The organism is Pseudomonas sp. JBR1, from assembly GCF_028198185.1.
Lineage (GTDB): Bacteria > Pseudomonadota > Gammaproteobacteria > Pseudomonadales > Pseudomonadaceae > Chryseomonas > Chryseomonas oryzihabitans_E.
Genome location: NZ_CP116340.1, coordinates 1 through 56549 on the forward strand (window position 1 = coordinate 1; position 56549 = coordinate 56549).

51 protein-coding genes (1 of these 51 running past the window's edge) are annotated in these 56549 nt (G+C 65.1%); 23 read left to right on the plus strand and 28 right to left on the minus strand.

Annotated elements, in window-relative coordinates:
- Positions 1-51 precede the first annotated feature (51 nt).
- Positions 52-1068, plus strand: coding sequence for a LacI family DNA-binding transcriptional regulator (locus PJ259_RS00005; protein ID WP_271654276.1), 1017 nt, complete (start codon positions 52-54; stop codon positions 1066-1068).
- Between the two features lie 502 nt (positions 1069-1570).
- Here the strand turns inward: PJ259_RS00005 and PJ259_RS00010 are convergent.
- From PJ259_RS00010 to PJ259_RS00030, 5 genes are all read right to left on the minus strand, one after another.
- On the minus strand, positions 1571-2044 hold the full coding sequence (locus PJ259_RS00010; RefSeq protein ID WP_271654277.1) for a GNAT family N-acetyltransferase: 474 nt from the start codon (positions 2042-2044) through the stop codon (positions 1571-1573).
- Between the two features lie 52 nt (positions 2045-2096).
- A complete protein-coding gene (locus PJ259_RS00015) occupies positions 2097-2429 on the minus strand; it encodes a hypothetical protein (protein WP_271654278.1) in 333 nt (110 codons plus the stop codon).
- Between the two features lie 15 nt (positions 2430-2444).
- The gene (locus tag PJ259_RS00020; RefSeq protein ID WP_271654279.1) at positions 2445-3101 is read right to left on the minus strand and encodes a DUF2726 domain-containing protein; all 657 of its coding nucleotides are present in this window, start codon (positions 3099-3101) and stop codon (positions 2445-2447) included.
- 70 nt (positions 3102-3171) lie between these two features.
- A complete protein-coding gene (locus PJ259_RS00025) occupies positions 3172-3552 on the minus strand; it encodes a lysozyme inhibitor LprI family protein (RefSeq protein ID WP_271654280.1) in 381 nt (126 codons plus the stop codon).
- 54 nt (positions 3553-3606) lie between these two features.
- Positions 3607-4563 (minus strand): LysR substrate-binding domain-containing protein, encoded by a 957-nt coding sequence (locus PJ259_RS00030; protein WP_271654281.1) that lies wholly within the window; start codon positions 4561-4563, stop codon positions 3607-3609.
- A 103-nt stretch (positions 4564-4666) separates the two neighbouring features.
- Here PJ259_RS00030 and PJ259_RS00035 point away from each other — a divergent pair, with 103 nt between their 5' ends.
- Together PJ259_RS00035 and PJ259_RS00040 are read left to right on the plus strand one after the other, a co-directional pair.
- A complete protein-coding gene (locus tag PJ259_RS00035; protein ID WP_271654282.1) occupies positions 4667-5569 on the plus strand; it encodes a DMT family transporter in 903 nt (300 codons plus the stop codon).
- A gap of 22 nt (positions 5570-5591) precedes the next feature.
- Positions 5592-6488 carry a DMT family transporter gene (locus tag PJ259_RS00040; RefSeq protein WP_271654283.1) on the plus strand — a complete coding sequence of 299 codons (897 nt, stop codon included), beginning with the start codon at positions 5592-5594 and terminating at the stop codon, positions 6486-6488.
- A gap of 16 nt (positions 6489-6504) precedes the next feature.
- Here the strand turns inward: PJ259_RS00040 and PJ259_RS00045 are convergent, their stop codons facing one another.
- The 3 genes from PJ259_RS00045 to paoA are packed head-to-tail and all read right to left on the minus strand — an operon-like array spanning position 6505 to position 10383.
- Positions 6505-8727: a xanthine dehydrogenase family protein molybdopterin-binding subunit gene (locus PJ259_RS00045; RefSeq protein WP_271654284.1), complete on the minus strand. Its 2223-nt coding sequence runs from the start codon at positions 8725-8727 to the stop codon at positions 6505-6507.
- Between the two features lie 10 nt (positions 8728-8737).
- Positions 8738-9718, minus strand: coding sequence for an FAD binding domain-containing protein (locus PJ259_RS00050; protein ID WP_271654285.1), 981 nt, complete (start codon positions 9716-9718; stop codon positions 8738-8740).
- Positions 9715-10383: an aldehyde dehydrogenase iron-sulfur subunit PaoA gene (gene paoA / locus PJ259_RS00055; protein WP_271654286.1), complete on the minus strand. Its 669-nt coding sequence runs from the start codon at positions 10381-10383 to the stop codon at positions 9715-9717. The genes PJ259_RS00050 and paoA overlap by 4 nt, the downstream gene beginning before the upstream one ends.
- Positions 10384-10699: 316 nt before the next feature.
- Here paoA and PJ259_RS00060 point away from each other — a divergent pair, with 316 nt between their 5' ends.
- From PJ259_RS00060 to PJ259_RS00070, 3 genes are read left to right on the plus strand one after another with little or no spacing between them, the layout of a single operon-like run.
- Positions 10700-11230 (plus strand): (2Fe-2S)-binding protein, encoded by a 531-nt coding sequence (locus PJ259_RS00060; protein WP_059314142.1) that lies wholly within the window; start codon positions 10700-10702, stop codon positions 11228-11230.
- On the plus strand, positions 11227-12213 hold the full coding sequence (locus tag PJ259_RS00065; protein WP_271654287.1) for an FAD binding domain-containing protein: 987 nt from the start codon (positions 11227-11229) through the stop codon (positions 12211-12213). Before PJ259_RS00060 ends, PJ259_RS00065 begins: the two co-directional genes overlap by 4 nt.
- Positions 12210-14435 (plus strand): xanthine dehydrogenase family protein molybdopterin-binding subunit, encoded by a 2226-nt coding sequence (locus tag PJ259_RS00070; protein WP_271654288.1) that lies wholly within the window; start codon positions 12210-12212, stop codon positions 14433-14435. The genes PJ259_RS00065 and PJ259_RS00070 overlap by 4 nt, the downstream gene beginning before the upstream one ends.
- A 220-nt stretch (positions 14436-14655) precedes the next feature.
- Here the strand turns inward: PJ259_RS00070 and PJ259_RS00075 are convergent, their stop codons facing one another.
- On the minus strand, positions 14656-14835 hold the full coding sequence (locus PJ259_RS00075) for a hypothetical protein (protein WP_017638952.1): 180 nt from the start codon (positions 14833-14835) through the stop codon (positions 14656-14658).
- Positions 14836-15010: 175 nt separating this feature from the next.
- Between PJ259_RS00075 and PJ259_RS00080 the strand changes: the two genes are divergently transcribed.
- The gene (locus PJ259_RS00080) at positions 15011-15493 is read left to right on the plus strand and encodes a GNAT family N-acetyltransferase (protein ID WP_271654289.1); all 483 of its coding nucleotides are present in this window, start codon (positions 15011-15013) and stop codon (positions 15491-15493) included.
- 61 nt (positions 15494-15554) lie between these two features.
- Here the strand turns inward: PJ259_RS00080 and PJ259_RS00085 are convergent, their stop codons facing one another.
- The 3 genes from PJ259_RS00085 to purM are packed head-to-tail and all read right to left on the minus strand — an operon-like array spanning position 15555 to position 18010.
- Positions 15555-16268, minus strand: coding sequence for a DUF3108 domain-containing protein (locus tag PJ259_RS00085; RefSeq protein WP_059314145.1), 714 nt, complete (start codon positions 16266-16268; stop codon positions 15555-15557).
- 15 nt (positions 16269-16283) lie between these two features.
- The gene (gene purN, locus PJ259_RS00090) at positions 16284-16952 is read right to left on the minus strand and encodes a phosphoribosylglycinamide formyltransferase (protein WP_271654290.1); all 669 of its coding nucleotides are present in this window, start codon (positions 16950-16952) and stop codon (positions 16284-16286) included.
- The gene (purM, locus tag PJ259_RS00095) at positions 16949-18010 is read right to left on the minus strand and encodes a phosphoribosylformylglycinamidine cyclo-ligase (protein WP_059314147.1); all 1062 of its coding nucleotides are present in this window, start codon (positions 18008-18010) and stop codon (positions 16949-16951) included. Before purM ends, purN begins: the two co-directional genes overlap by 4 nt.
- Positions 18011-18296: 286 nt before the next feature.
- Here purM and PJ259_RS00100 point away from each other — a divergent pair, with 286 nt between their 5' ends.
- On the plus strand, positions 18297-19385 hold the full coding sequence (locus PJ259_RS00100; protein WP_271654291.1) for a DUF2066 domain-containing protein: 1089 nt from the start codon (positions 18297-18299) through the stop codon (positions 19383-19385).
- 97 nt (positions 19386-19482) lie between these two features.
- Positions 19483-20187 carry a DnaA regulatory inactivator Hda gene (gene hda, locus PJ259_RS00105; protein ID WP_017638945.1) on the plus strand — a complete coding sequence of 235 codons (705 nt, stop codon included), beginning with the start codon at positions 19483-19485 and terminating at the stop codon, positions 20185-20187.
- Positions 20188-20202: 15 nt separating this feature from the next.
- Here the strand turns inward: hda and wrbA are convergent, their stop codons facing one another.
- The gene (gene wrbA / locus PJ259_RS00110) at positions 20203-20802 is read right to left on the minus strand and encodes an NAD(P)H:quinone oxidoreductase (protein ID WP_271654292.1); all 600 of its coding nucleotides are present in this window, start codon (positions 20800-20802) and stop codon (positions 20203-20205) included.
- Positions 20799-21152, minus strand: a complete 354-nt coding sequence (gene arsC, locus PJ259_RS00115; RefSeq protein ID WP_059314149.1) for an arsenate reductase (glutaredoxin) — start codon at positions 21150-21152, stop codon at positions 20799-20801. Before arsC ends, wrbA begins: the two co-directional genes overlap by 4 nt.
- A gap of 91 nt (positions 21153-21243) precedes the next feature.
- Between arsC and PJ259_RS00120 the strand changes: the two genes are divergently transcribed.
- Positions 21244-22497: a YihY family inner membrane protein gene (locus PJ259_RS00120; protein WP_271654293.1), complete on the plus strand. Its 1254-nt coding sequence runs from the start codon at positions 21244-21246 to the stop codon at positions 22495-22497.
- Entirely contained in the window at positions 22494-22778 is a 285-nt protein-coding gene (locus PJ259_RS00125) for an acylphosphatase (RefSeq protein ID WP_271654294.1), read from the plus strand. Before PJ259_RS00120 ends, PJ259_RS00125 begins: the two co-directional genes overlap by 4 nt.
- Before the next feature lie 16 nt (positions 22779-22794).
- Here the strand turns inward: PJ259_RS00125 and PJ259_RS00130 are convergent, their stop codons facing one another.
- Complete coding sequence (locus PJ259_RS00130) at positions 22795-24501, minus strand: proline--tRNA ligase (protein WP_271654295.1); 1707 nt, start codon at positions 24499-24501, stop codon at positions 22795-22797.
- Positions 24502-24652: 151 nt separating this feature from the next.
- A complete protein-coding gene (locus PJ259_RS00135; protein ID WP_271655916.1) occupies positions 24653-25975 on the minus strand; it encodes an OprD family porin in 1323 nt (440 codons plus the stop codon).
- Between the two features lie 368 nt (positions 25976-26343).
- On the opposite strand from PJ259_RS00135, the gene PJ259_RS00140 reads away from it, so the two are divergent.
- The 3 genes from PJ259_RS00140 to PJ259_RS00150 all read left to right on the plus strand — a co-directional run bounded on the left by PJ259_RS00140 (position 26344) and on the right by PJ259_RS00150 (position 32006).
- Positions 26344-26760, plus strand: coding sequence for an HIT domain-containing protein (locus PJ259_RS00140; protein WP_271654296.1), 417 nt, complete (start codon positions 26344-26346; stop codon positions 26758-26760).
- A complete protein-coding gene (locus tag PJ259_RS00145; RefSeq protein ID WP_271654297.1) occupies positions 26757-26966 on the plus strand; it encodes a SlyX family protein in 210 nt (69 codons plus the stop codon). The genes PJ259_RS00140 and PJ259_RS00145 overlap by 4 nt, the downstream gene beginning before the upstream one ends.
- A gap of 192 nt (positions 26967-27158) precedes the next feature.
- Entirely contained in the window at positions 27159-32006 is a 4848-nt protein-coding gene (locus PJ259_RS00150) for an NAD-glutamate dehydrogenase (protein ID WP_271654298.1), read from the plus strand.
- Positions 32007-32112: 106 nt separating this feature from the next.
- Here the strand turns inward: PJ259_RS00150 and PJ259_RS00155 are convergent, their stop codons facing one another.
- Complete coding sequence (locus tag PJ259_RS00155; protein WP_271654299.1) at positions 32113-33138, minus strand: alpha/beta fold hydrolase; 1026 nt, start codon at positions 33136-33138, stop codon at positions 32113-32115.
- A 215-nt stretch (positions 33139-33353) separates the two neighbouring features.
- Between PJ259_RS00155 and PJ259_RS00160 the strand changes: the two genes are divergently transcribed.
- The 4 genes from PJ259_RS00160 (at position 33354) to PJ259_RS00175 (ending at position 39184) form a co-directional block, all read left to right on the plus strand.
- A complete protein-coding gene (locus tag PJ259_RS00160; RefSeq protein ID WP_271654300.1) occupies positions 33354-35603 on the plus strand; it encodes an ATP-binding protein in 2250 nt (749 codons plus the stop codon).
- Positions 35604-35611: 8 nt separating this feature from the next.
- Positions 35612-36073: a response regulator gene (locus tag PJ259_RS00165; RefSeq protein WP_059314159.1), complete on the plus strand. Its 462-nt coding sequence runs from the start codon at positions 35612-35614 to the stop codon at positions 36071-36073.
- Positions 36074-36175: 102 nt separating this feature from the next.
- Positions 36176-38587, plus strand: coding sequence for a response regulator (locus PJ259_RS00170; RefSeq protein ID WP_271654301.1), 2412 nt, complete (start codon positions 36176-36178; stop codon positions 38585-38587).
- Between the two features lie 27 nt (positions 38588-38614).
- On the plus strand, positions 38615-39184 hold the full coding sequence (locus PJ259_RS00175) for a biliverdin-producing heme oxygenase (RefSeq protein WP_271654302.1): 570 nt from the start codon (positions 38615-38617) through the stop codon (positions 39182-39184).
- A 6-nt stretch (positions 39185-39190) separates the two neighbouring features.
- Here PJ259_RS00175 and PJ259_RS00180 read toward each other — a convergent pair whose 3' ends face one another.
- Positions 39191-40066, minus strand: a complete 876-nt coding sequence (locus tag PJ259_RS00180) for a hypothetical protein (RefSeq protein WP_271654303.1) — start codon at positions 40064-40066, stop codon at positions 39191-39193.
- A gap of 184 nt (positions 40067-40250) precedes the next feature.
- Here PJ259_RS00180 and PJ259_RS00185 point away from each other — a divergent pair, with 184 nt between their 5' ends.
- Positions 40251-41270, plus strand: a complete 1020-nt coding sequence (locus tag PJ259_RS00185; protein WP_271654304.1) for a quinone-dependent dihydroorotate dehydrogenase — start codon at positions 40251-40253, stop codon at positions 41268-41270.
- Positions 41271-41390: 120 nt separating this feature from the next.
- Here PJ259_RS00185 and rmf read toward each other — a convergent pair whose 3' ends face one another.
- Positions 41391-41606, minus strand: a complete 216-nt coding sequence (gene rmf / locus PJ259_RS00190) for a ribosome modulation factor (RefSeq protein WP_007159291.1) — start codon at positions 41604-41606, stop codon at positions 41391-41393.
- Between the two features lie 318 nt (positions 41607-41924).
- On the opposite strand from rmf, the gene rlmKL reads away from it, so the two are divergent.
- Positions 41925-44096 (plus strand): bifunctional 23S rRNA (guanine(2069)-N(7))-methyltransferase RlmK/23S rRNA (guanine(2445)-N(2))-methyltransferase RlmL, encoded by a 2172-nt coding sequence (rlmKL, locus tag PJ259_RS00195; RefSeq protein WP_271654305.1) that lies wholly within the window; start codon positions 41925-41927, stop codon positions 44094-44096.
- A gap of 167 nt (positions 44097-44263) precedes the next feature.
- A complete protein-coding gene (locus PJ259_RS00200; protein ID WP_059314165.1) occupies positions 44264-45298 on the plus strand; it encodes an acyltransferase family protein in 1035 nt (344 codons plus the stop codon).
- On the opposite strand, the gene PJ259_RS00205 is transcribed toward PJ259_RS00200, so the two are convergent.
- Together PJ259_RS00205 and PJ259_RS00210 are read right to left on the minus strand one after the other, a co-directional pair.
- Positions 45292-46350, minus strand: a complete 1059-nt coding sequence (locus PJ259_RS00205; RefSeq protein ID WP_271654306.1) for an oxidoreductase — start codon at positions 46348-46350, stop codon at positions 45292-45294. The genes PJ259_RS00200 and PJ259_RS00205 overlap by 7 nt on opposite strands.
- Before the next feature lie 82 nt (positions 46351-46432).
- Entirely contained in the window at positions 46433-46870 is a 438-nt protein-coding gene (locus PJ259_RS00210) for an HPF/RaiA family ribosome-associated protein (protein WP_017638924.1), read from the minus strand.
- Positions 46871-47093: 223 nt separating this feature from the next.
- Here PJ259_RS00210 and PJ259_RS00215 point away from each other — a divergent pair, with 223 nt between their 5' ends.
- The gene (locus PJ259_RS00215) at positions 47094-48158 is read left to right on the plus strand and encodes a diguanylate cyclase (protein WP_059314167.1); all 1065 of its coding nucleotides are present in this window, start codon (positions 47094-47096) and stop codon (positions 48156-48158) included.
- Positions 48155-48625, plus strand: a complete 471-nt coding sequence (gene ybaK, locus PJ259_RS00220) for a Cys-tRNA(Pro) deacylase (RefSeq protein WP_271654307.1) — start codon at positions 48155-48157, stop codon at positions 48623-48625. The genes PJ259_RS00215 and ybaK overlap by 4 nt, the downstream gene beginning before the upstream one ends.
- Positions 48626-48770: 145 nt before the next feature.
- On the opposite strand, the gene xylB is transcribed toward ybaK, so the two are convergent.
- The 7 genes from xylB to PJ259_RS00255 form a co-directional block, all read right to left on the minus strand.
- Positions 48771-50267: a xylulokinase gene (gene xylB / locus PJ259_RS00225; RefSeq protein ID WP_271654308.1), complete on the minus strand. Its 1497-nt coding sequence runs from the start codon at positions 50265-50267 to the stop codon at positions 48771-48773.
- Between the two features lie 22 nt (positions 50268-50289).
- Entirely contained in the window at positions 50290-51765 is a 1476-nt protein-coding gene (locus PJ259_RS00230) for a mannitol dehydrogenase family protein (RefSeq protein WP_271654309.1), read from the minus strand.
- A gap of 64 nt (positions 51766-51829) precedes the next feature.
- Positions 51830-52927, minus strand: a complete 1098-nt coding sequence (locus PJ259_RS00235; protein ID WP_271654310.1) for an ABC transporter ATP-binding protein — start codon at positions 52925-52927, stop codon at positions 51830-51832.
- Between the two features lie 91 nt (positions 52928-53018).
- On the minus strand, positions 53019-53852 hold the full coding sequence (locus PJ259_RS00240) for a carbohydrate ABC transporter permease (protein WP_059314172.1): 834 nt from the start codon (positions 53850-53852) through the stop codon (positions 53019-53021).
- A gap of 10 nt (positions 53853-53862) precedes the next feature.
- On the minus strand, positions 53863-54795 hold the full coding sequence (locus PJ259_RS00245; protein WP_271654311.1) for a carbohydrate ABC transporter permease: 933 nt from the start codon (positions 54793-54795) through the stop codon (positions 53863-53865).
- Positions 54796-54917: 122 nt separating this feature from the next.
- Complete coding sequence (locus PJ259_RS00250; protein ID WP_423815078.1) at positions 54918-56189, minus strand: ABC transporter substrate-binding protein; 1272 nt, start codon at positions 56187-56189, stop codon at positions 54918-54920.
- A gap of 270 nt (positions 56190-56459) precedes the next feature.
- Positions 56460-56549, minus strand: the final stretch of a protein-coding gene (locus tag PJ259_RS00255; RefSeq protein ID WP_059314175.1) for a hypothetical protein. Its footprint extends 225 nt past the window's final position; only the last 90 of its 315 coding nucleotides appear in the window; its start codon lies off the right edge, out of view; its stop codon occupies positions 56460-56462.

A 56549-nucleotide genomic window follows, 5' to 3' on the forward strand; every position in this document is an offset into this window, starting at 1 on the left:
AGCGCTACCTTAGGCGCGTTCTCCGTCTCTGACAAGCCTGAAACCACAACAATGAATCGAACGGGTTCTCGTAGTTCCGGTCGGCCCACCCTCACCGAGGTGGCGCTGCAGGCCGGCGTTTCTCCCATCACCGCTTCCCGTGTCTTGCGCGGGGTCGCCACCGTGGCGCCCGAGCTGGTTACCCGCGTGCAGGAGGCGGCCGCGCGCCTTGGTTATGTCACCAATCCGGCCGCCCGTGCCCTGGCCTCGGCCCAGGGGCATTCGGTGGTGGTGCTGGTGCCGTCGCTGTCCAACCACCTGTTCATCGAACCGCTGGAGGCCATTCACGAGGTCCTGCATCCGCGCGGCCTGGAGGTGCTGATCGGCAACTATCACTACGATCCCGCGGAAGAGGAAAAGCTGATCCGCAACTACCTGGCCTATCAGCCCAGGGGTCTGCTGCTGACCGGCTTCGACCGCACCGATGCCGCCCGCCAGCTGCTGGCGGCCAGTGGGGTGCCACGGGTACACATGATGGAGCTGGATCCGGCCGGCGCGACACCCAGCGTCGGCTTCTCCCAACACGCGGCCGGTGCGGCAGCCGCGCGGCATCTGCTGGCGGCGGGGCGTACGCGCCTGGGCTACGTAGCCGCGCAGCTCGATCCCCGGGCCCTGGCGCGGGGCGAAGGTTTTCGCGAGGTGCTGCGCGAAGCGGGGTGCTACGACCCGGACCTGGACGTATTGGATCCGCAGCCGTCGTCCGTGGGATTAGGCGCCCGGCAATTCCGTGACCTGCTGGCGCAGCGACCGGATGTCGACGGCCTGTTCTTCTGCAATGACGACCTGGCCCAGGGCGCCCTGTTCGAGGCGCAGCGTCTGGGCATCGCCATTCCCGAGCGGATCTCGGTGCTGGGCTTCAACGACCTGCCCGGCTCGGCGCACACGGTGCCCCGGCTGTCCTCCATCCAGACCCCGCGCGCCGCGGTAGGGCGCCAGGCGGCGACCCTGTTGCTGGGACTGCTCGATGGCCGCAGCCAGGCGACCTGTGTGGACCTGGGGTTCGAACTGGTGAGCCGGGAGAGTGTGTAGGGACCATCGTCGAAGGCTCATGGGGGGCTTCGATCCAGTAACGTTGGGCTTCGCTGCGCTCAGCGCCAACCTACGGCATCCGTGTTTGCCACGCGACGTAGGTTGGGTTGAGACGGCTCCATCGTCGAAGCCCAACGGCAGAGTCTCGATCCGGCCATGTTGGGCTTCGCTGCGCTCGGCGCCAACCTACGGTGCCCGTGCTGGCCACGCGACGTAGGTTGGGTTGAGACGGCTCCATCGTCGAAGCCCAACGGCAGAGTCTCGATCCGGCCATGTTGGGCTTCGCTGCGCTCGGCGCCAACCTACGGTGCCCGTGCTGGCCACGCGACGTAGGTTGGGTTGAGACGGCTCCATCGTCGAAGCCCAACGGCAGAGTCTCGATCCGGCCATGTTGGGCTTCGCTACGCTCAGCGCCAACCTACGGGGCCTGGCCACTCACGATCCTACCGCCTCGCCTTGACCGTAGGAGCGGCTCATGGCCGCGATGCGCTGGCGCCGACTCCTACCGCAACGACTTGGCCAGTATCCGCGACTGGCCCTGGAAGTCCTGCCGGGCATAGAAGGCCTGGGCGTCACGGTTGAACTCCATGACTTCCAGCCGCAGCTCGTCGACGCCGTTGTCCCGGGCCCAGGCTTCCACGGCTTCCAGCAGCCGCGCCCCCACTCCCTGGCGCTGGTGGCTGGTGGCGACCACCAGAGTGCCGATGCGGCAGAGGATGAGAGGCTGCAGAAAGGAAATCGAACCGGTATCGGACAGCCGTGCGGTGACGAAACCCACCAGGGTGTCCTCTGCCTCGGCGACGAACAGGACGCCATCCTCGGGCTCCAGCTGGGCGGCCCAGTAATCCTGGTCGCGCCAACCACCGGAGGGCCGGGCAAAGGTCGCCGGGGCCTGCTGGTGATGCTGCTCGGCGAGTTGTTCGGCCAGGGTGCAGATGGCGGCCAGGTCGGTAACGAAGGCAGGACGGATACGCAAGAGCGATGCTCATAGAAAGAGTCAGCTGTTCACCTTACGCCGCCCGGACGGGTCAGGAAATATCCGGCTCGGCCGGCAGCTGCTGATACCAGTCGGCATAAGGCGTGTTCTTCGCCATCCGGCGGTTGTAATCGGGAGCGCCATCGGTCCACCAGACCGGACCGCGCTCGCCCAGGGCCCGCTTGGCCTCGTCCACCGCCGCACGGGCCTGACGCAGGGCCGCGTCGTCGCCCTGGCGCTTGGCGGTACCCACTTGGCGGCGGGCATCCATCAGCTGGTGGGTCAGCGTCTCACGGCGTTCAGCCGGCAGGCTGGGATCGGTACAGCGCCAGAGTCGACCCCGGACCACGAAGTAGCGTCCGTCCGGGGTGGTGGGGTAGCTCATGGGCAGGGTCTCTGGTCAGTCGTCGATGTCGAGCAGGGCGCGGCAGTCCGGATAGTTCGAGCAGGCCCAGAATTCCCGGCCCTGGTGGCGACCGCTGCGGGCGCGGCGGCGAACCATGGGCGCCTGGCATTCGGGGCATTCCGGCGCCAGCGCCTGGCTCGGGGCAGCCGCCCGGGCGCGTGGGCGACGGCCCCCGAAGACGGCATCGCGCACGACACTGGCCGAATAGCGCGCCGCCGCCGGAATCTCCACCAGGCGCAACTGGGCGGCCTCGCATACCGCGCGGACGAAGCGGTCACGCTGCTGGCGATGGCGCTGCAGGTGCGAACGGTCATTGAGCTCGACCACGGCGTGCACGGCGAGGTCGTCGCGGCGGCAGATGGCGAAGTCGAAGTGCTTGCAGTTGATGCGGTTCTGCGCGACCAGGTAGCGGCGCCGGTCGCGCAGCGGCAGGGTCTGGACCACATCGGCGATGCGGACCTTGCCGAACACCCGGTAGTCATCGCCCACGGCTTCGTCGAGCACGGCGAGAAAGGCCTTTTCGGCGGGGGTGAAGAGGGCTTCGACCTGGCGATAGGGAAAGGCGGCCTGGCGCCGACGCTGCCACCACCAGGATGCCCCCAACAGCAGCAGTCCGGCCAGGACCAGCAGGGGCAGATAACGCTCGTACATCTCGAACTCCAACAGCGGGGCGCCATGATAGTGAGTCCTGGCGCCGGACAGCAGCGGCGGCGACGAAACGTCAGTCGCGTCGCGGCAGTTGCCGTTGCAGATCGTCCAGGCGCAGCAGGGTCACGGACTTCAGACAGCTCAGATACTGCAGCTGCTGCATGGGGCCACTGAAACCGCGGGTGGCGGTCGTGCAGCGGGGTGCCCGGTCGGCCTGCCAGAGCTGCTGCAGGCGTTCGAAGGCAGGTCGTTGCGTGGGTGAGGTGGCTGCCAGCCGCCGACCATAGACGTCAGCCAGACGGGCCTCGGCCGCCGCCAGGTCGTCGGCTGCGCAGGCGGCCAACTGGGCCTCGCTCCCCTGACGATCGCAGGCGACGGGTGCGGGTTCGGCGGCGAACGCCACGCGGGTAAGCGGGAGTGCGAGCAGGAGCAAGAGCAGGCGGGAGACAGGCATGAAGGACAGTTATCCAGGAGGCAGTCCCCCTAGACTGCCGCAAGCGCGAGCCGCTCACCAGGCGCCGTTGGTTTCCGGCTGCTCGCCCTGGGTGTCACGGAAGGCGCGGATCTGCTCCAGCAGCCAGGTCACCCAGCGCTGCACCGGCGCGTCCACCGTACCCCGGGGCAGTACCAGGAAGTAGGCCTGGGGCGACAGCTGATTGAATCGGTCCGGCAGCGGCCGCACCAGGGCGCCACTGGCCAGCAGTCGCTGGGCCAGCACACAGCCGCCGAGCGCCACGCCCTTGCCGGCGGCCGCCTGTTGCAGGGCCATGCCGCTGAGCGAATAGCGTGGTCCGCGCAGATTGCCGCCAAGGCTGACGGCCTGGCTGGTGAACCAGTCCTGCCAGGCGTTGAAGCGGCTGCTAGGGCGACCCGACCGCCAACCACCGGGCCATTCGGCGTGCAGCAGGGGATAGTCCAGTAGCGCGGCGGGGTCCGTCAGGGGCGCTGGGATCAGCGCGGGACTGCAGACCGGAAAGATCCACTCGCGCAGCAGCAGGCGGACCTCGCCATCCTGCCAGTCGCCACGGCCATAGCGGATCGCCGCCTGGGCACCTCCCTCGGTGCCCAGCGGCACGATAGCGGACGAAGCATCGAGGAAGACCTCGATATCCGGATGCCGGCGCTGGAAGTCTTCCAGGCGCGGCAGCAGCCATTCCTGGCCGAAGGTGGGTGGCGCACTGACGGTCAGAACGCTGCTCTTGACCCGTGCCCGGGCGACGGCGCGTGTCAGGCCGTCGAGGTGGGGTGCGATCTCCGCGGCCAGGTTCCGACCCGGCTCGGTGAGTCGTACCCCCTGGGGCAGGCGTTCGAACAGGGTCTGCCCCAGTTCGTCCTCCAGGAGGCGGATCTGCCGACTGATGGCCCCGGCGGTGACATGCAGCTCGGCTGCCGCCCTGGCGAAATGCTCATGCCGGGCAGCCGCCGCGAAGGCACGCAGGGCATTGAGGGGGAGGGCGATGGTCATGACAGCCTTAGTTTTCCTGAGCCTGACGCCCATTAAACATCGTTTGTCTGACCTGTTCAGCCGCCTTCACCATTCAGGCTCACTTATTCGTGGAGCGACGCTCATGCGCAAGGAGCTCGATCTCTCCGCCGTGCTGGTGATGCTGGTGCTTTGCCTGGTCTGGGGCCTGCAACAGACGGCGATCAAGGCCATCGCCGAACAGGTCGACCCGTTGCTGCAGATCGGCTGGCGCTCGCTGCTGGCGGCCGGGTTGCTCTATGGCCTGGCACGCTGGCGCGGCATCCGCTGTCTGGGCCGGGACCAGACCCTGGTTCCCGGCCTGCTCGCCGGTTCGTTGTTCGCCATGGAGTTCCTGTGCATGGCGGTGGGCCTGAACTACACCAGCGCCGCGCACATGGTGGTGTTCATCTACACGGCGCCGCTGTTCGCCGCCTGTGGCCTGCACTGGCTGGTACCGGGCGAGCGACTGTCGTTGCGTCAGTGGTTGGGCGTCGTCCTGGCGGGTATCGGCGTGGTCTGCGCCTTCCTGATCGGCCAGCCGAGCGGTGGGGCGAGCTGGCAAGGCGATCTGATCGGCCTGGTCGGTGGCGCCTGCTGGGGAGCTACCACGGTGCTGATCCGCCGCAGCGCTCTGGCCGAGGCGCCGCCCTTGCGCACCCTGTTCTATCAGCTTGGGGTGACTGGAGTCGTGCTGCTGGTGCTGGCCCTGCCACTGGGCAAGCGGCTGAACCTGGCGGGGCTCGACTCCCTGGCCTGGTCAAGTCTGGCGTTCCAGGTGTTCATCGTCGCCGGCATCAGTCTGCTGGGCTGGTTCGTGCTGCTCAGTCGCTATCGCGCTGCCCCGCTGGGGGTGCTGACCCTGCTGACGCCCCTGTTCGGCGTGCTGATGGGGGTCTGGCTGCTGGGCGAGACACTCGGGGCAGGTTTTCTCGTCGGTGCGGCCCTGGTGCTCTGCGGTCTGCTGATCGTCAGCTATCCTTCCCGCTCGCGAACGGCCCCCCGCTGACTCGCCTGGTCCCGAGAATCCGATGCCTGCTACCTCCACCCACCCCTGGCTGTTGCGCCTCATCCCGCTGGTGTTCCTGGCCCTGTGGTCCGCCGGTTTCGCCGTCTCCAAGGTGGGCCTGGCCTATGCACCGCCCTTCACCCTCCTGGCGATGCGTTATGGGTTGGCGTTCAGCGTGCTGTTGGTCGCCTTTCTGATCCTGCGTCCGCCCTTGCCGCGCACGCGCCGGGAGTGGGCGAATCTGGCGGTCGTGGGCTTTCTGATCCAGGGGGTCTATTTCGGCATGAGCTACGGTGCCCTGGTGATGGGCGCCTCGGCCAACGTGGTCGCCATGGTGGCGTCGCTGCAGCCGATCCTGGTCGCCTTGGGCGCGCCCTTGCTGGTGGGCGAGCGGGTGGCGCCGCTGCAGTGGCTGGGCCTCGCCCTGGGCCTGCTGGGCGCGATCGGAGTGATCCTGGCGCGTGCCAGCGTCGCCGTGGAAACCCTTTCCGGCATCTGCCTGGCGGTAGGCGCCTTGCTGGGCATGACCAGCGCGGTGCTCTACGAGAAACGCCTGGGTGTCGCCCAGCATCCGGTCACCAATAACCTGGTGCAGTACAGTGTCGGGCTGCTCTGCTGCGCACCTCTGGCGCTGCTGTTCGAGCACACCCCGGTGTACTGGGCGCCCGCCTTCATCGGCGCCCTGGCCTATCTGGTGCTGGCCAATTCGCTGCTGGCCATCAGCCTGCTGGTGTGGATGATCCGCGCTGGCGAGGCGGCACGGGTCAGCGCCCTGTTCTTCTGCGTCCCGCCGGGCGCGGCCCTGACCGCCTGGCTGCTGCTCGGCGAAACCCTGCCGCCGCTGGCCTGGGTCGCCATGGTGATCGCCATTGGCGGAGTGCTCCTGGCGACCCGGGCGGGAAGCAAGGCGGCGCGCTGAACCGCGCCGCCGGCCGCTAGACCGTCTTGAGTCCGGCCAGCACCTTGTCCACCGTCAGCGGATAGTCGCGGATGCGCACCCCGCAGGCGTTGTAGACGGCATTGGCAAGGGATGCGCCGGCACCGCAGATGCCCAGCTCACCCACGCCCTTGATCTTCAGCGGATTGGCCTTTGCGTCCAGCTCCGGCAGGAAGTGGGCCTCGATGGCGGGGATGTCCAGATGACAGGGGTAGTGGTAGTCGGCCAAGTCGTGGTTGACGAAGTGGCCATGGCGGGTATCGATCACCCCCTCTTCGTGCAGCGCGCTGCCAACGCCCCAGATCATGCCGCCCAGCATCTGCGAGTGGGCGGTCTTCTCGTTGAGGATGCGGCCGGCGGCGAACACCCCGAGCATGCGCCGCAGACGGATCTCGCCGGTGATGGCGTGTACCCCGACTTCAGCGAAGAAGGCGCCGTAGGCCTGTTGGGAATAGTCCTTGAGGGTCTGCCCCGGCTTGATCTCGCCGATGGCCTGGAGATCGTGTTCCCGCGCCAGTTCGGCAAGGTCGCGACTGCCGTTGTCGGCGATCAGCCGGCCACCGACGAAGCGGGCACTGGCCGGATCCAGGCCGGCGGCCGCCGCGGCCTTCAGGCGCAGATTCTCGCAGGCGACATACACCGAGGAGCCGGAACTGGCCGCGCCAAAGGAGCCACCGGAGCCGGCGCCCGCGGGGTCGTCGCTGTCTCCCAGCAGGACCTTGACCCGCTCCACCGGCAGTCCGAGGGACTCGCCGGCGATCTGCGCCAGGATGGTGTAGGTCCCGGTGCCGATGTCGGTCATGGATGTCTTGACCGTGGCCGTGCCATCGGCTTCCAACCGCACGCCGGCCTGGGAGGGCCTGAGCATGTTGGCACGGCTGGCCGCAGCCATGCCCATCCCGACCAGCCAGTCACCGTCGCGCATCTGGCCGGGCCTGGGATTGCGCCTGTTCCAGCCAAAGCGGCGGGCACCGTCCTGCATGCAGTCCACCAGCTTGCGGGCGGAGAAGGGGATGTGCTTTTCCGGGTCCTGGCTGGGTTCGTTGCGCAGGCGCAATTCGATGGGATCGAGATCGAGCATCGCGGCCAACTCGTCCATGGCGCTCTCGCTGGCGAGCATGCCCACGGCTTCGCCGGGCGCGCGGCAGGAGCCGGATTCGGGCAGGTCCAGTTCGACCATGCGGTGCGCCACCAGGCGATCGTCGCCGGCATAGAGGGTGCGCGAGGACAGCCCCGTGGGTTCGTAGTAGGTGAGGCCGCGGGCCGAGTGGGACCAGCCCTCGTGGGCCATGGCCAGAAGACGGCCATCGCGGTCGGCGCCCAGGCGGATCCGCTGCACGGTGGCCGAACGGTGGTCGGTGATCTGGAACATCTGCTGGCGGGTGAGGGTGACCTTGACCGGTCGACCGATAGCCCGGGCGGCCATGGCGCCGATCAGGGCATCGGCATAGATCGGCAGCTTGCCGCCGAAACCGCCGCCGATGTAGCGCGCCACGATGCGGACGTTCTCCTTGGGCAGTTGCAAGGTATTGGCCACGCAACTTTGCGCCTGCTCGACGAACTGGGTGGAGCAGTAGATGGTGACGCGGTCGCCGTCCCACTGGGCGAGGCTGGCGTGGGGCTCCATCTGCGCATGGATGTGGTAGGGCGTGGTATAGCGCTCGTCGAGCTTGACCGGTGCCCGGGCGAAGGCGGCGTCGACATCGCCCGAGGCGGTGTCGGTGGGCTGGTCGCCATCCGGTGGCTTCACCGCCTGGCCGAGGTTGGCGGTCAGATCGAAGGCGCCCGGTTCGGCGGCGTAGTCGATCTCCACCAGGGCCGCCGCCAGGCGTGCCTCCTCGAAGGTCTCGGCCACCACGAAGGCCACCGGTTCGCCGAAGTAACGCACCTGATCGCTGTCCAGGTAGGGCTTGGGCCGGCTGAAGCGGCTGTTGTTGTCTGGCTCGCGAGCCGCCTGGCGCGGGGCGTTGCGGTAGGTCAGGACGCTGAGCACGCCCGGCGCGCTTTCGGCGGCGGAGGTGTCCAGTCGAGCGATGCGGCCCTTGGCGATGGTGGCCCCGACGATAAAGCCATAGGCCACGCGATCATTGCGGAACTCGAAGCTGTAGGGCGCCTGGCCGGTGACCTTGAGCAGGCCGTCGACGCGATCGATGGGCTTGCCGATCAGGCCGCTGCGATTCTCGTCGATCAGGTTGCGGCCAACGGGTTCGTTCATTTCCATGCTGCTGTCCTCAGGCCTGTTGACGGGCATCGGCCACGCCAGCGCGCAGGACGCGGCGGGTCAGCTCGAGTTTGAAGTCGTTGTGGCCATAGCCACGGGCGCCGGCGAGCAGGGCATCGCCCACCGCGGCCAGGTCACCGTCCGCCGCCTGGCCGGCAAAGGCCTGATCGGCCGCCGCCACGCGCCAGGGTTTGTGTGCCAGACCGCCGAAGGCGGCGCGACCGTTGCGGATGCGCGTGCCATCGAACTCGACGATGGCCGCCATGGACACCAGGGCGAAGGCATAGGAGGCACGGTCGCGCACCTTGCGATAGACCTGGATGCCGGGCGGTGGCGGTGGCAGGGTCACGGCGGTGATGAGTTCGCCGGGTTGCAGCACCGTTTCGATCTGCGGGGTGTCACCGGGCAGGCGATGGAAGTCGGCGAGGGGGATGTGGCGGGTGCGGCCATTGGCCTCGCGGGTTTCCACCGTGGCGTCCAGTACGCGCATGGCCACCGCCATGTCGGAGGGGTGCACGGCGATGCACTGGTCGCTGGCGCCGAGCACCGCGTTCATCCGATTGAAGCCGCCCAGGGCCGCACAGCCACTGCCGGGCTGGCGTTTATTGCAGGGCATCGCAGTGTTGTAGAAATAGGAGCAACGAGTGCGCTGCAGCAGATTGCCACCGGTGGTGGCCTTGTTGCGTAGCTGCGCCGAGGCGCCGGCCAGCAGGGCGCGCGACAGCACCGGATAGCGCTCCCGTACCCGCGCATCGGCAGCCAGGGTGGAATTGCGCACCAAGGTACCGATGCGCAGGCCGCCGTCCTTGGTGGTGCGGATCTGATCCAGCGCCAGGCGATTGATGTCCAGCACCTGGCTGGGCGTCTCGATCTCCAGCTTCATCAGGTCCAGCAGATTGGTGCCCCCGGCGATGAAGCGGCTGCCGGCCTGGACGCCCTGGCGGCTGGCGTCGGCCTCGTTCTGGACACGCCGATAGTCGAAGACTCTCATGCCTGGCCCCCCGCCATCTGGATGGCCGCGACGATGTTGGGATAGGCGCTGCAGCGACAGAGGTTGCCATTCATGCGCTCGCGGATCTCTTCCTCGCTCAGCCGCATGGGGCCATCGAGGCGCGCCGAGACGTGGCTGGGCATGCCGGCCTTGACCTCGTCGAGCAAGGCCACCGCCGAGCAGATCTGCCCAGGCGTGCAATAGCCGCACTGGAAGCCGTCCTTGGCCAGGAAGGCGGCTTGCATGGGATGCAGGCGCTCGGCATTGCCCAGGCCCTCGATGGTGGTGATGGCGTCGCCTTCATGCATGGCGGCCAGGCTCAGGCAGCTGTTGATACGCTGACCGTTCACCAGCACCGTGCAGGCGCCGCACTGGCCATGATCGCAGCCTTTCTTGGTGCCGGTGAGGTGCAGGTTCTCGCGCAGGGCATCGAGCAGGGTGGTGCGGCTGTCGACCTTGAGCCGGCGCGCCTCGCCATTGATCTGCAGCGTCAGCGGCAGCAGCTGCGGCAGGCGGGCGGCGATGGCCTGGGGTGTCAGGGGCGCGCCACCGCTGGCCTGGGCAAAGGTGTAGCCGGGAATGGCGCTGGTCGCCACCAGCACCGCGGAGGTGCCGAGGAACTGGCGCCGCGACAGGCGCCAGCGAGCATCGGAGTCGGAAGCCATGGTTGGATTCTCATCATTGGGGGCATATCACGGGAGTTCTGATGACTACCGTGCCGCCAAGGGGGTTCAGGGCGCTGGCGCACCATCGGACAAGGTCGCCATACCCGATGTGTCCAGGCGGCAAAAAAGGGCTCTGGCTGGCGCCTCGGACCGCTTCGCTGAGCAGACCTCAACGTCACGTTGAATACCACTGGGCAGGGGTGCTGAACCGCTTCCGGTCGGCGTCGGTCCCTTACCTGAGGTGGCCTTTCGCTGCCACCACCTATTCCGACCACGGGGGCACCTGCACCCCGCGGCTTTAACCGTGAGGTCCGCCATGAACGCCACCCCCGCGCGCCAGGTTCAGCCCCTGGCCGAACCCGAGTCCCATACCATCGCCCTGACCCTCAACGGCAAGCAGTTGCAGCTGGCCGTCGAGCCCTGGACCACCCTGCTCGATCTCCTGCGCGATCACCTCGACCTGACCGGCACCAAGAAGGGCTGCGATCACGGCCAATGCGGCGCCTGCACGGTGCTGGTCAACGGTACCCGCATCAATAGCTGCCTGGCCCTGGCGGTCATGCAGGATGGCGCCGAGGTCACCACCATCGAAGGCTTGGCCCAGGGCGACCAGCTGCACCCCATGCAGGAGGCCTTCGTCGCCGAAGACGCCTTCCAATGTGGCTATTGCACCCCTGGCCAGATCTGTTCGGCCATCGGCATGCTCAAGGAAGGCCATGCCCAGAGTGAGGCCGAGGTAGCCGAGCAGATGAGCGGTAACCTCTGCCGTTGCGGCGCCTATCGCAACATCCGCGCCGCCATCGAACGAGCGCGCCCGGCCTGCCAGCAAGGGGAGGGCCGCGAATGAACCGCTTCGGTTATGCCAAGCCCAACGCCGTGCCCGACGCCATCCGCCAGCATGGGCCCCAGACCCATTTCATCGCCGGGGGTACCAACCTGCTGGACCTGATGAAGGAAAACGTCGAGCGTCCCACGCAGCTGATCGACGTCAACGGCCTGCCCTTGCGTGAGGTCGAGGCGACTCCCGAAGGTGGCCTGCGCATCGGCGCCCTGGTCAAGAATGCCGAGGTGGCCTACCACCCCGAGGTGCAGCGTCGTTACCCACTGCTGGCCAAGGCCATCCTCGCCGGCGCCTCACCGCAGCTGCGCAACATGGCCTCCACCGGTGGCAACCTCTTGCAGCGCACCCGCTGCTACTACTTCTATGACGTAGGCACGCCCTGCAACAAGCGCGAGCCGGGCTCCGGCTGCGGCGCCCGCGAGGGGCAGAATCGCATCCATGCCATCCTGGGCCACAGCGAGCAGTGCATCGCCACTCACCCCTCGGACATGTGCGTGGCCCTGGCCGCCCTACAGGCCAAGGTCGAGGTAAGCGGGCCCCAGGGTGATCGCGTCATCGACTTCGCCGATTTCCACCGCCTGCCCGGCGACACCCCGGAGCGCGACACCAACCTTGAGGCCGACGAACTCATTACCGCCGTGACCCTGCCGGCGGAAAGCCTGGCTGCCCACAGCGCCTACCTGAAGATTCGCGACCGCGCCTCCTATGCCTTCGCCCTGGTCTCGGTGGCGGCAGCCTTGGAGCTGGACGGCGAGCGCATCAAGCAGGTGCGTGTCGCCCTGGGTGGCGTGGCCCATAAGCCCTGGCGCCTGCCGGAGGCCGAGCAGGCTCTGGTTGGCCAGATAGCGGACAAGGCAGCCTTCGGTCAACTAGCCGATCGCCTGCTGCAAGGCGCCGAAGGCTTCGCCCACAACAGCTTCAAGATCGAACTGGCCCGGCGCGCCATCGTCCGCGCCCTTACCGAAGCCGCCGGAGGTACCCTGCAATGACCGTCGTCCATCTGCAAAAAGCCGTTCCCCGCGTCGATGGTCCGCTCAAGGTCACCGGTCAGGCACTCTATGCCGGCGAATTCAGCGTGCCGGATCTGGCCTTTGGCTTCGTGGTCAACGCGACCATCACCAAGGGGCGTTTGCTCGATCTGGATGTCAGCGAAGCCCTGGCGCAGCCGGGTGTCGTCGAGGTGCTCAGCCACCTCAATCGTCCCAAGATGGCCAGCTATGACGAAAGCTACACCGACATGGACGCGGCCGATGGCAAGCCCTTTCGGCCGTTGTACAACGACCGCATCCTCTACAGTGGCCAGCCCATCGCGTTGGTAGTGGCTGACACCTTCGAGGCCGCGCGCCACGCCGCCTCGCTGATCCGTGCCCAATACAGCGAAGAGGAGCACGCCACCGACCTGGCCCAGGCCCGCGATCAGGCCCACGAAGCGCCCATGGAATTGCCGGAAAATCGTGGTAACGCCCCGGCAGCCTGGGCCGCGGCGCCCACTCGTATCGAAGCCGAATACCACTCCGCGGCGGAATTCCATAACCCCATGGAGATGCACGCCTCGACGGTCATCTACCATAAGGACGGCAAGCTGACGGTGCACGACAAGACCCAGGGCGTGCAGAACAGCGCCCAGTTCGTCAGCAGCATCTTCGGTCTGGGCGAAGGCGACGTGAAGGTCATCTCGCCCTTCGTCGGCGGCGCCTTCGGCTCCGGCCTGCGTCCGCAGTACCAGCTGGTCCTGGCGACCATGGCCGCCTTGCAGCTCAAGCGCTCGGTACGGGTCACCCTGACGCGCCAGCAGATGTTCACCTTCGGCTATCGCCCTGAGACCTATCAGCAGGTCAAGCTGGCCTGCGACAGCGACGGCAAGCTGCAGGCCATCGACCACAGCGCCCTGGGCATCACCTCGCGCTTCGAAGACTTCACCGAGATGGTGCTGGTCTGGTCGGCGTCGCTCTATGCCTGCCCCAACGTCAAGCTGGCCTACCAGCTGGCTGCGCTGGACGTCTACACACCGCTGGACATGCGCGCCCCCGGCGCGGTGCTGGGCGTCTATGCGCTGGAAAGTGCCATGGACGAACTGGCCTATGCCGCCGACATCGATCCGCTGGAGCTGCGTATTCGCAACTTCACCGATGTCGATCCGGCCAAGGACAAACCCTACTCCAGCAAGGAACTGCTGGAATGCTATCGCCAGGCCGCCGAGCGTTTCGGCTGGGAGCAGCGCAGCATGGCGCCACGTTCCATGCGCGATGGCAATAAACTGGTTGGCTGGGGCATGGCGACCGGGGTCTGGGAGGCCATGCAGCAACCGGCCACGGCCAAGGCGGTGATGAACATCGACGGCAGCCTGGTAGTGGCCAGTGCCACGGCCGACATTGGCACCGGCACCTATACGGTGATGACCCAGATCGCTGCCGAGAACCTCGGTCTGCCGCTGGACAAGGTGACCTTCAAGCTGGGCGATTCAACCCTGCCCAAGGCCCCCCTCGAAGGCGGTTCCTTTACCGTGTCTTCGGTAGGCACCGCCGTGAAATTGGCCTGCGACCAGCTGCGCCAGCAACTGCTGGATGCGGCCAAGGAGATGGACGACTCGCCGCTGGCCAAGGCCGAACTGGAGCAGGTGGTATTCGCCGACGGCGGCATCAGCCTCAAGACCGATCCTGCCCAGCGCGTCGACTTCACCGCCATCCTCAAGGCGTCCGGTTCGGCGTCCATGGAAACCCTGGCCAGCGCTGAGCCGGCAGAAGAGCGCGACAACTACGCCACCGGTACCCACTCGGCGGTGTTCGTCGAGGTCAAGGTGGACGAGGACTTCGGCAGCGTTCAGGTCAGCCGCGTGGTCACGGCCGTAGCCGCAGGCCGTATCCTCAACCTCAAGACCGGCGAGAACCAAGTAGCCGGTGGCATCGTCTGGGGCATTGGCATGGGCCTGCAGGAAGAGGGGATGATGGACACCACCGAAGGCCGCTGGATGAATCACAGCCTCGCCGAGTACCACTTCCCGGTGCAGGCCGATGTTCATCAGCTGGACGTGATCTTCGTCGAGGAACACGACGAGATCGTCAATCCGCTGGGCGCCAAGGGCATCGGCGAGATCGGCATCGTCGGCGTAGCGCCGGCCATCGCTAACGCCATCTTCCACGCCACCGGCAAGCGGGTGCGGGATCTGCCCATCACCCTGGACAAGGTCTTCGCCGACGAGCTGCTGCACTAGGCTCTGCTGTAGAGGGGTGGAGCATGACGAAGCCCGACGCTTTGCGGTCGAGTCCGCGGCGTTGGGCTTCAACGACGGAGCCGTCTCAACCCAACCTACGGTGAGGCTACCGTAGGTTGGCGCTGAGCGCAGCGAAGCCCAACACCCAAGCTCCGGTAACGAAAAAGGCCCGCCTCCAAGAGACGGGCCTTTTTCAGGCAGTCAGTAAACCGCTATTCGATCACTCGGCGTGCGACGCGCCGTCATGTTCGATTTGCTCTTTGTACTCCAGGGCATCCGCTTCGCTCTGGTAGACACCGACCAATTCCCCTTCCTGTTTCACGTCCCACAGATGCATGCCCAGGCCACGGGCTTCGCGGGACATATGGTCTTCGTCACGTTCGGTTACGGTAATGGTCATGTTGTATCTCCTTGGTCGAGCCCGCACTACGGCAGGGCTTGAAGCCCATACTAGAGCGTTTCGCTTCAGGACCAAGGCGTATCTCGGCAACAAGTCGTTACAACTTTTGCGACAATCTGTCGCGCACCTTGCTGTCATCAGGCCATCGCTCTGTCGCCAATGTCTGGAATCCTTCGTGACACCTACTGCTTGCTCTGCCCAGCTGCGGCTTGCCACCTTGGCCGATGTGGAGGCTCTGTTCGCCGTCCGGCTTGCGGTTACCGACAATGTCCTGACTCGGGAACAGCTCGCTGACCTGGGTATAACCCCGGCATCGATCGCTGAACTGCTGGCCGCTGCGCCCTGTGCCTGGGTAGTGGAGGTGGATGGCGAGGTGGTGGGCTTCAGTCTGGTCGATCTGGTGGCGGGAGAGGTCTTCGCCCTGTTTGTCAGACCCGAATGGCAAGCCCAGGGTTTCGGCGCTCGCCTGTTGGCCGCGGCTGAGACCGCGCTGTTTCGCAAGCATGCCCTCATCTGGCTGGTCACCGACGGAGCGCCCTCGGTGAGGGCCAATGCTTTCTATCAGGCGCAGGGTTGGCGCCAGGTCGCTCAGTTGCAGGGCACCGACGTGCGCTACGAGAAGAGCCGCAGCGTCAAGCAGCATGTCGAAGCTACCTGATGAGCGCTGACCCTAGGCAAAAAAACGCCCTCCGAAGAGGGCGTCATCATTGCGACCAGGATCAGTTGGCGCCTTTCACCGTGCGCCCGTTGACCGAGCCTTCCTTGAGGCTGGTCTGGTATTCCTTTCCGTCGCTCTCCTGCTGGTAGAGACGCACCAGCAGGTAGTCCCAGTCCTTGGCGAACCACAGTTCGGTCTTGCGGCTGCTCTTGGTGGGATCACGCACGCGCTCCACCTTGATGGCATCGAACAGACCCAGAGGGGTGCGGATGCGCTCCGGACCGATGACGCGGAAGTCATAGGTGTCGATGCTGTCACCGTCGACGATCTGGTAGCTCATGCTCTTCTTGCCGTCGGCAACGTCCTGCTGCAGCTTGAGCTGGTAGGTCGACTTGTCCAGCAGACCACGATCCAGGGTCAGGCTGACCGGATCGTCCTTGTCCTTGCCGGTAACCTTCTTGGCGGCCCAGTCGAAGGTCAGTTCGCTCTCGCGGCTCTTGCCCAATCCGCTGCGCTTGTACTGGTAGGTATCAGGCAGGAAGGCTTCGCCCTCGCGGCGGAAGGTGCTGGACTCATTGAGGCCGGCGACCAACATGGAGGCTTCGAACTTCAGCTCCCAGCGACCATCGGCTTCTTTCTCCAGCGAGCGTTCGGCGGAGCCGCTGACCGGCATCTGCTTCCAGTCGGCGGTGTAGCTGGCCGTGAAGGGCTGCAGGTCGAAGGCGAAGGCCGAGGCACTGCAGAGGGTGGCCAATAGGAACAACAGACGTCGCATCAGTTTCTCCTTGGATCAGGAAAGGGAGGCCGCCACCGTCAGCGACGGCAGTGTGGCCCCGGTAGGCGGTAGCGCCTGGCCATCGAGCTCGGCACCCAGGGTACCCAGCCGCAGACGACCTTCGGCGAACAACCGAACCGCTACAGGATAAAGGAGGTGCTCGGCGGCGTGTACCCGTGTTGCCAGGCTCTCCGCCGTATCTTCCGCCAGGACCGGCACCCGTGACTGCAGGACGACGGGACCGCCATCCAGTTCTTCGGTGACGAAGTGCACGCTGCAGCCATGCCAGGCATCGCCGGCATCGAGGGCGCGCTGGTGGGTGTGCAGCCCCTTGTACAGCGGCAGCAGCGAGGGATGGATATTGAGCAGATGACCCTGGTAGCGCCGCACGAAGGCCGGTGTGAGGATGCGCATGAAGCCGGCCAGGACCACCAAGTCGGCGCCCTGGGCGTCGATGGCGGCCGCCAGGGCCGCATCGAAGCTGTCACGATCGCCATGCTCGCGGTGGTCGATCACCTGGGTGGCGATCCCCGCCTGACGAGCCCGCTCCAGGCCATAGGCCTCGGCGCGGTTGGCGATCACCGCCGCGATCCGCACGGGCGGTGTCGCGGCGTCAATCAGAGCTTGCAGGTTGCTGCCGTGGCCGGAGATGAGCACCACCACGGCGCAGTCGGCAGGGCTCATCCGTGCTGTTTCAGATTGTTCAGTACGACCTGGTCGGCGCCCTCGGCGGCCTGCTCGATACGGCCGATCACCCAGGGCTGCTCGCCCTCGGCACGCAGCACCTGCAGGGCGCCTTCTACCTGATCCTGGGCCACGCAGATGACCATGCCGACACCGCAGTTCAGTACACGGTGCATCTCGGTCTCATCGACGTTGCCCTGCTGCTGCAGCCAGTCGAACACTGCCGGACGCTGCCAGCTGGCCACGTCCACCACCGCCTGGGCACCCTCGGGCAGCACGCGCGGGATGTTGTCCAGCAGACCGCCGCCGGTGATGTGGGCCATGGCCTTGACCGCACCGGTCTCCTTGATCAGCTTGAGCAGCGGCTTCACATAGATGCGGGTGGGCGCCATCAGCAGTTCGGTCAGAGGCTGGCCGTCGAGCTGGATGTTCTCGATGTCGGCGCCGGCTACCTCGATGATCTTGCGGATCAGCGAATAGCCGTTTGAGTGCGGGCCGGAGGAGGGCAGGGCGATCAGGGCGTCGCCGGTGGCGACCTTGGAACCGTCGATGATCTCGGACTTTTCCACCACGCCGACGCAGAAGCCGGCCAGGTCGTAGTCTTCGCCTTCGTACATGCCGGGCATCTCGGCGGTCTCGCCACCCACGAGGGAGCAGCCAGCCTGTTCGCAACCGGTGCCGATGCCGGTCACCACCTGGGCGGCGACGTCGACATTGAGCTTGCCGGTGGCGTAGTAGTCGAGGAAGAACAGCGGTTCGGCACCGCAGACCACCAGGTCGTTGACGCACATGGCCACCAGGTCGATGCCGATGCTGTCGTGCTTGGCCAGGTTCATGGCCAGACGCAGCTTGGTGCCGACGCCGTCGGTGCCGGAGACCAGTACCGGCTGGCGATAGCCTGCCGGGATCTCGCACAGGGCACCAAAGCCCCCCAGGCCGCCCATGACTTCCGGGCGGGCGGTGCGCTTGGCGACGCCCTTGATGCGTTCTACCAGAGCCTCACCGGCGTCGATGTCTACACCGGCGTCCTTGTAGCTCAGCTGGGGTTGTTTGCTCATGAATCCTGGCCTTTGGCTAATGGCGAAACGAGCCGGCTGGCGCCAGCCGGCAATGAGGCGGGCGATTTTACCAGAAGCCGTGCCAAAGCACGCGGCCCGCCGCGGCCTCCGGTCCGGGCGGCGATGGCACCCGGCCAGCCCCCTGTGGTCTGAGCCTGACCGCCTGCGAATTCGCCGGCTCGGTGCCGGCCTGCTGCGGGCTTCTTCGCAGCCTGGGTTCCGGCACCCTTGCCCGCGGGTCAGGCGGCTTTTAAGGTATGCCCCTTGCCCTTTCTATGGAATCGCCATGCGCCGTCTCGTCCTTCCGTTGCTCGCTTCGCTGCTGGTCCTGAGTCCGCTCGCCCGCGCCGAGGTGGTGGACAACCTCTACCAGGTCCGCGAGCCGGTGGCCTCGCAACAACCGGACGAGCGCAATGCCGCCCTCAAGCGCGCCCTGCAGGTGCTGGCCGGACGCCTGACCGGTAACCCCCAAGCCGGCCAGACCCCAGGTCTTGCCAGTGCCCTGGCGGTGCCCGAATCCCTGATCAGCCAGTACAGCTATGACGCCGGTCCGCCGGAGGTGCTGGTGGCCAACTTCGACCCGGCCGCTACCGAGCGCGCCCTGGGCCAGGCGGGTCTGTCGGTGTGGGGCGCCAATCGTCCGGTGGTGATGATCTGGTGGCTCAACGACGCCGACAGCGGGGCGACCCTGCTGGGTGACGGCCAACCCGCCAGCACCGGTGTGCAGCGCGGTGCCCAGCGCGCCGGCCTGCCGATTCGCCTGCCGCTGGCCGATCTCAACGAACAGCTGGCTGGCACCGCCGCCAACATCGACGCCAACGATCCGACCGCCTTGCGCCAGTCCTCCGAGCGCTATGGCGCCAATGCACTGCTGGCGGTACATGCCAAGCCCCAGGGTAATGGCTGGCAGGCCCAGTGGCGCCTGTGGAACAACGGCGCTGCCGAGCAGGGCAGCAGCCAGGCAGCCGACCAGGACGGCCTGGCCGCAGCCGTCCTGCAGGACGTCGCCGGGCGCCTGTCGAAGAAATTCGTCTCCCGTCCTGGCACCACCCAGCCGCTGACCCTGGTGGCCGACAACTCCAACTTCGAGCGCTATGCCCAGCTGCAGAAGGTCCTGGAGCCCCTGTCGAGCCGCCTGGTGAAAGTCGAGGGTACCCAGCTGACCTATGACCTGACGGGCAATCCCGACCAGCTCCAGGCACAGCTTGGCCTGGCCGGTCTGCAGCCGGCTTCCGCGCCGGCCGCCCCCGCGTCCCCCGCACCGGCGACGCCGGGTGCTCCGGTGGACGCCACCGTCACGCCGACCGCTCCGGCAGCCCAGCCAGCCCCGTCCGCCCAGCCGGCGCGTACCACCCTGTATTTCCGTTGGCCGTGAGGGTAGACAGCCAACACTGAAGCGGCTGCTGCGAGGGGGCCAGGATTTGGTTAGACTTGGCGCCCTCGCGAAACTGCCAAGAGCCGTTCGAGCTGGCATGATGCCTTTACAGCTGCCCCTGGGTATTCGTCTGCGTGACGACGCCACCTTCGTCAATTACTACCCTGGCGCCAATGCTGCGGCGCTCGGCTATGTCGAGCGTCTCTGCGACGCCGATGCCGGCTGGACGGAAAGTCTGATCTATCTGTGGGGCGGTGCGGGTGCCGGCCGCAGTCATCTGATGCAGGCGGCCTGTCACCGCCTGGAAGAGCTGGGCGAGCGGGCCATCTACCTGCCCATGGGTGAACTGGCCGACTATGGCGTGGAGTTGTTCGACAACCTCGAACAGTGCGAGCTGGTCTGCCTCGACGATCTCGATGCCCTGGCCGGTCAACGGCGCTGGGAAGAGGCGCTCTTCCATCTGTTCAACCGGCTGCGCGATGCCGGCAAACGCCTGCTCATCTCCAGTACCGCCTCGCCGCGGCAACTGCCGGTACAGCTGGCCGATCTCAAGTCACGTCTGACTCTGGCACTGGTCTTCCAGCTGCGACCCCTGTCCGACGAAGACAAGCTGCGCGCCTTGCAGCTGCGCGCCTCTCGCCGCGGCCTGCACCTGACCGACGAGGTCGGCCGCTTCATCCTCTCGCGCAACACCCGCAGCATGGACGCCCTATTCGACATGCTCGAACGTCTGGATCAGGCCTCGCTGCAGGCGCGGCGCAAGCTCACCATTCCCTTCGTCAAGGAAATCATGGGCTGGTAGCCGCGCCGGCTACCGCTATTTCTGCAAGCGACCTGCGAGAAGCGCCAGGCGCTTGCCCAGTGCCCGGCACAGCGCCGTTTCCTGTTCGTCCAGCGCGCGCTTGCCATCGGCACCGGCGAAATGGCTTGGACCGTAGGGCGTGCCGCCGCCCTTGGTTTCCAGCAGGGCACTCTCGCTGTAGGGCAGGCCGGTGATGAGCATGCCATGGTGCAGCAGCGGCAGGGCCATGGACAGCAGGGTGCTCTCCTGGCCGCCATGCAGGCTGGCCGTGGAAGTGAAGACCCCCGCAGGCTTGTCCACCAGGGCGCCGGTCAGCCAGAGGCTGTTGGTGCCATCCAGGAAGTACTTCATGGCGGCGGCCATGTTGCCATAGCGCGTCGGGCTGCCCAGGGCGAGCGCGGCGCAGTCGCGCAGGTCATCGAGGGTCGCGTAGACCGCGCCCTGCTCGGGTACCGCCGGGGCGACGGCGGCGCACTCGGCGGACACCGCCGGCACGGTACGCAGGCGTGCGGCCATGCCCCCCATTTCCACCCCGCGAGCGACCTGTCGCGCCATCTCGGCAGTGGCGCCATGCCGGCTGTAGTAGAGCACCAGAACATAGGCTTCGGGGGTCATTGCAGGATCTCCAGGACACGCTCGGGGGGACGACCGACGACGGCGCGGTCGCCGCGTATGGCGATGGGTCTTTCGATCAGCTTGGGGTGGGCGGCCATGGCGGCGACCAGGGCGTCGTCGTCCAGCGCCGGGTCGGCGAGGTTCAGCTCGCGATAGGCATCCTCGCCGGTCCGTAGCAGCTGGCGCGCGCTCAGGCCCAGCTTGGCGAGCAGTCCGCGTAACTCGGCGGCGTCCGGCGGCGTCTCCAGGTAGGGCACCACGGATACGGCTAGCTCGCGGCTTTGCAGGAGGTCCAGCGCTGCGCGCGATTTCGAGCAGCGCGGATTGTGATAGAGGACGATTTCACTCATGGGCTGATCCATAGAAGGTAAGATGCCCATTGTAGCGGGTTGGCGAGGACTGCCGCGCCAGCCCTTGACCGTGCCTTTCGAGGAACCGCCAATGCCGGTCCGCTTGCGTGAACTGCTGTCCTTCGTTCGCTACCTCGCCAACCGCTTCATCGAAGACCGCGCGCCCAACAATGCTGCGGCCCTGACCTACACCACGCTGTTCGCCGTGGTCCCGGTGATGACCGTGACCTTCGCCATGCTCTCGGCGATTCCGGCCTTCCAGGGCACCGAAGTCCAGATCCAGGCCTTCATCTTCCGCAATTTCGTGCCCTCCACCGGGGCGACCCTGGAAGAATACTTGCGCAACTTCATCGAGCAGGCCCGGCACCTGACCTGGCTGGGCGTGGCCCTGCTGGCGGTGACGTCCTTTTTCATGCTGGTGACGGTGGAAAAGACCTTCAACGACATCTGGCGGGTACGCATTCCGCGGCGCGGGGTCTCCAGCTTCCTGCTCTACTGGGCGGTGCTCAGCCTGGGCCCCCTGCTGCTGGGCGCCGGTTTCGCTATGAGCACCTATCTGGCCTCGGTAGCCCTGGTCTTTGGCTCCTACGGCATGTCCGGCGCCCAGATGCTGCTCAAGGTCACGCCACTGCTGTTCAGCATTGCCGCCTTCACCTTGATGTACGCCGCTGTGCCCAACACCCGGGTACCCCTACGCCATGCGCTGATCGGCGGTGCCCTGACCGGGGTGCTGTTCGAGGCGGCCAAGAGCCTGTTCGGTCTCTATGTCTTCTATTTTCCCGGCTACCAGCTGATCTATGGCGCCTTCGCAACGGTGCCGCTGTTTCTGGTCTGGATCTATGTCTGCTGGCTGATCGTGCTGCTGGGGGCGGAGGTGGTGTGCAGCCTGTCCACCACCCATCATTGGCGGCGCGCGCCGCTGCCGGCGTTCTTCATCCTGCTCGCCGTGCTGCGGGCCTTTCTGGAGCGGCAGCAAAGCGGTTCCAGTCTGCACCTGGGGCGGTTGCACCAAGCCGGCTGGAAGCTGCCGGAGCACGAATGGCACGCAGTGCTGGCGTTCCTGCAACAGGAGCGTCTGGTCTGCCAGAACGACAGCGGTCACTGGGTACTCTGCCGCGACCTGCACGGCTATGCACTGCTGGATCTGCTGGACCGCTCCCCCTGGACACCTCCCGCCCCGGATTGCTGGCCGCCCGCCGAGCGCTTTCCCGGTGACTGGTATCCGCAGTTGCAGGAGGCCTTCACCCGACTGCAGGCGCAGCGTCATGAACTGCTGGCTGGCAGCGTGGCGCAATGGTTGCAGGTTGCGCCGCCCCTGGAAGAGAGCGGGGGGGGCAGGCGATGAGCGTTGCCGCACGCTACGGGCTGATCAGCGGCCACGTTCAAGGCGTTCACTATCGCGAGAGTACTCGGCAGGAGGCGCAGCGACTGGGCGTCACCGGTTGGGTACGGAATCTGGCCGATGGCCGGGTGGAGTGTCATCTGGAAGGTTCGGCCGAGGCGCTCGCCAGACTGGAGGCGTGGCTCTGGCAGGGGCCGGCAGCGGCGCGGGTGACCGGGGTGGAGCTGGAGGACGCGTACTGCGCAGGCTTCACCGACTTCCAGGTCAGGCGCACGGACGCCTGACCTGGAGCGGTAGCCCTTAGCGGGCCTTGAGGAAGCCGACGATCTCGGCCAGGGCGACATTCTGGCTTTCGCTGTCGGTACGGCCCTTGTACTCGACCAGGCCTTCATTGAGGCCACGCTCACCCACCACCAGGCGGTGAGGGATGCCGATCAACTCCATGTCGGCGAACTTCACGCCAGGGCTGGTCTTCTTGTCGCGGTCGTCCAGCAGCACATCGAAGCCAGCGGCCTTCAGTTCGGCATAGAGGCGGTCGGTCGCCTCCTTCACCGTGGCGTTTTCGTACTTCATTGGCACCAGGGCGATCTGGAAGGGCGCCAGGGCGGCCGGCCAGCGGATGCCACGCTCGTCGTGGTTCTGCTCGATGGCGGCGGCGACCACGCGGGACACGCCGATACCGTAGCAGCCCATGGCCAGGACGGCGGGTTTGCCTTCTTCGCCCAGGACCGACAGCTTCATGGCCTCGCTGTACTTGGTGCCCAGCTGGAAGATATGACCCACTTCGATACCGCGCTTGATCACCAGGGTGCCCTGGCCGTCCGGGCTGGGATCGCCGGCCACCACGTTGCGCAGGTCGGCGACCTGGGGCAGCGGCAGATCGCGCTCCCAGTTGACGCCGAAGTAGTGCTTGTCTTCCTGGTTGGCGCCGATGCCGAAGTCGCTCATCAGGGCGACCGAGCGATCGATGATGCAGGGAATCGACAGATTCATCGGGCCCAGGGAGCCGGGGCTGGCGCCAATGGCGGCACGGATCTCGGGTTCGGTGGCGAACACCAGGGGGCTGGCGACCTCCGGCAGGTTGGCTGCCTTGATTTCATTGAGTTCGTGATCGCCACGCACCACCAGGGCGACCAGCTTGCCTTCTTCGGCGCCGCGAACCACCAGGGTCTTCACGGTCTTCTCGATGGCCAGACCGAATTTCTCCACCAGATCGGCGATGGTCTTGGTGTCGGGGGTGTCGACCAGACGCAGCTCCTCGGTGGCGGCGCCGCGCGCGGTTTCCCGCGGCAGGGCCTCGGCCTTCTCGATGTTGGCGGCGTAGTCGGAGCTGTCGCTGAAGGCGATGTCGTCTTCACCAGAGCCGGCCAGCACATGGAATTCGTGGGAACCACTGCCACCGATGGAGCCGTTGTCGGCCTGCACCGGGCGGAAATTCAGGCCCAGGCGGCTGAAGACATTGCAGTACGCCTGGTACATGGCGTCATAGGTTTCCTGCAGCGACGCCTGGTTCAGGTGGAAGGAGTAGGCATCCTTCATCACGAACTCGCGACCACGCATCAGGCCGAACCGCGGACGGATCTCGTCACGGAACTTGGTCTGGATCTGATAGAGGTTGATCGGCAGCTGCTTGTAGCTGTTCAGCTCGTTGCGCATCAGGTCGGTGATGACTTCCTCGTGGGTCGGGCCCACGCAGAAATCACGCTGATGGCGATCCTTCAGGCGCAGCAGCTCGGGGCCGTACTGCTCCCAGCGACCGGATTCCTGCCACAGCTCGGCGGGCTGGATCGCCGGCATCAGCACCTCCAGCGCGCCGGTGGCGTTCATTTCCTCGCGCACCACGGCTTCCACCTTGCGCAGCACGCGCAGGCCCAGTGGCAGCCAGGTATAGAGACCGGAGGCCAGCTTGCGGATCATGCCGGCGCGCAGCAGCAGCTGGTGGCTGATCACCACGGCATCGGAAGGGGTTTCTTTGAGGGTGGACAGCAGGAACTGACTGGTACGCATGGCTAGGCGGTCTGTCGGCATCGAGACGGGACCGGCATTGTACGGTGGGGTGGGGCAGGGCGTACAGGGACGCAGGCGGTGCCGGTCGGAGGCCGGAAAAGAACAGCCCGGCGAAGGCCGGGCTGCTGGATCGTACGAGGTACGCTGTCCCTTACAGGATGCTCAGCGGGTACTCGGTGATCAGGCGGAACTCGTTGACGTTGCCACCGGTAGTGGCGTCGCCACGGTGCCAGGTCTGGCGTACGCGGAAGGACAGGTCCTTGGCGGGACCGTTTTGCAGCACGTACTTAGCTTCAACGTTAGTTTCGCGCTCTTTGGCTCCGTCCTCGTAGGCGCCATAGAAGCCATTGGTGCTGTCTTCGATACCGGTACCACGGACGTAGCGAGTCATGAAGCTTAGGCCAGGTACGCCTAGGGTCGCCATGTTCAGATCATAGCGAGCCTGCCAAGACTTCTCGCCAGGCGCATTAAAGTCAGAGTACTGAATAGAGTTCGCCAGGAAGATGCCGTCCCCACCACCATTAGTACCCGCTACTGCAGCGTAGTCGAAGGGCGTGTTGCCGTTCACCTTTTGGAAGCCAAGGGTAAAGGTGTGAGCATCAACGCTGTAAGCAGCTGCCAAGGAGTAGGTGTTGTTGCTAATGTCACCCGCTTTAGCGCTGCCGGTATCTTTAGTGTAGTAATAGTTGGCGTCAAAGGTCAGCGACTGATTGGCGGTCAGAGGTTGCACGTAGTTCGCATTAGCGTAGTACTGATTCCAGACGTCTTCTAGCTTTGCGTAGTAGAGCGATGCGCTGAACTGATCCGAGATGCTGTACTTGCCGCCAGCGTAAGCTGCGGAGTTCGCTACTGCGCCTGAGTAGCTGGTACCGATCGAGCCATTGTGGAAGGTATTGACCCCGTCACGTGCATCGGTGAAGTAACCTGCCTCGAAGAACAGTTTATCGATTTCCTCGCTGGTCAGCATGAAGCCGGTGCCGGTGGCCGGGAACAGGCGGCTACCGCCTAGTGCGAAGACCGGAGACGTGGGCTGCAGGTAGCCGTACTTCAATACAGTATTGGACACGCGCACTTTGACCGCTGCGTTAGCAAAGGAGTACTCGTCCGCTGGGCTACGATCGTTTTCGATAGGGAGGTTGCCAGAATTGGAGTGACCAGCGCCGCCATCCAGTTTTAGGCCGAGATAACCGCTGGCATCCACACCTACACCTACGGTGCCCTGGGTAAAGCCGGAGGAGTAATTCAGGATGAAGCCATGTGACCAGTTGCGCCCATCATGCGGCACCTTATCGCCAGCGCCGTTGACGGACCGCTGTGTTTCCGCGCTACGGTTGAAATAATAGTTGCGGTTCAACAGGTTCAGCTTGCTGTCTTCGACAAAGCCCTTTGACTCGGACTGCTGGTCGGCGAAAGCCAGTTGAGTGGTCCCTGCGGCTACTGCCAGGGCGAGAATGCTCCACTTCATCGCTTGCATCAGAAATGCTCCTTTGGGTTGAAAGTCAGCCATCGTGTCAGCCGTGGCTGTTTGTTCTAATAGCGGCACATATAGCACCTCTCTTGGAGAGGCGATAGGTTTCATCAAAATTTTGCGTGTAATGAACGGATTAGCCAAGACTCTTAAGAAATCTCTTTAAGAGTTCCCCTCCGATCGTCGTACCCGGATCGTGATAGCAAAAAGCATGCACAAATCTGCAATTCCAGTGCCCGCCTGTCTTTCGCGGGTCCATTCCCTGGGCCCTGGGCAGTTTCCAGAGCGCTGATTGCACCTTTGTGACACCAAAGGTTCCACTTACCCGAGGTCATGCACACTTTTAGTGCTGACCTGTGTTAGCAGGAGATGAGATGTTCCAAATCGACTCACGGTTGGCCGGCGACACTCTGGAGGTGGCGTCCTTGACGCTCTGCCAGGTGCTGTTGCTGAACGATCAACGCTATGACTGGCTGGTTCTGGTACCGCGACGTGAAAGTGTTACCGAGGTGCTCGATCTGTCACCGCTGGACCAGGCGCAACTGTGGCGAGAGGTGACACTTGTCGCTGGGGTGTTGCGTGAGGCGCAGCCGGATTGCAAATTGAACATTGGTGCCCTGGGTAACATCGTCCGGCAACTTCATCTGCATATCCTGCTGCGGCGGGAAGGTGATCCCGCCTGGCCCGGCCCGGTTTGGGGACATTCGCCCCGTGAGCCCTACAGCGAAGAAGCCGGACAGGCGGCCGTTGCCCGCTGGCGGGCGCAGTTGGAGCAGGAGGTACAGGCATGACCCTCGAAGAACGTATCGCCGATCTGGAAATGCGCCAGGCGTTTCAGGACGACACCATCCAGACCCTCAATGACATCATCGTCGAGCAGCAACGCGCCCTGGATCGCTGTGCGGCGCAGATCCGCCTGCTGGCCGAGCGCCAGGCCGAGTTGCAAAGCGGCGGTAGCGGGGGGATGCCGGACGAGGCGCCGCCGCCCCACTATTGAGATCCGTTCCGCAGCTGAATCTTGTTGTCGCCCTGACGTACGTGCGCGACTGTCTTTGCCGGCTACTCTAGCGGCACTGCATCTTTGCACTTTTTTGGTGCAGTCCGGCCTCGTCCCTTGTGGAACTCGCTCCGGGAGAGGCCTGTCCTCTGCGGAGCGAAGCCCACAGCACCTTCAGGACGGAGTACGGTTATGGCGTTTTTCACCGCTGCCAGCCAAGCGGATTTCCAACAACAACTCAAAAATGCCCTCGCGGCCCATGTCGAAGGGGAAACCCTCGAGCAACTGGAGCGCTTTACCGCCCAGTTCTTCGGCATCGTCCCGCTGGAAGAACTCACTCAACGCCGGCTGTCCGACCTGGTCGGCTGCGTACTGTCGGCCTGGCGGCTGCTGGATGTCTTCGATCCCGCCGAACCGCGGGTTCAGGTCTTCAACCCGGATTACGAGCGACACGGCTGGCAATCGAGCCATACCGTAGTCGAGGTGCTGCATGTCGATTCGCCGTTCCTGGTGGACTCGGTGCGCATGGAGCTCAATCGCCAGGGTTACAGCGTCCATACCCTGCAGAACAGCGTCCTCAGCGTGCGCCGGGATGCCCAGGGCCGCCTGATCGAACTGCTGCCCAAGGGACAGCAGGGCGAAGGGGTAAGCCGCGAGGCACTGATGTTCCTCGAGATCGATCGCTGCGCGGCAGCCACCGAGTTGCGCACCCTGGAAGCCGCGCTACAGGAAATCCTCGGCGAGGTGCGGCTGACGGTCGGTGACTTCGCTGCCATGAAGGCTAAGGTCGCCGACCTGCTGGGCTGGCTGGATCGGCGTCCGGCCGGGGTGGACGACGGCGAGCTGGCCGAGGTCAAGGCCTTCCTGGACTGGCTGCGCAACGACAGATTCACCTTTCTTGGCTACGAGGAATTTACCGTCGAGGGCGATGGTGATACCGCGGTACAACACTATGTGCCCGACTCCCTGCTGGGACTGTCGCGGCGTCTGCGCGGCCGACCGGAAACCGCCGAGATCAGCCTTTCCGGCGATCCGCTGCGCTATCTGCGCGAGCCGGTGTTGCTGTCCTTCGCCAAGGCCGCCGATCCAAGTCGCGTGCACCGTCCGGCCTATCCGGATTTCGTCTCCCTGCGTGAAGTGGACACCAATGGCCGGGTGGTGCGCGAGCATCGTTTCATGGGGCTCTATACCTCCAGCGTCTACAACGACAGCGTGCGCGAGATCCCCTACATCCGCCGCAAGGTCGACGAGGTGCGGCGGCGTGCCGATTTCGACAGCAGCGCCCACCTGGGCAAGGAGCTGGCGCAGGTCCTCGAAGGGTTGCCACGGGACGACCTGTTCCAGACCCCGGTAGACGATCTCTTCAGCACCGCCATGGCCATCGTGCAGATCCAGGAGCGCAGCAAGGTCCGCGTCTTCCTGCGCCGCGACCCCTATGGTCAGTTCTTCTATTGCCTGGCCTATGTGCCACGCGACATCTACTCCACCGAAGTCCGCCAGCGTATGCAGCAGATCCTCATGGATCGGCTGCATGGTACCGATTGCGAGTTCTGGACCTTCTTCTCCGAGTCCGTGCTGGCGCGGGTGCAGTTCATCCTTCGCGTCGATCCGCTGCAGCCGCAGGACGTCGATCCGGCGCGCCTGGAGCAGGAGATGGTGCAGGCCTGCCGTAGCTGGAAGGACGACTTCGCCAGCCTGATGGTGGACAGCTTCGGCGAGGCCCAGGGCACCTCCATCCTGGCCGACTATCCGCTGGGTTTCCCGGCCGGTTACCGCGAGCGCTTCGCACCGCACCTGGCCGTGGTGGACATGCGTCACCTGTTGGCCCTGAATGACGAGCGTCGTCTGGCCATGGGTTTCTACCAGCCGCTGACCCAGACCGGCGACAACATCCTGCACTGCAAGCTCTATCACGCCGATACGCCCCTGGCGCTGTCGGACGTCCTGCCGATCCTGGAAAACCTCGGTCTGCGGGTACTGGGTGAATTCCCCTACGAGCTGCGTCATCGCAATGGTCGCCGCTACTGGATCCATGATTTCGCCTTCACCACCGTGGCCGGGCTGGAGCTGGACCTGCAGCAACTCAACGACACCTTCCAGGACGCCTTCGTCCAGGTGGTGGACGGCCAGGCGGAAAACGACAGCTTCAACCGGCTGGTACTGACCGCCGGGCTGCCCTGGCGTGACGTCGCGGTGCTGCGGGCCTATGCGCGCTATCTCAAGCAGATCCGCATCGGTTTCGACATCGGTTATATCGCCGCCACCCTCAACGCCCATGTCGACATCGCCCGGGAACTGGTGCGGCTGTTCCGCATGAAGTTCTACCTGGCGCGGCGCATGACCAGCGAAGACCTGGACGACAAGCAGCAGCGCCTGGAGCAGGCCATCCTCAGCGCCCTGGACGACGTCGCGGTGCTCAACGAGGACCGCATCCTGCGGCGCTACCTGGACCTGATCAAGGCGACCTTGCGCACCAACGTCTTCCAGACCGATGCCGCCGGCAAGCCCAAGGCCTACTTCAGCTTCAAGCTCGATCCCAAGGCCATTCCCGAGCTGCCGCGCCCGGTGCCGCGCTACGAGATCTTCGTCTACAGCCCGCGTGTGGAAGGCGTGCACCTCCGCTTCGGCAACGTCGCCCGTGGCGGCCTGCGCTGGTCGGATCGTGAGGAGGACTACCGCACCGAGGTGCTGGGCCTGGTCAAGGCGCAGCAGGTCAAGAACTCGGTGATCGTGCCCGTGGGTGCCAAGGGCGGCTTCGTGCCGCGGCGACTGCCCACCGGTGGCTCCCGTGACGACATCCAGGCCGAGGCCATCGCCTGCTACCGCATTTTCATCAGCGGGCTGCTGGACATCACCGACAACCTCAAGGATGGCGAGGTGGTTCCGCCTGCCGCGGTGGTGCGCTACGACGGCGACGACCCCTATCTGGTGGTGGCGGCCGACAAGGGCACCGCGACCTTCTCCGATATCGCCAACGGTATCGCCCAGGACTACGGTTTCTGGCTCGACGACGCCTTCGCCTCCGGCGGCTCGGCGGGTTACGACCACAAGAAGATGGGCATCACCTCCCGGGGCGCCTGGGTCAGCGTGCAGCGCCACTTCCGTGAACGTGGCATCGACGTCCAGACCGATCCGGTCACCGTGGTGGGCATCGGCGACATGGCCGGCGATGTCTTCGGCAACGGTCTCTTGCGTTCGCGCAGCCTGGAGCTGGTGGCGGCCTTCAACCACCTGCACATCTTCATCGATCCCAATCCGGACGCCGAACGCAGCTATGTCGAGCGCGAGCGGCTGTTCAACCTGCCACGGTCGAGCTGGACCGACTACGACGCCAGCCTGATCTCCCAGGGCGGCGGGATCTTCCCGCGCAGTGCCAAGCGTATCGCCATCAGCCCCGAGATGAAGGCGCGCTTCGACCTACGGGCCGATCACCTGACGCCCAACGAGCTGATCAATGCCCTGCTAAAGGCGCCGGTCGATCTGATCTGGAATGGCGGCATCGGCACCTACGTCAAGGCCAGCTTCGAAACCCATGCCGATATCGGCGACAAGGCCAACGATGGCCTGCGCGTGGACGGTTGCGACCTGCGTGCCAAGGTGATCGGCGAGGGTGGCAACCTGGGCATGAGCCAGCTGGCGCGGGTGGAATTCGGCCTGCACGGCGGCGCCTGCAACACCGACTTCATCGACAACGCCGGTGGCGTGGACTGCTCCGACCACGAGGTCAACATCAAGATCCTGCTGGGCGACGTGGTCTCCGCCGGTGACATGACCGTCAAGCAGCGCAACACCCTGATGGGCGAGATGACCGACGAGGTCGGCGAGCTGGTGGTTGCCAACAACTACATGCAGACCGGTGCCCTGTCCCTGGCGGAATATCGGGCGCGGACCCACTTGGCCGAATACCAGCGGCTGATCGTGGATCTCGAGGGGCGTGGCAAGCTGGATCGCACCCTCGAATTCCTGCCCAGTGACGAAGTGCTGGCCGAGCGCGCCGCCAAGGGGCAGGGGCTGACCCGTTCCGAGCTGTCGGTACTGATCTCCTACAGCAAGATCGACCTCAAGGAGCAGTTGCTGGCCTCTTCGATGCCGGACGACGACTACCTTGCCCGGGACATGCAGGGGGCCTTCCCGCAACGCCTGACCGAGCAATTCCCCGAGGCGATGGCGCGCCATCGCCTCAAGCGCGAGATCGTCGCCAACCAGATCGCCAACGACCTGATCAACCACATGGGCATCACCTTCGTGCAGCGCCTGTGCGAATCCACCGGCATGAGCGCGGCCGATGTCGCCCGGGCCTATGTGGTGATGCGCGACGTGCTGCATCTGCCGCACTGGTGGCGTCAGGTGGAAGCCCTGGATCATCAGGTGCCGGCCGAACTGCAGCTGCGCCTGATGAGCGAGCTGATGCGCCTGGGGCGCCGGGCCACCCGCTGGTTCCTGCGCAGTCATCGCAGTGGCCTGGATGCCGGGGCCGTGGCGGCCTTCTTCGGACCGCGTATCGCTGCACTGGGCGTACGCCTCGACGAACTGCTGCAGGGCGAGCCGCGTCAGGACTGGGAGGAACGCTTCCGCGCCTATACCGAGGCGGGCGTTCCCGAATTGCTGGCACGGGTCGTGGCCGGGACCAATCACATCTATACGCTGCTGCCGGTCATCCAGGCCGCGGAGGTCACTGCCCAGGATCCCCTGGAAGTGGCGGCCACCTGGTTCGCTGCGGGCGATGTGCTGGATCTGGCCTGGTATCAGCAGCAGCTCAACCAGCTGCCGGTGGCCAATGCCTGGCAGGCCCTGGCGCGCGAGGCGTTCCGTGACGAGGTGGATCTCCAGCAACGCACCATCACCATCGGCATGCTCAACTTGAGCGAGGCGCCCAGTGATCCGGAGGCACGGCTCTCGCTGTGGCTGGAGCGGCACCGGGCAGCGGTGGAGCGCTGGCGCGGGCTGCTGGTGGATCTGCGTAATGCCACCGGACAGGACTACGCGATGTACAGCGTCGCCAGTCGTGAACTGGCGGATCTGGCCAGCAGCAGCGTCTGAGGTGCGGGGTGTCCTTGAGCGAGGCTCGAGGTCACCCTGAATCCAGAGGGCAATGAAAAGGCGGCGTACCCCAGGGTGCGCCGCCTTTTTTGCTGTCTGGGGCCGATCAGTGACTGGCCGGGTCGCTCGGCGTCCTCAGGGCATCCAGGCCTTGCAGTAGCGCCTGGTGGAAGCGTTCTGGCGCCTGCATCTGGGGCGCATGACCCAGGTCGTCGAATTCCACCAGCGTCGCCTGGGGAATACGCTTGGACGCTGCCTTGCCCAATTCGGGATAGTGACCCAGTCGCGCCTTGATCTCGGCGGGAGCCGCATCCTTGCCAATGGCGGTGGTATCGCGCTGGCCTATCAGCAGCAGGGTCGGCATGCGCAGCTGCCCGAATTCATAGACCACCGGCTGGCTGTAGATCATGTCGTAGATCAGCGCCGAATTCCACGCGACCCTCTCCTTGCCCGGGCCGTCATTGAGGCCAGCCAGCATGGTTACCCAGCGCTCGTAACGGGGCGACCACTGACCGGCGTAATAGGTGGCCCGTTCGTAGTCGCGGATGGCGTCGGCCGAGGTCTTGAGCTCCCGGGCGTACCATTGGTCGACGCTACGATAGGGCACGCCCAGGGCCTTCCAGTCTTCCAGTCCGATCGGATTGACCAGGACCAGTTGCTCGGTGGCCTGGGGGTAGAGGAGGGCGTAGCGGGTCGCCAGCATGCCACCTGTCGAATGCCCGATCAGGGTCGCCTGGGCGATGCCCAGATGGTCGAGCAGGGCCCGGGTGTTGGCCGCCAGCTGCTGGAAGCTGTACTGGTAGTGGGCCGGCTTGCTGGACTTGCAGAAGCCGATCTGATCCGGCGCCACGACCCGATAGCCGGCAGCGCTCAATATCCGGATGCTGTCTGCCCAGGTGCCGGCGCAAAAGTTCTTGCCGTGCAAGAGCACCAGGGTCCGTCCCTTGGATTTTCCGCTTGGCGCGACATCCAGGTAAGCCATCTCGAGATGCTGCCGCTGGGAGTCGAAGGCAAAGGTCCGTACCGGGAAGTCGTAGTCGAAGCCTTCGAGACGTTCTCCATAGACGGTGTCGGCCAGGGCAGGCGAACTGAGGAATAGGGTGGCCAAGGGAAGGGCGAGACGCAGGGACATGAGGTGATCCGGAGGGTCAAACCTGCTCCGACTGGCGAGCTGCAGGGAAGATTCCGAGTGGCCGGGCAAAGGCTGTCGCAATTCATGTCGATACCTACCGTCCATGCCGTTTCGCTTCGCGTCAAGCCTAGGGTCTGATAGTCTGAGAGACCCTTGTCCACGTTTCTGCGCACCTCTCTCCCTGCGCTTCCTTCCGATCACGTGAGGTTCCCGGTTTGGCGCTCGAGTCATCTTCCAAGACCCAGCCCGATGCTCTGGCCGACTGCGCCAACGAGCCGATCCAGATTCCTGGCAGCATTCAGGAACATGGCTTCCTGTTCGCCGTGGAAGAACCGGATCTGCGCATCGTTCAGGCCAGCGCCAATGTCCGCGAGTACCTTGGCCTGGCCGTGGAAGACGTGCTTGGTCGAACCCTGGGCGAACTGCTGCCGGAACGGGACCTGCCCGCCATGCTCGGCGCACTTACGCAGGAAGAGCAGAATCCCATCTACCAGGGCGACGTGACCCTGGGCCCGCAGCAGCAGACGTTCGCTCTGTTCATGCATCGCTTCGGTGGCGTGCTGATCGTCGAGTTCGAAGCGCCGGTGGACAGCCGGCTCGGTCTCAATACCCTCTATCCCATGGTGCGGGTATTCATCGAACAGCTGCATCAGGCCGAAACCGTCGAGGCCATCGCGACCCTGGCGGTACGCGAGGCCAAGCGCATTTCCGGTTTCGATCACACCATGATCTATCGCTTCGACGAAGACGGTCATGGCCAGGTGCTGGCCGAGGAACTCGATCCGGGCGTACCCAGCTATCTGGGGCTGAGGTTTCCTGCTTCGGACATTCCCGCCCAGGCGCGTCGGCTGTATCTGGAAAATCGCATTCGGGTGATCGGCAACGCCTACTATGAGCCGTCGCCCCTGCAACCACAGACCAACCCTGTGACCGGGCAGCCGCTCGATCTCAGCTTCGCGCAACTGCGCAGCGTCTCGCCGGTGCACCTGCAGTACATGAGGAACATGGGCACCCTGGCGTCCATGTCCATTTCCATCGTGGTTGGCGGCCGTCTCTGGGGCCTGGTGCTCTGCCACGACCGCCAGCCGCAGCGCGTCTCCTTCCAGACGCGCACGGCCTGCGAGCTGTTCGGTCGCGTGCTGTCGTTGCAGATCGATGCGGCCGAGACCCACGCGCAATCCGATCGCCGCCTGGCGCTGCGCCAGTCTATGGTACAGATGCTCTCGACCATGGCCGACCGCGACAGCGTCTGCCAGGGTCTGCTGGAGTTGCCGCAGGTCTATCTGGACTTCGCGCGGGCGCAGGGCGCCGCCATCGTCTCTTCCGAAGGCACCGAACTGATCGGCCAGACTCCGCCGCGCGAGGTGGTGGACGGTCTGGTCGAATGGCTGTCGGTCAACGTCAAGGACCACTACATCACCGATAACGTCGCCAAGGACATCGCCGAGCTGCCGCAGCTCGCCCAGCATGCCGCTGGGGTGTTGGCCGTGCCCATTTCCGAGCTGCATTCCCACTATCTGATCTGGTTCCGCAGCGAGCTGGTCCAGGTGGTCAACTGGGCAGGGCGGCCGACCAAGCAGGAAGGCAGCGACGGACGACTGTCGCCGCGGCAAAGTTTCGTGCTCTGGCAGGAAACGGTACGGGGGCTGTCGCTACCCTGGTCCGCGCTGGAGCTGGAAAGCGCCATCGAGCTGCGCAACGCGGTCCGCGGCATCGTGCTGCGCAAGGCCGAGGAAATGGCCGAACTGGCCGAAGAACTGCAGCGCAGCAACAAGGAATTGGCCGCCTTTTCCTACAGCGTGTCCCACGACCTGCGCGCACCGCTGCGGCATATCGCCGGCTATGCCGAGCTACTGGGCGACATCGAAGGTGGCAAGCTGTCGGATCGCGGGCGCCGATTCCTGGAAAACATCGGGTCCTCGGCACGCTTCGCCGGCAGCCTGGTCGACAATCTGCTGAGCTTCTCGCAGATGGGACGAGCGGCGATCCGCTACTCCGACGTCAACCTCACCGCGCTGGTGGAGGCCATCCGCGAAGAGATGGCGCCGGACTACGAGGAGCGGGAGGTCGAATGGCGTGTCGGTCCGCTTCCCGTGGTCATCGCCGACGCCGCCTTCGTTCATCTCGCCTTGCGCAATCTCCTGGCCAACGCCATCAAGTACAGCCGTTATGAAGAGCCTGCAGTGATCGAGATCGGCACCTTGCCGAGCGATTCCGAAGACATCATCTTCGTCCGGGACAATGGCGTCGGCTTCAACATGGATTACGTGGGCAAACTGTTCGGGGTCTTCCAGCGTTTGCACCACACCGATGAATTCGAAGGGGTCGGTATCGGTCTGGCCAGCGTCAGACGCATCATCGAGCGCCATGACGGTCGCGTCTGGGCAGAAGGTGCCATAGGCGAGGGCGCTACCTTCTATTTCGCTCTGCCCAAACAACGCCCTTCACCGGTACACAAAAGGTAGTTCTCTTCATGCTCAAACCCATTGTGCTGGTCGAAGACAATCCGCACGATCTGGAACTCACCCTGGTGGCTCTGGAGCGCAGTCAGCTGGCCAACGATGTCGTGGTCCTGCGTGACGGCGCCGAAGCGGTCAGCTATCTGCTCAGGCGCGAGCCCTATGCCGATCGCGAGACCGGCAATCCCGCGGTGATGTTGCTGGATCTCAAGCTGCCCAAGGTCGATGGCCTCGAAGTCCTCGAGGTGGTGCGAGGTACGCCCGAACTGTGCAGCATCCCTGTCGTTATGCTGACTTCGTCACGGGAAGAGCCTGATCTCGAGAAAGCCTACGAGCTGGGAGTGAACGCTTACGTGGTCAAGCCGGTCGAGTTTCGTGATTTCGTCGCCGCGATCAGTGATCTCGGCGTATTCTGGGCCGTGCTCAATGAGCCGCCGCCGGGATCGCGACGGGTGACACGGCGGACTGGCCGCTAGCGAGTGAGCAGAATCAGTCCCTCTGTATCCAGTAATCCGCGACCGGCAGAGATGCGCGCCCCGGGTCCCCTGAGTGAACAGATCCAAGGCCGACGTCCGTTTATGCCTCTCTCGAAACAGATCAAGATCCTGCTGGTAGAAGACAGCAAGCTCGACGCCGAGCTGATCCTGATCGAGCTGGAAAGACATGGATTCGAGCTGCAATCCAAGATCGTCTATGAGCGTACCGGTCTTACCCTGGCCCTGAGCCAGCAGACCTACGACATCATCCTGTCCGATATCATCCTGCCGGGCTTCTCTGGGGCCGAGGCCTTGCGCGTGGCACGGGCGTTGGCCCCGGAAACCCCCTTCATCTTCGTCTCGGGCATCTTCGGTGAAGTCCATGCGGTGGAGATGATGCGCCTGGGCGCCAACGACTATGTGCTCAAGCAGAGCATGGAGTTGCTGGCCAAGGCGGTCGAGCGGGCGCTGCTGGTGGTGCACGAGCGTCGCGAGCGGCGGCGTGCCGAGGAAGCCCTGCACAGTCTCGAGGTCAGGTCGCGGCTGGCCATGGATGCCTCGCGCCTGGGCATGTGGGAATACCTGCCGGCCAGTGGCACCCTGATCTGGGATGAGCGCTGCAAGGCCATGTTCGGCCTGCCGGCCGATACGGTGGTCGACCTGGCGGTGTTCGAGCGACTGTGCGGCGCTGAGGGCCTCGAACGCTTTCTCGATACGGTCCGCCAGGCGGGTGCCGACGAGCGCGACGACGACTACCGCAGCGAGTACCGCATCCGCCTGGACAACGGCGCACAGCGCTGGGTCGAGACTCGCGGTCAACCCTTCTTCGATGCCGGCGTCTGCACCCGTTTCCTGGGCGTGATGCTCGACATCACCCAGCAACGTGATGCCGCGGAAAAGCTCGAACGCCTCAACGTCAGCCTCGGCGAGCGCGTCGAGGAACGGACCCGCGAGCGCGACCGTACCTGGGATCTCACCCGCGATCTGCTGCTGGTGTGCCAGCCGGACGGCATTCTGGTGGCGCTCAATCCGGCCTGGGAAGAAAATCTGGGCTGGTCGCGGGTGGAGCTGCTTGGTTCTTCGCTGCTGACCTTGGTCCATCCCGACGAGCGCTTCATCACCGAAAACGAACTCGAGCAGTTGGCCACCCGGGCCGCCAGCCAACGCTTCGTCAATCGCATCCGCCACCGCGATGGCAGCTATCGCTGGATTTCCTGGACCGCGGTGCCGGATGCCGGCATGACCTATTGCTCCGGCCGCGACATCTCCTCGGAGGTCCTGGCGATGGAAGAGCTGGCGGCGGCCAACCGCCAGCTGCGCGAACAGATCGACGAACGTGAGCGCGTGGAGGCGACCCTGCAGCAGATGCAGCGGCTGGAAGCCGTGGGTCAGCTCACCGCGGGCGTGGCCCACGATTTCAACAACCTGCTGACCGTGATCCTCAGCAGTGCCAGTTTCCTGGAGCGCGATCTGACCCGGCTGGCTGCCAACGACAAGACCCAGGGCCGGGTACAGAACATCCGCGAAGCGGGTGAGCGTGGCGCCAAGCTGACCGCCCAGCTGCTGGCCTTTTCCCGTCGCCAGCGTCTGGCGCCCAAGCCGGTCAAGCTCAACGAAACCGTCGAGGGGATGCTCGAACTGCTGCGCAGCACCATGGGTGGCAGCGTCTGGATCGAGACTCATCTGCGCGCCGATTGCTGGCATGCGCTGGTCGATCCGACCCAGATCGAACTCATCATCCTCAACCTGGCGATCAATGCCCGGGATGCCATGGCGGTTGGTGGCACCCTGCGACTGAGCACCTCCAACCAGACCATCAGTCAGGCCCCCCAGCGTCCCGAAGAGCCGGAGCCCGGCGAATACGTGCTGCTGGCGGTGCAGGATTCCGGCACGGGGATGAGCGAAGAGGTGCTGGCCAAGGCCTTCGAGCCCTTCTTCACCACCAAGGAGGTGGGCAAGGGTTCCGGTCTGGGCCTGGCCCAGGTGTTCGGCTTCGCCAAGCAGTCCGGTGGTGGCGTGCGCATCGAGACGCAGATGGGCAGCGGCACCACGGTGCTGGTCTACCTGCCGCGCACCGAAGCGGAAGACGCCCTGGAGCCCGTGGGCCTGCCCGCGCTGGGTCGTGACGAACAGGCCGCCGAGCGACGCATCCTGCTGGTCGACGACGACCATGCGGTGCGCAACGTGACGGCAGCCCTGCTGGCCGATCTCGGCTATCAGGTGGTTGAGGCCAGCAATGGCTTCGCCGCCCTCAGCGCCCTGGAGCGCGATCCGCAGATCGATCTCCTGCTGGCCGACTTCGCCATGCCCGGCATGAACGGTGCCGAACTGGCCCGCCAGGCGCGCAAACGGTTGCCGCAGCTGCCGGTGGTCTTCATCACCGGGTACGCCGAGCTGGGCGAACTCGATCCCGAACAATCTTTCATCGTGCCCAAGCCCTTTCGCGAGGCGGACCTGGCAGCTCGGCTGCAGGCGGCCCTGCGCGGCGAGAAGCCCCAGCCTTCGCCGCTTTGAAAGCAGCCGTCCAGACGAGGTATTTGCGTGTCCACCATCCGTGAAATGTTGCGCGCCGAAGGCGGAGCCCTGCACGAGCAGGTCGATACGACCTTCGGCCGCTATGCGCTGCAGACCCGACCCCACTACACCGCGTTTCTGCAGGCCCATGCCCAGGCGCTGATCGGACTCGAAGAGCTCCTGGAGCGCTCCGGTATCCAGCGGCTGTTGCCCGATTGGGCGGAACGCCGGCGCGCGACGGTATTGGGCGAAGACCTCCAGCGTCTGGAGGCCGTGCAACCCGAGCCCGTCATTCTCGAGCGTCTGCTCGATGAAGGTGAATGCTGGGGCGTGGCCTATGTCCTGGAGGGCTCGCGTCTGGGGTCCCGCCTGCTGGATCGTCATGCGGGCGAGAGCCCCGATGCGGCGGTACGTGATGCTCGTGCCTATCTTGGGCATGTACCGCCCAAGGGGGCATGGCCGGCGTTTCTGGAGCGACTGGATACAGCCGGTGGCGATGCGGCCCTGCATCCGGCGATGTTGGCGGGTCAGCGGCTGGCCTTCGAGGTTTTTCTGGCGGCGGGACAGCGGCACGTGCCCGCTACTGGCGCTGGCTGAGTCGGCCTAGAGCGCCTTCAGGTAGCCGATCACCTCGGCCGCGCCCAGGCGGTCGAGGGTCTCGGCAAGTACCCGCGCGTTGGCAACCTCCTGGGGCAGCAGCAGCCACTCCAGGTCCTGGCCCGGTGCCGTTAGTGGCAGGCGGGCATAGTCGAGCTTGAGGCCCAGCAGCACCTGAATGAAATCCGGATGATTCCAGACGGCGTTGGGCAGGGCGTAGAGGGCGAACGCCTGCTGCAGCCGCTCGATGGCCGGCAGGTCCAGGCGCAGGCGCTGGATCTGCGCCGGAACGTCCACGGCGACGCCGCGAATGCGGGCATAGGCGACGATGCTGGCGAAGGCCAGGGTGGTGGTCGCATCGTTTTCCAGGAACAGTCGGGCGCCTCGCCAACTGGCCTGGCGCAGGCGCAACGGCTGCTCGGTGGACAGATTGGGTAGCGTTCGATAGAGCGCGGCCTGAAAATCCCGATAACCGATGATTCGCACCTGATCACGCGCGGCGGGAAGGGCGGCCAGCTCTTCGAGCTGCACTACCGAATCCAGGGTCGGGTCGCTGAGCCGGTGACAGAGGCCATCCAGCTTGCGCAGGTCTAGAGCGGTCAGCTGCAGGGTATCGGCGACCACCAGTTGACTCAGGAGGGTATGGGCCTTGCTCTTGATTTCCTGGGTTGGACCAGACAGCGCCGCCCGGGGCAGGCCAAAAAGCAGATGCAGCGGATGACCGTCATCCCACCACAGACTGTCAGCGGGGCTGGGCAGGGGGACGAAGGCATCGGCCAAACGCTCCAGGCAGCGCTGGATGCGGCGACTGGCCAGCGAGGGATGCAGATGGAGGGCCAGTGAAGACCAGGGACTGCCCAGGAGGTTGGCACCGTTGCTCATGAGGTCTCCGGGCGGATAGGAACTGCGCAGCCGATTCTAGCGTGGCAAAGACCGCGCCATCCCCGAATGATTCCCGAAAGGTAGGATCTTTTGTACGACCGACCGGTCGACCCGGGCGGCAGCGACGTATGGCAGCGGGCAAGCCTGTATAATGCGCGCTTTCCGAATTACCTGTGAGTCCGCCATGTACGACGCGCTCCGTCCTTTGCTTTTCAAGATGTCTCCCGAAGGGTCTCACGACCTGGCACTGGATCTGATCGGTGCTGCCGGGCGTCTGGGCCTGACCGGTCTAGGCCGGCAACCGGGCCGCCTGCCGGTCCAGGTCATGGGGCTGGAGTTTCCCAATCCGGTCGGCCTGGCCGCCGGACTCGACAAGAATGGCGCCGCCATCGACGGCTTCGCCGGCCTGGGCTTCGGCTTTCTCGAGATCGGCACCGTGACGCCCCTCCCGCAGCCGGGCAATCCCAAGCCGCGTCTGTTCCGTCTGGAAGAGGCCAACGCCATCATCAATCGCATGGGTTTCAACAATGCGGGTGTGGAGGCGCTGATCGAGCGAGTCAGGGCAGCGCGGTTCAAGGGTGTGCTGGGGATCAACATCGGCAAGAACGCCGTGACCCCGGTCGAGCGGGCGGTGGATGACTACCTGATCGGTCTGGAGCGAGTCTATGCCCATGCCAGTTACGTCACGGTGAACGTGAGTTCGCCCAATACCCCCGGTCTGCGCAGCCTGCAATTCGGCGATGCGCTCAAGCGTCTGCTGGAGGCCCTGCGACAGCGTCAGGAAGATCTGGCGGTGATGCATGGCCGCCGGGTGCCCATTGCGATAAAGATCGCCCCGGACCTGAGCGACGAGGAAATTGTGCTTACTGCCCAGGCGATTCGTGATGCCGGGATGGATGCCATCATCGCCACCAACACTACCCTGGGGCGCGAAGGGGTGGAGAATCTGTCCTATGCCGCCGAGGCCGGTGGCCTGTCAGGCGCGCCGGTACGGGAAAAGAGCACCCATGTGGTACGGGTCCTGGCGGGCGAGCTGGGTGGCCGTTTGCCGATCATTGCGGCGGGCGGGATTCTGTCGGGGGAAGATGCGGCGGAAAAGATCGCCGCAGGTGCCAGCCTCGTACAGCTGTACAGCGGCTTCATCTATCGCGGGCCGGCCCTGATCCGTGAAGCGGTGGATGCGATCGCCGCGGCGCGCCCCTGAGGGGAGGGGGGCTCGCTGGGAGCCCCCGTGGGACCTCTGGTCCCTGATCCCGGAAGAGGATCTGACTGGAACACAACCAGAACGCTGTGGAAGCCCGTGGCTTCCGCTAGTGAAATCGAATTAGCCTACGGCTTGAAGTTGATTCATGCGTTGAAGACCAGCGGTGCCTACGTAGCCGTCCCATTGGTCGCTACGGCCTTCACGCCAGCCATTGAGCCAGGCCTGCCGAACGGCGTCCTGGGTGAAGGGGCAGAGGTCCCGCGATTTGCCCACAATGCCGTGCTGATAACCACGCTGGAAAGCTCGTTCCATTGGATCACGCTTGAGTCTTCTCATAGGGTAGTGCCCTCGTAGGTTGACTTGCAGATTGTCCATGGCCCGTTGCAGGCCTGGATGCCAGAGCCGGCGTCCTGGCATCCGCCCCGCACCTTCGCGCTGCGGGTGGTCAATTACTAACCAAAGGTGCGCTGGCTGGGAATGACCTTTTAGCTATAAGCCGTAACCTAATCGAAATGAAATGGCGATAAACCGCCGCTGGAATGCCGTCACTGCGGCTTGTTGAGACGCAGTCAAACTTTATTCGGAGGGGGTCGTGCTGCTGGTCAATCCGACCAAAGGCAGGCAACTTCCTTCCGCTAGCCAATGGATTCAACGATGTCCGCGATGCAACAACTCATCCTCACCTGTCCCAAGGGTCTCGAGACCCTGCTGCTGGAGGAGGCCCAGGGCCTCGGCCTGCAGGAAGCCCGCAGCCAGACCGCGGCGGTGCGCGGCGAGGCGAGCCTCGCGGATGCCTATCGCCTGTGCCTCTGGTCGCGCCTGGCCAACCGGGTATTGCTGGTGCTGGCCCGTTTCCCGGTGGAAGATCCCCAGGCGCTGTACCTGGGCGTGCATGGCGTGGAGTGGGAAGAGCACCTGACGCCCACCGGCACCCTGGCGGTAGGCTTCAGCGGTCAGGGCGCCGGCATCGACAACACCCATTTCGGCGCGCTCAAGGTCAAGGACGCCATCGTCGATCGCCTTCGTGAGCGCACCGGGCAGCGTCCTACCATCGACAAGCTCGCGCCAGACCTGCGGGTGCATCTGCACCTGGAGCGTGGTCAGGCCATCCTGTCACTGGATCTGTCCGGCCAGAGTCTGCACCAGCGTGGCTATCGCCTGCAGCAGGGGGCGGCGCCGCTCAAGGAGAACCTGGCGGCCGCGGTCCTCATCCGTGCCGGCTGGCCGGCTCTGGCGGCGGCTGGCGGAGCGCTCGCCGACCCCATGTGCGGGGTAGGCACCTTCCTGGTCGAGGCCGGCCTGATGGCGGCGGACATAGCGCCGAACCTGCGTCGCGAGCGTTGGGGCTTTTCCGCCTGGCTGGGGCATGTGCCCGCCCTGTGGCAACAGCTGCATCAGGAAGCCGAGGCACGTGCGGCCGCCGGCCTGGCCAAGACGCCGCTGTGGATCCGTGGCTACGAAGCCGATCCGCGGCTGATCCAGCCGGCGCGCAACAATATCGAGCGGGCCGGCCTGTCCGACTGGATCAAGGTCTATCAGGGCGAAGTGGCCAGCTTCGAGCCGCGTCCCGACAAGGCACAGACCGGTCTGGTGATCTGCAACCCGCCCTATGGCGAGCGCCTGGGCGATGAGGCCAGCCTGCTGTACCTCTACCAGAATCTCGGCGAGCGCCTGCGGCAGGCCTGCCTCGGCTGGCGCGCGGGGGTCTTCACCGGTGCGCCCGAACTGGGCAAGCGCATGGGCATCCGCAGCCACAAGCAATACGCCTTCTGGAACGGCGCCTTGCCCTGCAAGCTGCTGATGTTCGAGGTCGAGACCCGTCAGTTCGTGACCGGCAGCCGCAGCGGCGAGCGTTCGTCCACGGCCCAGGCGGCGGAGCCGCCCAAGCTGAGCGAAGGCGGGCAGATGTTCGCCAACCGCCTGCAGAAGAACCTCAAGCAGCTCGGCAAATGGGCACGCAATCAGGGCGTGCAGTGCTATCGGCTCTATGATGCCGACATGCCCGAGTACGCGGTGGCCGTGGATCTCTATGGTGACCGGGTGCACGTGCAGGAGTACGCGCCGCCACGCTCCATCGATCCGGAAAAGGCCCAGGCGCGGCTGCTCGATGCCCTGGCAGCCATTCCCCAGGCCTTGAACATCGATCCGTCGCTGGTGGTGGTCAAGCGGCGCGAGCGGCAGAGTGGCACCAAGCAGTACGAGCGTCAGGCCGCCCAGGGTGAATTCCTGCAGGTGGAGGAGGCGGGCGCCAAACTGCTGGTCAACCTCACCGACTACCTGGACACCGGTCTGTTCCTGGATCACCGCCCGCTGCGGTTGCGCCTGCGCCAGGAAGCCCAGGGCAAGAGATTCCTCAACCTGTTCTGCTACACCGGCGCCGCTACCGTGCAGGCTGCGGTAGGGGGGGCGCGCAGCACCACCAGCGTCGACCTTTCGCGGACCTACCTGGACTGGGCCCGGCGCAACCTGGCGCTCAATGGTTTCTCTGAGCGTCACCGCCTGGAGCAGGGCGATGTGCTGCACTGGCTGGAGAACGATCGCGGCGAATACGATCTGATCTTCGTCGACCCACCAACCTTCTCCAACTCCAAGCGGTTGGAAGGCGTATTCGATGTTCAGCGCGATCATGTCGGCCTCATCGATTCGGCCATGGCCCACCTGAGCCGCAATGGAGCGCTGTACTTCTCCAACAACTTCCGCAAGTTCGAGTTGGACGAAAGCCTCAGCGAGCGCTATCGCGTCGAGGAGATCACCGCCAGCACCCTGGATCCGGATTTCGCACGCAATCCCAAGATCCACCGGGCCTGGCGTCTGACCCTGCAGTGACGCCAAGCGGCTGAACTGTCGCTGAACGGACCCGGCATCGAGCCGTTCAGCCTGTGATCCGGCGCAATCCAGCCTTCTCTCGGGAACGCCCGGCCAGCCCATGCCGTCCACAATGACGGCGCGGCGCTGGGTCGTGCCTGGCGGGACGAGGAGGGACAGGTTTTACAATGCTGGTTTCATTGCAGGCTCTCAGGGCCCTGGCTGCCTGGCTGGTGGTCTTTCATCACTTCATGCAGGTGTTCTTCGATTTCCACGCCGACAGTCTTGGCGGCCACCTGCTTTCCACGCGTGGGCAGGTCGGAGTCGACATCTTCTTCGTGCTCAGCGGCTTCGTGATCTACCTGTCCACCGCAGGACGACCGCTCAGGCGCAGCACCTTCCTCTGGCATCGCATCGCCCGCATCGTCCCGGCCTACTGGCTGTACACCGCGGTGACCGCGCTGATCCTCTACCTGGCCAGCGACGTCATGCCGATCTACGGGGTCGCCGCGCGTGAACTGCTGCTCTCGCTGTTCTTCATCCCAAGCGAGAATCCGGCCGGTTTCGGCCACTATCCGATCCTGCCGGTAGGCTGGACGCTCAATTTCGAGATGCTGTTCTATCTGCTCTTCGCGCTGTCCTTTGGCGTGGCCGAGCGCTGGCGCATCGGCGTGGTCAGCCTGCTGGTGATCCTGGTCAGCCTGGTGCTGGCCCGTGAGTCTTTCGTCAGCAGCTTCTATCGCAATCCGATCATCTTCGAATTCCTGCTCGGCGTGGGCCTGGCCGCGCTCTATCGGCGCGGTGCCTTGCAAGGGCCCAAGCCACTGGCGCTGCTGGCTGCACTGGCGGCTCTCACCTGCCTGGTGAGCTTCCCGGCCGACCATCCCTGGCGCCTGCTCACCTGGGGCGTGCCCAGCGCGGTGCTGGTTGGCGCCTGCGTGATCCTGGAGCCCTGGTTTGCCGGTTCACGCCTGTGCAAGGCGCTGGGGGATTGGTCCTATTCGGTCTACCTGGTACACGTCATCGTGCTCTGGCTGGGCGACTACTGGCTGCACCAGCAGTGGGGCTTCAACCCCTACCAGACCCTGGCGGTCTGCCTGCCGGTGATCCTGCTGCTGGCCTGGGCCAGCTATGAGTGGATCGAGCGTCGCCTGTCCCGCACCCTGCGCCAGCTGGGTGAGCGCCTGGCGGGACGGCGTCCGCAATGGGTGGCCAGTCAGTAGGCGGTGCTTTCGGGTGCGGTCAGTTCGGGTTCCAGGGCCCGGCCTTCCGCCGCGGAGCGTTGCGCGGTCTCCAGCAAGGCCATGAGGGCGCAGGCCTGAGAGGGTGATACGGGATTGGCCGCACGCCCGGCAAGGGCCTCGACCAGCGCCAGGTAATAGCGCCGATGATCGCCGGCAGGCGTGGGCAGCGCCCGGCGCGCGCCGTCGGCGCCGATCAGCCAACCTGGATCGGGATCCTGACCCCACTCGGGTCCACCCGGACGAACGCCTGCCTTGAGGGCATCTTCCTGGCGATCCGCGCCTGCCTTGATCCAGCTGCCGCCAGTGCCCTGGGCAAGGAAACGGGGTACGCCACCGGCGGCCAGCATGCCGGCTCTCAGGGTCACCTGGCGGGCGCCGTAGTCCAGTTGCACCTGGAACCAGTCATCGGTAAGGGCGCCGGGTCGTTGCCGCACCAGATTCGCCTGCAGGCGCCGCGGCAGACCGAACAGGCAGAGTGCCTGATCCAGCAGGTGGGGACCCAGGTCGAACCAGAGGCCACTGCCGGGCAGATCCGCCTCTCGCCAGCGGTTTCGCACCTCGGGACGAAAGCGTTCGATCCGGGACTCCAGGCTGGTCAATTCACCCAGAGCTCCACTGGCGAGTACCTCCTGCAATCCGAGGAAATCACTGTCCCAGCGCCGATTCTGGAACACCGACAGCAACCGCCCGGCCTGGTCGGCTTCCTGGGACAGCTGCCGCGCTTCGGCGAGGGTGACGGTAAAGGGCTTGTCGACCACCACGTGCTTGCCCGCCGCCAAAGCGGCGCTGGCGAGGGGCGCATGGGTCTGGTTGGGGGAGGCGATGACCACCAGGTCGATGGCCGGATCCTGCACGGCGGCCAGGTAATCCGCCGTCACCCGTACCTCGGGCAGGTCGGCGTGCACACGCTCGGCGTCCCGCGAGGCCACCAGTTCCAGCGCAAGGCCTGGGATCGAACGCAGCAGTGGGCCGTGGAAGGTCTGACCGACGAAACCATAGCCGATCAGGGCGACGCGAAGGGGAGAAGGCATGGAGCATCCTTTTTGCCGGGCTGAAAAAGACCGGGGCCGCTCGATGAGCGGCCCCGGTCGTATGCTGAAGCCAGAGGTTGCCTTACTTCAACTCGTGATCGTGAGCCAGTTGCTCCCGTTCAAGGAATTCGTCCTGCCGCAAGGAATCCTTGAACTCTTCGGAGTCCTCTAGGGCAAGGGGGTCGTTGAGTTCGCCGCCGGAAAGGCGCTTCTTCTCCAATTTGCCAGACAGGTGGGTGATGGCTCGCAGCAACTTGTCCGCTGCGCCATCCACTGCCAGGTCGAGGGACTCGGCCTTGTGGGTGACCGAGAGGGGTTGATGGCCCTTGATGCGCGCTTCCATTTGGCAGCGCTTGTCCTGGGCGCCGGACTTGCCGGCGTTTTCGTCGTTGAGGTGCACCTCGACGCGGGTCAGGAGTTCGTCGAAACGATCCAGGCGGTCTTCCACCACGGACGTCACCCAATTCTGCAAACCGGCGCTGCCTTCGATGTTGTGGTCACTGTTGACTTGAACTTGCATGCGGCTTCCTCTTTTTGACGGGCCTGACCATTGGATGAGGCCGGTCAGGCCGAGGTTCAAGGCTGTTCGTCTGGTGCTCGTGTCACCCGATGTTTCCTTCTGGCAGTGTCTAGGCGCGTCGTAGCTATCGGTAAACGACGTTCAGGTCGCGGGTCGCTGGCGTTTTGCCCTCATCCACTGATAATGCGCGACCTTTCATCGTCCGTCGCAGTGGGGATCGCCAATGCCAGATGCGCTCACGCGTGGCCACAGTTTCGCCCGGCGGCTTTGGCTGCCCCGAGCGGTTGGCCTGTTGCTCAGCCTGAGCTGCATCGTCTCGGTCCAGATCACCCAGCCGGTATCCGTCGGCCTGTGGATCCTGCTGCTGGCCAATGCGCTGCTGTGGTCGCCGCTGGCCTATCTGCGCGCCGTCCGCGCCCGGGATCCCTATCGCGCCGAGTTGAGCAACCTGTTGCTGGATTGTGGCTCGGCGGGCTTCTGGGTGGCGAGCATGGGCTTCAACCTCCTGCCCAGCGTGACCCTGCTCGCCATGACCAGCCTCAACATGCTGGGCGCCGGTGGCCTGGTGTTCTGGCGCCGCGGCCTGCTCGCGCAGTTGGCCGGCATCCTCATCGGCCTGGTCGTGCTGCGCCACCCGGTCGCCATCCAGACCTCGACGGCGCAGATCTATGCCTGCCTGCCGATGATCATTGCCTATCCCTGGGCCCTGGGGCTGGTGAGCTTTCGCCTGGCGCAGCAGCTGTCCCGGCGCAAGCAGGAGCTGGAGCTGATCAGCAAGCAGGACGGCATGACCGGCCTGCACAACCGAACGCACTGGGATCAGCTGCTGCAGCGTGAATTCGCCCGCTGCAAGCGCAGTGGCGCCGATGCCAGCCTGGTGATGATCGACCTGGACAACTTCAAGCTGGTCAACGACCGCTTTGGCCATCAGGCGGGCGACGAGGTGCTCCGTCAGTTTTCCAGTCTGCTGGCACGGACCATCCGGACCAGTGATCTCGCCGGTCGTTTCGGCGGCGATGAATTCGGTATCCTGTTGCCCGATACCTCGCCCGAGCGAGCCTTGGATCTGATTCGCCGCCTGCAGGAGCGTTTGCAGGAGATGCAGGCGGGTAGCCCCGGCGAGCGCCAGCACGTACGTGTCGGCATGAGCTGCGGCATCGCCGGCTTCGACCGGGCCTACGATGACGTGGCCCACTGGCTGCAGGCGGCCGACTTCGCCCTCTACCGGGCCAAGGCCCAGGGTCGCGGACGGGCGGAGGTGGCCGACCCCCAAGGAGTGCTGGCATGACCCCGGCGATAGAACTGCTCAAGAAAAGCCAGGTGCCTCACGAGGTGCTGAGCTACCACCATGACCCCAAGGCCGCGTCCTATGGTCTGGAAGCCGTCGAAAAGCTCGGCCTGGCGGCAGCAACGGTATTCAAGACCCTGTTGGCCGTGAGCGAAAAGCACGAGCTGCTGGTGGCCATCGTGCCGGTCGCCGGTACCCTGGACCTAAAGGCCCTGGCCCAGGCCGCGGGGGTGAAGAAGCTGGAGATGGCCAAGCCTGATCAGGCCCAGCGCAGCACCGGCTATCTGGTGGGCGGGATCAGCCCGCTGGGGCAAAAGAAGCGGCTGCGTACCTTCATCGACGAGTCCGCGGCGGAATTGGCCAACATTCATGTCAGTGCGGGGCGCCGCGGGTTGGAAGTGGCCCTGGCACCGGCGGACCTCGCCCGATTGCTGGACGCGCCTTTCGTACCGATCGGCAAGGCCTGAGACGTAGGTTGATGCTGAGCGCAGCGAAGCCCAACGATGTAAAGGGCCAGCTGTGTTTTGTTGGGCTTCGCTGTGCTCAGCCCAACCTACGCCCTGAGTCTCGATGGGGTGAAAAATCGCCTGGCGTTTCTCACCCCTTCGTTCGCTAGGCTACCCCGTAGCTGTCACGCAACTGCTGCCGATAGCGCTGGTAAGCCGCTTCGTACTCGGCGACCCGGGCGGAATCCGGTTCGGCGCGGCTGGCCGGGTCCAGGTGCACGCAGCGCTCGGTAAGGCTGTCCAGCGACTCCGGGCGGCCCTGTTCACGACTCCAGCACCAGGCGGCCTGCAGGGCGCCGCCCAGGGCGGCGGCTTCGCCGTGGACCGGGCAGACCACCGGGGTGTTCATCAGATCGGCGATCAGCTGCCGCCACACCGGGCTCTTGGCACCCCCGCCGATGAGTCTCAGGGTGTCACCGGGCATGCCCAGGTCGCGTAGCAGATCGAAGCCATATCTCAGGGCGAAGCTGACCCCCTCGACCACCGCCCGGCACAGGTTGGCGCGGGTCAGGTTGGTGGCGGTGAGGCCGTGCAGGCTGGCGGTCGCCGTCGGTAGCGCCGGTACCCGTTCGCCATTGAGGAAGGGCAGCATCAGCACCCCCTCGGCCCCGATGGGCGACTCCGCGACCAGGCGGGTGAATTCGGCCAGATCCAGGCCGAGCAGTTCGCGGATCTGGCCGCTGGCATTGGTCAGGTTCATGGTGCAGATCAGCGGCAGCCAGCCGCCGTTGGACGAGCAGAAGCCCGCCACCGCCGGATGATCGCTGATACGCGGTTCGTCGGAGTAGCCATAGAGGGTACCCGAGGTACCCAGGCTCAGGGTGATCTGGCCGGCACGGCTGTTGCCGGTGCCCAGCGCGCCCATCATGTTGTCGCCGCCGCCGCTGGAGACTAGCGCCTGGGGATTGATGCCCAGCTGGCTGGCGACCTCCGGCCGTAGGCGACCGACCGGCTGGTCGGCCTCGATCAGCTCCGGCAGGGCACGTTCCAGACGACCGCTGGGGTCGATATGGCGCAGCAGTTCCAGGTCGTATTGGCGCGTTCGTACGTTGAAATAGCCGGTGCCCGAGGCATCGCCGTATTCCGCCACGGCGCGACCGGTCAGCCAGAAGTTCAGGTAATCGTGGGGCAGCAGCACCCGGGCGATCTGGTCGAACACCTCCGGGTGCTGTTCCTTGGTCCAGAGCAGCTTGGAGACGGTATAGCCCGGCGCGATGGCCAGGCCCAGGCGCTCGATGGACCCTTCCACGCCGCCGAGGTGTTCCAGCAGCCGCTCGTTTTCCGGGGTGGACTCGGTGTCGCACCAGAGTTTGGCCGGACGCAGCACCTTGCCGCTGTCGTCGAGCAGCACCAGACCATGCTGCTGGCCGGACACACCGACGCCAAGAATGTCCTGGCCATCGCTGCCGGCTTGAGCCAGGGCCGCGCGGGTGGCGGCCACCAGTGCCCGAATCCAGTCCGCCGGATTCTGTTCGCGGCGGCCATTGGCGCCTTCGGTCGAGGGGTGAGGCGCACTGCCTTCGCCCAGTACTACTCCGCGCTCGACATCCAGGATCACCGCCTTGGTGCCCTGGGTGCCGCAGTCGATCCCGAGAAACTTCATGCCTGGCCGCTCCTTGTCGTTATTAGTCGCCGAGCAGGGTCTGCAGGGTGGCGCTGACCCCATGGGTCCGCAAGTTGTACAGCTGTCGTTCGAAGGCGGCAACGAAGGCGGCGGATTTCGGGATGTGCTTGCCGAAGATTTCCTCGGCGCCCAGCAGGCGTTCGGTGAGATTCTTCTGATCCTGCACCAGCTCCTCGCAGTAGTTGGCCCGTGGATCGGGGATGCGATAGGTCGCGCCGGTCTCGTCCACACCGCGCAGATAGACCGCCCAGGCAGCTACCACCAACGCCGCGCGATCCATGGCTTGGTCGTCCTCGATCAGGCGATTGATGGTCGGCACGGTGAACTTGGGAAACTTCGAGGAACCATCGGAGCAGACCCGCTCCAGCTGGTCGGCGATGGCGCGGTTGGAGAAGCGCTCGATCAGGGTGTCCTTGTACTGGTCCAGGTCGATGCCGGGTACCGGTGCCAGCTGGGGCGTCACGTCCTCGTCCATGTAGGTGCGGATGTAGCGTACGAACAGCGGATCGGCCATGGTCTCGTGGACGAAGCGATAGCCCTTGAGGAAGCCCAGGTAGGTGAGGGCGAGGTGGCTGCCGTTGAGCAGCTTGATCTTCATCTCCTCGTAGGGGGTTACGTCGTCGGTGAACTGCACGCCGACGTCCTCCCAGGCCGGACGACCGGCGACGAAGCTGTCTTCCAGCACCCACTGCAGGAAGGGCTCGCAGACCACCGGCCAGGCGTCCTCGACGCCGTGCTCGGCCAGCAGGGCCTCGCGATGGGCGGCACTGGTCATGGGGGTGATGCGATCGACCATGGCATTGGGGAAGCTGACCTGCTCCGCGATCCAGCCGTGCAGGTCTTCATCCACCAGCGCGGCATAGGCCAGCAGGGCCTTGCGGGTGACCTGGCCGTTGTGCGGAAGGTTGTCACAGGACATCACGGTGAAGGGGCCGGTGCCCTCGGCGCGGCGCTTGGCCAGGGCCGCCAGCAGGAAGCCGAAGACGCTGCGCGGATCACCGGGATGCTGCAGGTCGTGCTGGATCAGCGGCAGCTTGAAGTTGAATTCGCCGGTGCTGTCATCCATGCAGTAGCCGCCCTCGGTAATGGTGAGGGAGACGATGCGGGTACTGGGATGGGCCAGCTTGTCGATCAGCGTCTGGGTGCCGTCTTCGGCCAGCAGCATGCCGCTGATGGCGCCGACGACGCGGACCTCGGTGTCCGGCTCGTCGGCCAGCACCACCTGGGTGTAGAGATAGTCCTGGCCGGCCAGGGCGTCGCGCATGGCACGGTCTTCGGCGCGCAGCCCGACGCCGCAGATGCTCCAGTCCAGGTTGCGGCCCTGGTTGAGCAGGGCTTCGGTGTAGATGGCCTGGTGCGCCCGGTGGAAGCCACCGACACCGATATGGACGATGCCCTGGCGCAGCTGGCAGGCGGCGTAGGCGGGCTTGGCGATGTGTGCGGGAAGCTGGTCGAGATTCTGGCGATTGAGTTTCATGAGAGGGATCCTGGCAGAAGGCGCCCCTGGTCATGGTCGGCCATGACCAGGAGAGAAGGTGAGATCAGGCGGCCTGGCGCAGCAGTGGCGCCACGGCGCGGCCCTGTTCGTCGAACAGGTGGCAGAACTCGACGTCCAGCGCCAGGCGCTGGCGTTCGCCATAGGCCACGGCGCAGTCGCCGGGTACCCGCACGGTCAGTGGCTCTTCGGCCTCGGTGACCATGTGGCAATAGGTGTCGCTGCCCAGTCGCTCGGCCACGTCGGTGATCACCGGCAGCTGGCCGTCGGCGGCCAGCCGCAGGTGTTCCGGACGAATGCCCAGGGTCACCGGACTGCCGACCGCGAGCCCGGCGCCCTGGCGTGGCAGTCGCATGCGCGGTCCCGCAGCCAGCGCCACCTCGACGCCCTGAGCATCGGTGGCCACCACCTGGCCCTTGAGAAAGGCCATCTTCGGCGTGCCGAGAAAGCCGGCGACGAAGAGATTGGCCGGATGGTGATAGAGCTCCAGCGGCGAGCCGACCTGCTCGACCCGCCCGCCATTGAGTACCACCACCTTGGTGGCGAGGGTCATGGCCTCCACCTGGTCGTGGGTCACGTAGATCATGGTGGCCTGCAGCTCCTGATGCAGCCGTGCCAGTTCCAGGCGCATCTGCACGCGCAAGGCGGCGTCCAGGTTGGACAGCGGCTCGTCGAACAGGAAGATCTTTGGCTGGCGGACGATGGCGCGGCCGATGGCCACCCGCTGGCGCTGACCGCCGGAGAGCTGGCGCGGCTTGCGCTCCAGCAGGGGCGTCAGTTCGAGGATGCGCGCCGCGTCGCTGACCTTGCGCTCCACTTCCTGCTTGTCGACCTTGGCCAGGTCCAGGGCGAAGGAGAGATTCTTGCGTACGCTCATGTGTGGATAGAGGGCATAGGTCTGGAACACCATCGCCAGGTCGCGCTTGGCCGGCGAGACCTCGGTGATGTCGCGCCCGTCCAGTTCCAGGGTGCCGCTGGTGACCTCTTCCAGCCCGGCGATGAGGCGCAGCAGGGTGGACTTGCCGCAACCCGAGGGCCCGACGAAGACCACGAATTCGCGGTCGTTGATGTCCAGGTCCACACCCTTGATGATTTCCAGCGAGTCGAAGCCCTTGCGCAGGCTGCGGATTTTCAGATTGGCCATGACAGGAATCCTCTTGTTATTTGAGCCGTCGCTGCGCGTCGCGAGCGAAGGCGAGACGCCGGATCGGCAAGCGCAGTAGCGCAGCGACGGCTCATTTCACGGCGCCGAAGGACAGGCCGCGCACCAGTTGTTTCTGGCTGATCCAGCCGAAGATCAGGATGGGGGCGCAGGCCAGCGTCGAGACGGCGGACAGCTTGGCCCAGAACAGTCCCTGGGGACTGGAGTAGGAGGCGATCAGGGCGGTCAGCGGCGCGGCGTTGGACGAGGTCAGGTTGAGCGACCAGAAGGCCTCGTTCCAGCACAGGATCAGCGACAGCAGCATGGTGGAGGCGATGCCGCCCTTGCTGATCGGCAGCAGCACCCGGACGATTTCCTGGTAGGTGGTGGCGCCATCCAGGCGTGCCGCCTCGAGGATGTCCTTGGGTATGTCCTTGAAGTAGGTATAGACCATCCAGACCACGATCGGCAGGTTGATCAGCGTGTAGATGGCGATCAGCAACAGCCGGCTGTCGAGCAGCTCGAACTGCTTGGCCAGCAGGTAGATGGGCACCAGTACCCCGACCGCCGGCAGCATCTTGGTAGAGAGCATCCACAGGAGCAGGCGCTGGGTGTTCTTGGTCTCGTGGAAAGCCATGGAATAGGCCGCCGGTAGCGCCAGCAACAGACTCAGCAGGGTGGCGCCAAAGGAGATCACCACCGAATTCAGCGCGAAGTGGAAGTAGTCGCTGCGTGCCTGGATGGTCAGGTAGTTCTCCAGCGTGGGCATGAAGAAGAACTGCGGCGGCGTGGCGAAGGCGTCGATCTCGGTCTTGAAGCTGGTCAGCACCATCCAGAAGATCGGGAAGAACAGCACCAGTGCCACCAGCCAGGCGAGCAGGCCCAGCAGCAGGCTCTGCAGGCGCCGGGATTGCTTGAGCGTCAGCATGTCGGGGTCCTCACTGTTGGGTCAGGTTCTTGCCAAGCATCCGCACCAGGATGATGGCGGCGATGTTGGCGATGAGCACGGCGATCAGGCCGCCGGCGGAAGCCAGGCCAACGTCGAACTGCAGCAGGGCCTGGTTGTAGATCAGGTAGGCCAGGTTGGTGGAGGCGAAGCCCGGGCCGCCGCTGGTGGTGGTGTAGATCTCGGCGAACACCGACAGCAGGAAGATGGTCTCTATCATCACCACCACGGCGATCGGCCGGGCCAGGTGCGGCAGGGTCAGGTGCCAGAAGATGGCGACCGGACCGGCACCGTCGAGGCGGGCCGCTTCCTTCTGTTCCTGGTCCAGCGACTGCATGGCGGTCATCAGGATGAGAATGGCGAAGGGCAGCCACTGCCAGGAGACGATCAGGATGATCGACAGCAGCGGATGAGTGGCCAGCCAGTCCACCGGGGTAGCCCCGAACAGCTTCCAGATCGCCGCGAGAATGCCGGAGACCGGATGGAAGATCAGGTTCTTCCAGATCAGGGCGCTGACCGTGGGCATGATGAAGAAGGGCGAGATCAGCAGGACCCGGACGATGCCGCGTCCGAAGAACTCGCTGGCCTCCAGCAGCGCCGAGATCAGCACGCCGAAGACCACGCTGATCAGCAGCACGCTGCCCACCAGCAGCAGGGTGTTGGTCATGCCGGGCCAGAAGCCGGCATCGGTGACGAAGTATTCGAAGTTCTCCAGTCCGACGAAGGCGTGCTCGCCCGGATAGAGCAGGTTGTAGCGGATCAGCGAGAACCAGATGGTCATTCCCAGGGGCACCAGCATCCACACCAGCAGCAGGGCCACCGAAGGACTGATCAGGAACCAGCCGGGACCGGCACGGCGGCGTTGACGACGGGCTGGAGCGGTGGGGGTATCGACGGCGGGCGTCTTGAGCGTGGAGGTCTGCATGGCGATGCTCCGCAAGGCAGGAGGCCGTGACGAATCCCTGGCGTCTCGCGACGCCAGCGACGGATCAGGCAGGAAAAGCCGCTAGGCCGAGGTCCGCTGAGTGCGGACCCCGGTATCCAGCGCTACTTGGGATAACCGGCGCGCTTCATTTCCCGGGCGGTGGACTGCTGGGCCGCCTGCAGGGCCTGCTGCACCGGCATCTGCCCAGTCAGGGCTGCGGCGAACAGCTTGCCGACCGAGGTGCCGATGGCCTGGAACTCGGGAATGGTCACGTACTGGATGCCCACATAGGGCACCGGCTTGGCCGAGGGATGGGCCGGGTCGGCGTGCTGCAGCATGTCCAGGGAGACCTTGGCGAAAGGCGCCGCTGCCAGGTAGGCCTCGCTGTAGGTGGACTTGCGGGTACCCGGTGGCACGTTGGCGATACCGTCCTTGTCCGCGACCAGCTTGCCGTAATCCTTGGAGGTGGCCCAGGTCACGAAGGTCTTGGCCGCGTCCTTGTGCTTGGAGGTGGCCGGGATACCCAGCGACCAGGCGTACAGCCAGGACGAACCCTTGTCGGTGACCTCGCGCGGCGAGGCGGCGAAGCCGACGCTGTCCGCTACCTTGCTCTGGCTCTTGTCCATGGTGAAGGAGCCGGCGACGCTGGCATCGACCCAGATGGCGCACTTGCCGCTGTTGAACAGCGCCAGGTTTTCGTTGAAGCCGTTACTGGACGCCCCGGGCGGGCCGTACTTCTTCATGTTGTCGACATAGTAGTTGGCGGCCGCGGTCCACTCCGGACCGGTGAATTCCGGCTGCCACTTTTCATCGAACCAGCGAGCGCCAAAGGCGTTGGCCATGGTGGTGATCAGGGCCATGTTCTCACCCCAGCCAGCCTTGCCTCTCAGGCAGAGGCCATACTGGTCCTTGTCCGGCTTGTTCAGCTTGCCGGCGAATTCGGCGATCTGGGTCCAGGTCGGCTGCTCGGGCATGGTAAGGCCGGCCTGCTGGAACAGATCCTTGCGGTAGTAGGTGATGGAGCTTTCGGCGTAGAAGGGCAGGGCATAGAGGGTGCCCTTGACCGACAGGCCTTCGCGAACCGACGGGAAGAGGTCTTCCAGGTCGTAGTTGGCGGGCAGATCCTTCATCGGCTCCAACCAGTTCTGGGCGCCCCAGAGACCGGTTTCGTACATGCCGATGGTGAGCACATCGAATTGACCACCCTGGGTGGCGATATCGGTGGTCAGGCGCTGACGCAGGACGTTTTCTTCGAGGACGACCCAGTTGAGCTTGATGTCGGGATGCTGTTCTTCGAAGGTCTTCGACAGCCGCTGCATGCGGATCATGTCGCTGTTGTTGACGGTGGCGATGGTAACCGTCTCGGCGGCTTGAAGAGACAGCGAGAACGCCATGCCGGCAGAGAGGGTGACAGCGGACAATAAAAGCGCTTTTGGTGTTGTTTTCATCTTGCACTCCGCGTTCTGTGCCACTGCAGCAGACGCTGTTCTTGTTGTTGTAACCCACCACGCAGCCCGCTATGACGGCCCTTGCAGCGGAAGCCACGGATGGATTACAGCCCGTTGCCGCTCGGGAAACAAATGCTGGAAGACACCAAAAGCTGTACTTTTTTGCATATCGATTCGAGGCGGTTCTTTGCTCCGTTCCGGGCTTGCGCGGTCTAGCTAGAGGCTTTCCGCTCGCACCTTGGTGATGCCGTCCTCGCGATAGAGCTGCAAGGTTCCCGGGGTGGATTCGATCACCCGCTCGTTTTC

Coding starts and splice junctions, on each gene's coding strand:
- PJ259_RS00005 (WP_271654276.1), top strand. CDS start 52: ATGAATCGAACGGGTTCTCGTAGTTCCGGTCGGCCCACCCTCACCGAG.
- PJ259_RS00015 (WP_271654278.1), bottom strand. CDS start 2,429: ATGAGCTACCCCACCACCCCGGACGGACGCTACTTCGTGGTCCGGGGT.
- PJ259_RS00020 (WP_271654279.1), bottom strand. CDS start 3,101: ATGTACGAGCGTTATCTGCCCCTGCTGGTCCTGGCCGGACTGCTGCTG.
- PJ259_RS00025 (WP_271654280.1), bottom strand. CDS start 3,552: ATGCCTGTCTCCCGCCTGCTCTTGCTCCTGCTCGCACTCCCGCTTACC.
- PJ259_RS00030 (WP_271654281.1), bottom strand. CDS start 4,563: ATGACCATCGCCCTCCCCCTCAATGCCCTGCGTGCCTTCGCGGCGGCT.
- PJ259_RS00035 (WP_271654282.1), top strand. CDS start 4,667: ATGCGCAAGGAGCTCGATCTCTCCGCCGTGCTGGTGATGCTGGTGCTT.
- PJ259_RS00040 (WP_271654283.1), top strand. CDS start 5,592: ATGCCTGCTACCTCCACCCACCCCTGGCTGTTGCGCCTCATCCCGCTG.
- PJ259_RS00045 (WP_271654284.1), bottom strand. CDS start 8,727: ATGGAAATGAACGAACCCGTTGGCCGCAACCTGATCGACGAGAATCGC.
- PJ259_RS00050 (WP_271654285.1), bottom strand. CDS start 9,718: ATGAGAGTCTTCGACTATCGGCGTGTCCAGAACGAGGCCGACGCCAGC.
- paoA (WP_271654286.1), bottom strand. CDS start 10,383: ATGGCTTCCGACTCCGATGCTCGCTGGCGCCTGTCGCGGCGCCAGTTC.
- PJ259_RS00060 (WP_059314142.1), top strand. CDS start 10,700: ATGAACGCCACCCCCGCGCGCCAGGTTCAGCCCCTGGCCGAACCCGAG.
- PJ259_RS00065 (WP_271654287.1), top strand. CDS start 11,227: ATGAACCGCTTCGGTTATGCCAAGCCCAACGCCGTGCCCGACGCCATC.
- PJ259_RS00070 (WP_271654288.1), top strand. CDS start 12,210: ATGACCGTCGTCCATCTGCAAAAAGCCGTTCCCCGCGTCGATGGTCCG.
- PJ259_RS00075 (WP_017638952.1), bottom strand. CDS start 14,835: ATGACCATTACCGTAACCGAACGTGACGAAGACCATATGTCCCGCGAA.
- PJ259_RS00085 (WP_059314145.1), bottom strand. CDS start 16,268: ATGCGACGTCTGTTGTTCCTATTGGCCACCCTCTGCAGTGCCTCGGCC.
- purN (WP_271654290.1), bottom strand. CDS start 16,952: ATGAGCCCTGCCGACTGCGCCGTGGTGGTGCTCATCTCCGGCCACGGC.
- purM (WP_059314147.1), bottom strand. CDS start 18,010: ATGAGCAAACAACCCCAGCTGAGCTACAAGGACGCCGGTGTAGACATC.
- PJ259_RS00100 (WP_271654291.1), top strand. CDS start 18,297: ATGCGCCGTCTCGTCCTTCCGTTGCTCGCTTCGCTGCTGGTCCTGAGT.
- hda (WP_017638945.1), top strand. CDS start 19,483: ATGATGCCTTTACAGCTGCCCCTGGGTATTCGTCTGCGTGACGACGCC.
- wrbA (WP_271654292.1), bottom strand. CDS start 20,802: ATGACCCCCGAAGCCTATGTTCTGGTGCTCTACTACAGCCGGCATGGC.
- arsC (WP_059314149.1), bottom strand. CDS start 21,152: ATGAGTGAAATCGTCCTCTATCACAATCCGCGCTGCTCGAAATCGCGC.
- PJ259_RS00120 (WP_271654293.1), top strand. CDS start 21,244: ATGCCGGTCCGCTTGCGTGAACTGCTGTCCTTCGTTCGCTACCTCGCC.
- PJ259_RS00125 (WP_271654294.1), top strand. CDS start 22,494: ATGAGCGTTGCCGCACGCTACGGGCTGATCAGCGGCCACGTTCAAGGC.
- PJ259_RS00130 (WP_271654295.1), bottom strand. CDS start 24,501: ATGCGTACCAGTCAGTTCCTGCTGTCCACCCTCAAAGAAACCCCTTCC.
- PJ259_RS00135 (WP_271655916.1), bottom strand. CDS start 25,975: ATGCAAGCGATGAAGTGGAGCATTCTCGCCCTGGCAGTAGCCGCAGGG.
- PJ259_RS00140 (WP_271654296.1), top strand. CDS start 26,344: ATGTTCCAAATCGACTCACGGTTGGCCGGCGACACTCTGGAGGTGGCG.
- PJ259_RS00145 (WP_271654297.1), top strand. CDS start 26,757: ATGACCCTCGAAGAACGTATCGCCGATCTGGAAATGCGCCAGGCGTTT.
- PJ259_RS00150 (WP_271654298.1), top strand. CDS start 27,159: ATGGCGTTTTTCACCGCTGCCAGCCAAGCGGATTTCCAACAACAACTC.
- PJ259_RS00155 (WP_271654299.1), bottom strand. CDS start 33,138: ATGTCCCTGCGTCTCGCCCTTCCCTTGGCCACCCTATTCCTCAGTTCG.
- PJ259_RS00165 (WP_059314159.1), top strand. CDS start 35,612: ATGCTCAAACCCATTGTGCTGGTCGAAGACAATCCGCACGATCTGGAA.
- PJ259_RS00170 (WP_271654301.1), top strand. CDS start 36,176: ATGCCTCTCTCGAAACAGATCAAGATCCTGCTGGTAGAAGACAGCAAG.
- PJ259_RS00180 (WP_271654303.1), bottom strand. CDS start 40,066: ATGAGCAACGGTGCCAACCTCCTGGGCAGTCCCTGGTCTTCACTGGCC.
- PJ259_RS00185 (WP_271654304.1), top strand. CDS start 40,251: ATGTACGACGCGCTCCGTCCTTTGCTTTTCAAGATGTCTCCCGAAGGG.
- rmf (WP_007159291.1), bottom strand. CDS start 41,606: ATGAGAAGACTCAAGCGTGATCCAATGGAACGAGCTTTCCAGCGTGGT.
- rlmKL (WP_271654305.1), top strand. CDS start 41,925: ATGTCCGCGATGCAACAACTCATCCTCACCTGTCCCAAGGGTCTCGAG.
- PJ259_RS00200 (WP_059314165.1), top strand. CDS start 44,264: ATGCTGGTTTCATTGCAGGCTCTCAGGGCCCTGGCTGCCTGGCTGGTG.
- PJ259_RS00205 (WP_271654306.1), bottom strand. CDS start 46,350: ATGCCTTCTCCCCTTCGCGTCGCCCTGATCGGCTATGGTTTCGTCGGT.
- PJ259_RS00210 (WP_017638924.1), bottom strand. CDS start 46,870: ATGCAAGTTCAAGTCAACAGTGACCACAACATCGAAGGCAGCGCCGGT.
- PJ259_RS00215 (WP_059314167.1), top strand. CDS start 47,094: ATGCCAGATGCGCTCACGCGTGGCCACAGTTTCGCCCGGCGGCTTTGG.
- ybaK (WP_271654307.1), top strand. CDS start 48,155: ATGACCCCGGCGATAGAACTGCTCAAGAAAAGCCAGGTGCCTCACGAG.
- xylB (WP_271654308.1), bottom strand. CDS start 50,267: ATGAAGTTTCTCGGGATCGACTGCGGCACCCAGGGCACCAAGGCGGTG.
- PJ259_RS00230 (WP_271654309.1), bottom strand. CDS start 51,765: ATGAAACTCAATCGCCAGAATCTCGACCAGCTTCCCGCACACATCGCC.
- PJ259_RS00235 (WP_271654310.1), bottom strand. CDS start 52,927: ATGGCCAATCTGAAAATCCGCAGCCTGCGCAAGGGCTTCGACTCGCTG.
- PJ259_RS00240 (WP_059314172.1), bottom strand. CDS start 53,852: ATGCTGACGCTCAAGCAATCCCGGCGCCTGCAGAGCCTGCTGCTGGGC.
- PJ259_RS00245 (WP_271654311.1), bottom strand. CDS start 54,795: ATGCAGACCTCCACGCTCAAGACGCCCGCCGTCGATACCCCCACCGCT.
- PJ259_RS00250 (WP_423815078.1), bottom strand. CDS start 56,189: ATGGCGTTCTCGCTGTCTCTTCAAGCCGCCGAGACGGTTACCATCGCC.